The sequence below is a fragment of the Pelomonas sp. Root1444 genome (assembly GCF_001426885.1).
In the GTDB taxonomy this organism is placed as follows: Bacteria; Pseudomonadota; Gammaproteobacteria; order Burkholderiales; family Burkholderiaceae_C; genus Pelomonas.
Window position 1 is genome coordinate 1 of record NZ_LMFP01000024.1, and the last position, 47,051, is coordinate 47,051.

A 47,051-nucleotide genomic window follows, 5' to 3' on the forward strand; every position below is an offset into this window, starting at 1 on the left:
CGACTCACGAGCCGCACACGACCTCAGCGCCACGCAAGAACGGGGTTTTGCAGACTGTCCCTAAGCATCAATGATGCGCTGCTCAAATGTGAGTTCGCTCGAGACTGGCGCAATCGCCATATTGCACACGCCGACCTGGATCTGGCCCTGGGCGAAACCGCACAACCGCTTGCAACGGCATCCCGACTACAAGTGAAAGAGGCACTTAAGGCGATTGAGGATGTGCTCAACACCGTATCCATCGCCTTCCTAGACTCAGCGACACGCTTTGGCGACATGGTGTTAATCAATGCCGGCGAAGATCTTATATATCTATTGGATTTTGCGATTCGCAAGCAAGAGGAGAGAAGCAAACGCTTTGAATCAGGGGAATATACGGAGGATGACCTTGCAGAGCTTCACCCTCGGCAAATCTAAAGAGCGGTACGTTGGGGTGAACGCAGTGACCCCCAACATATTCATCCGCCGAGACGTTGGGGTTCGCCCCCTCACCCCCCAACTGCTCCGCGATATGCCCGCGCAGCTCGGTAGGTTGGGGTGGCAACCCCAACGCTGTCCTGCGCCTGACTGTTGAGGTTTGACGAGTGCGCTGTAGCCGATGGTCTTTCGCCGCGAAAACCGAGGCAACGCCAGCAGGAGGCCGGGTAGGCCTGATGCGCAAGTAAAGGAGGAGGCCGCGCAGCGGCCGGGGGACATGGAGCATCAGGCCTGCCCGGCCTCCTGCGCCCAACCCACTCGAACTACATCCCTTTGAACAAATGCGTGTAGCTGCGACTCACTTCCAACTTCTCCATCAGCCCCTTCACGCCCACCAGCTGGCGGCCGCGGAAGTCGCGCGTGATGCCGTCGATAGCCCTTGCGTTCACCAGCGTCGAGCGGTGGATCTGCCAGAAGACCTGCGGGTCCAGCTCGTCCACCAGCTCCTTGATGGGCTTGCGGATCAGCGCCTCGACCTTGGCGGTCTGCACGCGCGTGTACTTCTCGTCGCTGATGAAGAACAGCACGTCCTCGACCGGGATCATCTGGATGGCCTGGCCGACCGTCGCCTGGATCCACTGCAGGTACTGCGGCTTGGCCGCGGCCGGGTTGAGCTGGCCTGACAGCTTGTGCAGCAGCTGCTGCAGCGGCACCGGCGCGCTGTCGCTGAAGTCGGCTGACGGCGCGTCGCGCTGCGCCAGGCGCTTCTTGATGCGCGCCACCGTCAGCTGCAGGCGCTCGCGCTCGGCGGGCTTGAGCACGTAGTCGGCCACGCCCTGCTCGAAGGCCTCGACCGCGTACTGGTCGTAGGCGGTGATGAAGACGATCTCGGGCACCAGCCATTCGTCGTCGTCCGGCAGCTGGGCGATCTGGCGGGCGGCCTCGACGCCGGTGAGGCCCGGCATGCGGATGTCGAGGAAGACCAGGTCCGGCTTGTGCTCCTTGGTCAGTTCGACGGCTTCGAGGCCGTTCTTGGCCTCGGCGACGATCTCCAGCTCGGGCCAGACCTCGGTGAGGCGGCTGCGCAGTTGCTCGCGCATCAGTCGTTCGTCGTCGGCCAGAACGGCGCGGATGGGGGCTGCTGAGTTCATGGCCGGCGATGCTACTAGCTCAGACCGGCGTCGACTTCGCCGCCGCGTTGGCGCGGCTGCGGTTGCGCAGCACGACGAAGACCAGCAGGCCCAGCAGGATCAGCGGCGAGCCCAGCAAGGCGCCGACGCCCAGCAGGCTGGCGAGCACGACGGCCATCACGCCGCCGACGATCAGCAGCGGCAGCGCCACGCCGAGCAGCACCACCAGCGGCACGACCAGCACGCAGACGACACCCGCGATGAAGAGGCCAATGCTGGCGCCCAGCCAGTCGCCGAAGTCGCCGCTGCCAAGGAAGAACTCGTCATCGCCGAACACGACGTGCATGTCCGAGCCGTGGTGGTTGAGCAGCGCCCAACCTCCAAACATTGCGCCGAACATCGCCACCAGCACCATCAGCGCGGTGCCGATGAACAGGATCTTGAACAAGGTCTTCATGCTGCGACTCCTTCGTCGTTGCGGCTGCGATAGGGCACGGTGATGGTGACCACGGTGCCGCTGGGTTGGTTCTCGGTGACGGTGACGCTGGCGCGGTTGCCGTGCAGCAGCTGCAGGCGCTCGCGGATGTTGGCCAGGCCCACGCCGGTGCCGCTGGTGGCGGCGCGGCCGAAGCCCAGGCCGGTGTCGGCCACGGTGACGGCCAGCTTGCCGTGCAGGATCTCGGCCTTGACGGTCAGCTTGCCGCCCTCGGCCTTGGGCTCCAGGCCGTGCTTGATGGCGTTCTCCACCAGGCCCTGGATCATCATGGGCGGAAACTCGGCGGACAGCAGGCCCTCGGGCACGTCGATCTCGGTCTGCAGGCGCTCTTCCATGCGCACCTTCAGGATCTCGAGATAGGGCCGGATGACGGCCAGCTCGCGGCCCAGGTCGCGCACGGCGCCGTTGGCATTGGCCTCGCGCATGGTGGGCATGGATGCCCGCAGCAGCGCGATGAGGTTCTTCTGCATCTGGCTGGCGCGCGGCGGGTCGGTCTCGATGAGGTGGTCGATGCTCGCCAGCGTGTTGAACAGGAAGTGCGGCTCGACCTGGGCCTGCATCGCCGCCATGCGGGCTTCGACCACCTGGCGCTTCAACGCTTCACTCTCGGCGTTTTCTTCCGCCTGCGCGGCCTTGACCTCGGCCTGGATGCGGCCCTTGTACATGGCCTTGATGACGGCCGAGGCCAGCACCCAGAGGATGGCGAGGTCGACCAGGGAGTCGCCCGCATGCACGATGGTCACGCGCTTGCGGCTCTGGGTGCTGGCCATCTCGGCGGCGGACTCGTTGAGCGCAGCCTGGGCCTGGACCGCGGCCTCCTGGGCTTCCGTGACCTCCTCGGCCTCCTGCTTGAGCTGGCCCAGCTGCTCCTTGGCCTGTTCGATGGCGGCGCGGATGTCCTCGGGCCGGGCGCTCTTGGGAAAGTCGATCGCGATGGCGGGCGCGTCGCCGTTGGCGGCCTGCTCATCGCCATCTGCAGCGCTGGCCGCGGAGGCCGCCGACGCCGCTGAACGCACCGGCTGGATGCGCACACCGCGCTCGTCGACCTTGATCTCGTAGTGGACCGCGCCCTTCTCACCGGTCTTGCCGGCGTTGCTCTCGGCCGCCTTTCGGGCCTTGTCGGCCGCCTTGCGGGCCTCGGCTTCGAGCTTGGCGTGGCGGCGGGCGGCGCCCTGGTCGTGGTCCTCGACCTGCTCGCTGATGCGCCAGGTGAAGGGGGGCAGGTTCTTGAGCACGTTGACGCCGATCAGCAGCGCCAGCGACAGCAGCACGAAGCGCTTCCAGCTGATGCCGACCAGCCAGCCGGCGTAAGCGTGGAAGTAGCGCACCACCGTGGCCGAAAAGCGTTGCCAGCGCTCTATCCAGAGCTTTTGCTGGGGGCTGGGTGTGAAGGAGTTGCTCATGGCCGTTTTGTCGTCGTTGGTGTCACTGTACGCAGGGGCTCGGGACGGCGCGGGCGCCGAGCGACGCGCCGGCCGGCCCAGGGGACGAACTGCACGGGCGCGCGACAGGCCGCTGGCCCAAAAACGACAAAGCCCGCCGGGCGGCGGGCTTCACTGGCAGCAGCGGGATTTACTGCTTGATGGCCTCGACCTGGATCAGCAGGCGGATGGCGTCCGGCGTGACGGCCGGCAGCGCGTAGGTGATGCCCCACTGGCTGCGCTGGATCGTCGTCTCGAAGTCGCCGCCGCAGACCTCACGCTTCAGGCGCGGGTTGTCGTAGCAGTTGAAGCCGGTGGCCGTCAGCGTGACCGGCTTGGTGACGCCGCGCAGCGTCAGGTCGCCCGTGACGCTGGCGACCTTGTCGCCGTTGAAGGTGAACTTGTCGCCGACGAACTTGGCCGTCGGGAATTCCTCGACCGCGAAGAAGTCCTTGCTCTTCAGGTGGCCGTCGAACGGGACGGTGCCGGTGGAAATGGAGGCCATGTCGAGGGTGAACTCGACCTTGCCGGTCTTGGCGGCCTTGTCCAGCGTGACGGTGCCTTCCTTCTTGTCCCAACGGCCGCGCAGCGTGCTGGTGCCGAAGTGCTTGGCTTCGAAAGTGACCGCCGTGTGGGTCGGGTCGATGGCGTAGGTGGCGCTTTGGGCTTGTGCGGCGCCGACGGTGGCGAGCAGGGCGGCGAGGAGCAGGGCTTTCTTCATCGGTGGAATCTCCGGGGGTGAGGGAGGAACAGAGGGGGCGAGGTTACAGGCCGGCTAGATGCCGGCAAAGGCCAGCTTGAACTTGACGATCACATCGTTGGCGACCATGGAGGTGTCGGCCCATTCGCCGTCGCCGATCTTGAAATCGAGGCGCCTGATGGCCACGCTGCCGCTGGCGACGCCCGAGGCGACGGTGATGGGCACGACCACGTCACGGCTGGCGCCCTTGATGGTCAGCTTGCCGGCCACGTCGTACTTGCCGGGGGCCGTCGGCTTGATGCCGTTGGACACAAATGTGGCCTTGCCGTTGCGCTTGGTGTCGAACCACGTCGGCTTGGCCAACTCCTCGTCAAAGCTGGCGTCGCCGAGCGACACGCTGCCGAGGTCCACCGTGAAGGCGATCTTGCCGGCCTCGGGCTTCTTGGCATCGAAGTCGAGCTGGGCTTCGAACTTCTTGAACTTGCCGTCGACCGGCACGCCCATCTGCTTGAAGGTGAAGCTGACATCGCTCTTCTCGGGTTGCAGCGTGGCGGCCTGCGTGGCCAGGGCACTGGCGGCGATCAGCAGGGCGGTGAACAGGCGTTTCATGGGTTGGTTCCTTCAGGCGCGGCCGATGCCCATGCGGGCGAGCAGCCGGTCACGGTCGATGAAATGGTGTTTGAGCGCCCCGGCCACATGCGCGGCCACGAGCAGGCCCAGGCCGTAGGCGGCGAACTGGTGGATGAGCTTGAAGGTGTCGGCCAGCGCCTTGTCCTTCGGTACGAAGTCGGGCAGCGGCAGCACGCCGAACCAGACGATGGGGAAGCCCGCCGCCGAGCTGTAGGCCCAGCCGGCCAGCGGCACGGCGAAGAACAGCACGTACAGCAGGCTGTGCGTCACATGCGCGGCACTGGCCTGCCACGCGGGCATGGGCAGGTCGGCCGGCGGGCGGTGCGTGAGGCGCCACAGCAGGCGCAGCGCCGACAGCGTCAGGATGGTGACGCCGGCCCATTTGTGCCAGTTGTAGAGCTTGAGCCGCGTCGGCGAGATTGGCAGGCTGGTCATGTACAGGCCCATGCTGAAGGCGCCGACGATGGCCAGCGCGAGCAGCCAGTGCAGCGCGACGGCGATGGGGGTGTAGCGGGTGGCAGGGCTCGTCATGGGTTGGCAGTGTGTGCCCGGGTGGCGGCCAACCGGTTCATCGGCCTTGTTGCCATTGTTCAGCGGTTTTGAACGCCCCGACGGCGCGGCGGGGCATTGGCGGCTTGCCGCGCAAGCAGGGCGCCAGGGCCCGCGCTGCGGGCGCCCGTGGGTTTGACCCAGTTGCGCCGGGCAGCCGCCCAGCCAGACAGTCGGACGCAGCGGACCGCGCGCCCGGCCGCACAGGTTCTGTTCGAGGCGCAATCCAACCATTCCATGGAGACAGCCCAATGACCCAGAAACCCAGCGCTCGCCGCCGCTTCATCAAGGCGGCCGCGGCCACCACGGCCGGGGCCGGCGCCCTGGCGGCACCGATGGTCTCGACCGCGCAGACCACCAGCTTGCGCTTCCAGTCGACCTGGCCGGCCAAGGACATCTTCCACGAGTACGCACAGGACTTCGCCAAGAAGGTCAACGACATGGCGGGCGGCCGCCTCAAGATCGAGGTGCTGCCCGCAGGCTCGGTCGTGCCGGCCTTCCAGCTGCTGGAAGCCGTCAACAAGGGCACGCTGGACGGCGGCCACGGCGTCGTCGCGTACCACTACGGCAAGAACTCGGCGCTGGCGCTGTGGGGGTCGGGGCCGGGGTTCGGCATGGACCCGAACATGCTGCTGTCCTGGCACAACTACGGCGGCGGCGAGGCGCTGCTGGAGGAGATCTACAAGGCCACCGGCATGGATGTCGTGTCCTTCCTCTACGGCCCGATGCCGACGCAGCCCTACGGCTGGTTCAAGAAGCCGGTGGCCAACCTGGACCAGATGAAGGGCGTCAAGTTCCGCACCGTGGGGCTGGCGGTGGACCTCTACACCGAGCAGGGCGCCGCCGTGAACCCGCTGCCGGGCGGCGAGATCGTCGCGGCGCTGGACCGCGGCCTCATCGACGCGGCCGAGTTCAACAACGCCACCAGCGACCGCATCCTCGGCTTCCCCGACGTGGCCAAGAACTGCATGCTGCAGAGCTTCCACCAGAGCACGGAGCAGTTCGAGATCCTGTTCAACAAGGCCAAGTACAACGCCCTGCCCAACGAGCTGAAGAAGATCATCGACTACGCGGTGCAGGCGTCCAGCGCCGACATGAGCTGGAAGGCCATCGACCGCAATTCCAAGGACTACGCGGAGATGAAGAAGGCGGGCGTGGCGTTCTACAAGACGCCCGACGCCATCTTGCGCAACCAGCTGGATGCCTGGGACAAGGTGGTGGCCAGGAAGTCGGCGGAGAACCCGCTGTTCAAGAAGGTGCTGGACAGCCAGCGCGCCTTCGCCCAGCGCGCCGGCCAGTGGCAGAACGACTATCTCGTCGACTTCAAGATGGCCTGGAACCATTACTTCAGGAAGGGCTGATCTCGGCCTCCATCCCGCCTCGCCCGCCGCGGCGGGGCGCCCTCACCAGCCAGGACGGCTCATGGGCATACAGAAACTTCTGCACACGGCCGACGGCATCAGCACCTGGGTCGGCAAGGCGTTCGCGTGGCTGATCGTCGCGCTGATGCTGCTGGTGGTGGCCGAGGTGTTCAAGCGCTACGCGCTGAACATGCCGACAGCCTGGATCTTCGACGCCAGCAACATGCTCTACGGCACGCTGTTCATGATGGGCGGCGCCTACGCGCTGGCGCATGACGGCCACGTGCGCGGCGACTTCCTCTATGGCCGCATGCGGCCGCGCACGCAGGCCGGGCTGGACCTGGTGCTGTACGTGCTGTTCTTCCTGCCCGGCATCGGCGCGCTGACCTGGAGCGGCTGGACCTACTTCGGCGACTCGCTGCGCATCCACGAGACGACGTTCAACGCGACGCCGCTGCCGGTCTACCCCTTCAAGGCCATCATCCCGATCGCCGGCGCGATGGTCATGCTGCAGGGACTGGCGGAGATGCTGCGCTGCATCGTCTGCCTGCGCACCGGGGCATGGACGCCCCGGCTCAAGGACGCCGAGGAGATCGACGTCGTCGAACAGCAGCTCGCCGCCAGCACGCATGTGGACGCCGACGCGGCGCGCGAGGCCATCCAACGCGCCAAGGACATCGACGAGGTCGCGCGGCAGCGCGCCAGCGGAGGGGGCCAGCATGAGTAACCCGGCACTCGGCATGCTGATGCTGAGCCTGATCGTCGTCGTCATCCTGCTGGGCTTCCCGACGGCGTTCACGCTGATGGGCCTGGGCATGCTGTTCGGCTTCGTCGCCTTTTATGACCCCGGCCAGCCGCTGCTGGACAACCGCATCTTCGACCTGATGGTGCAGCGCGCCTACGGCGCGATGAACAACGACACGCTGCTGTCGATCCCGCTGTTCGTGCTGATGGGCTACGTGATGGAGCGCGGCGCGCTGGTGGACCGCATGTTCCACAGCGTGCAGCTGGCCTTCAGGCGCCTGCCGGGTTCGCTGGCCGTGACGACGCTGGTCATCTGCACCTTCTGGGGCATCGCCAGCGGGCTGGTGGGCGCCGTCGTCGTGCTGATGGGCGTCATCGCGATGCGGCCGATGCTCAAGGCCGGCTACGACACGCGGCTGGCGGCGGGTGTCATCACCGCCGGCGGCACGCTGGGCATCCTGATCCCGCCGTCCGTGATGATCATCGTCTACGCGGCCGTGGCCGGGCAGTCGGTCGTCAAGCTGTACGCGGCGGCGATGTTCCCGGGCTTTTTCCTGGCGTTCCTGTACCTCGTCTACGTGATCGGCTGGGCACTGCTCGACCCCAAGGTGGCGCCGCCACTGCCGCCCGAGCAGCAACGTGCACCGATCTCGCCGGCCGTCGAGGCGCTGGCGGCGCGCTATTCGCCCCGCATGCTGTGGGCGCTGTGCAAGGCCCTGGTCGCGCCGGCCGCCGCGTCGATGAGCTGGCCACGGCTCGCGGGCAACCTGCTGCGGGCACTCGTGCCGTTATGGCTCGCACTGGTCTGCCTGGGCACGACCTGGTGGTACGTCACCATCTACACGCAAAAGACCGATGCTGCCGCGCCGGCCCCGATGCAGCGCATGGACACGCCCGCGCCGTCGGGCGGCTTGGGCGAACCTCCCGGCGCGGCCAGCGGCGGGTTGCAGGAGCCCCCCGGCGCGACGAGCGGATTGCAGGAGCCCCCCGGTGCGCTGGCCGAGCCGCCCGGTGCAGCAAAGGCCGATGAGCCGCTGCAGCGCATGGACGGCGGGCCGGCGGCCACACCCGGCCCGGCGGCCGTGCCACAGCGCTTCTACACCGGCTTCGCCGTCGTCTGCGTGCTGACGGCGCTGCTGCTGGCCTGGTACTACTGGCGCTTCGACGCCGAGCAGTACGAGATCCTGACGATGCTGGTGTCGTCCGTGATGCCGCTGGGCATCCTCACGCTGGTGGTGCTGGGCGTCATCCTGTTCGGCATCACCACCGCCACCGAGTCGGCCGCCGTGGGCGCGGCGGGCGCCTTCCTGATGGCCTGGCAGGCCGGCACGCTGACGTTCAAGAAGACCCGCGAGGCGGTGTTCCTGACGGCCAAGACCACCGCGATGGTGTGCTGGCTGTTCGTCGGCTCGGCGCTGTTCTCGGCCGTGTTCGCCATCCTGGGCGGCCAGGCGCTGGTGGAGCGCTGGGTGCTGTCCATGGACCTGACGCCGCTGCAGTTCATGCTGCTGTCGCAGGCCATCATCTTCGTGCTGGGCTGGCCGCTGGAATGGACCGAGATCATCGTCATCTTCGTGCCCATCTTCCTGCCACTGCTGGCGCACTTCCACATCGACCCGATGCTGTGGGGCGTGCTGGTGTTCGTGAACCTGCAGGCCGCCTTCCTGAGCCCGCCGGTGGCGATGTCGGCCTTCTACCTGAAGGGTGTGAGCCCGCCGCACGTGACGTTGAACCAGATCTTCGCGGGCATGATGCCGTACATGCTCATCGTCATCCTGTGCATGGTGTTCATGTACATGTGGCCGGAGATGACGCTGTGGCTGCCCGGATACCTGTATGGCCGCTAACGCTTCCCTGCGCTGACAAGGAACACGCCGCCCAGCACCAGCACCGTGCCGACGACGATCCAGCCGTTCATCGGCTCGCCGAGGATGAGCACGCCCATGATCAGCGTGCTCATCGGCCCCACCATGCCGACCTGCGACGACAGCGGCGCGCCGATGCGGGCGATCGCCAGCATCACCATCAGCACCGGCGCCACCGTGCAGGCCGTGGCGTTCAGCAGCGACAGCCACAGCACCGGCTCAGGCACTGCGGCGACCGCCAGCGGCCTGAGCAGCGCGAACTGCGCGATGCACAACCCACAGGCCACCGTGCTGGCCAGGCCGGCCAGCCGCATCGAACCCAGGCGCTGCACCACCTTGCCGCTGAGCGCCAGGTAGACCGCATAGCTGACCGCGCTGCCGAACACCAGGGCCGCGCCGAGCGCCGTGCTCCTGCCCTCGAAGCTGAGCTCATGCGCGAATACGGCGACGACGCCGGCATAGCTGATCGCCATCGCCAGCACCTGCCGGGCCTGCAGCCGGTGCTTGAAGAACAGCACCGACAGCAGCAGCACCAGCGTCGGGTTGAGGTACAGGATCAGCCGCTCCAGGCTCGCCGTGATGTAGGCAAGACCGGCGAAGTCCAGGTAGCTGGCGAGGTAGTAGCCGGTGAAGCCCAGCACCGCGACGTCGCGCCAGTCCCGCCGCGTCAGCGCCGGCTTGCCGCGGCCGGCCCACCAGGCCATATACAGGAAGAACGGCAACGCCAGCAGCATGCGCCACATCAGCAAGGTCACCGCGTCCACGCCATGCCGGTACGCCAGCTTGACGATGATGGCCTTGCCCGAGAACCCGATGGCGCCGAGCACCGCGAGCAGCAGGCCGGGCCAGAGTGAACGGGGCGGGGTCGAAGCAGGCATCGGCCCAGTCTAGAAGCCGCATCCTGCGCGTGCGGCGAACCCAGCGCTCGCATGGGCGCCGCGCCTTCGGCAGCGGTGCGCCCCGCCTTCGCCGCACCTCAAACCCGTGTGCGCGCGCCAGCATCTCGTGCAGGTCGTGGCACGTCACGGCGAGGTAGGCGGCCGGCGCGGTGCCAGGAGCCGTGCTTCCATCACCGGTGCGCCGTCATCGCTTCAGGCGCCGGCAGACGGCTTGTCGCGCTTGAAGAACTTCGTGAATGCCGCGCCGAGGCCGAGGACGGCGATGAAGATGATCTTGGCGAACTTGGCGAACTTGGCGACGAAGGCGAGGATGACCGCGAGCAGCCCCAGCTTCTTGGCGCCCACGCCCAGCACCAGCGCCGCGAGGCCGTATTCGGCGACATGGTCGGTGGCCTCGTTGAAGTCCTCGTAACGCTTGCCGGGATCGAACTCCAGCGCGCCGAGCAAGGCCTTGGCATCCGGCTTCTGGGCCGGCAGGTCCTTCAGGTCGGTGATGAAGTTCAGGCTCAGGTAGCCCTCGCGGCCGAGCGCATAGGTGTTGTAGTTGACGCCCTGGCCGGCGTCGGCCGGCGCGCCCTTCTCCTTGGAGCTCATGGCCCAGACCAGGCGGTGCGTCGTCGCCTCGTAGGCCGGCGGCTCGGCCCAACCGGTGATCTCCAGCGGCGCCACGCCCATCTTCTGGCGCGCCTCGTTGCTGGCCTCGGTGCCTTCCTTGTAGCTGGCCAGCAGGTCGTCGGCCTTCCACTCCTTGGCGTCGCCGTCCTTCACGTAGCCGGAAGCGATGTAGCGCAGCGTGGCGAACCACTCGCCGCCGCCCTTGGGGAAGACGAGGCCCGCCAGCTCGGCATGCTCGCCCGGGTTGCCCATGGCGCGCAGCAGCTTGCCGGCCTGCGGCTGCGGGATGAAGACGCGGTCGGCCGGCAGGTGCAGCGTGGCCTGGTTGGCGATGGTGACGTCGGTCGGCCCGGTGGTGGCAGCGGCTTGGGCCTCGGCCCAGGCGGGGTCTTGCGGCGGTGCGTCCGCGGCATTCGCACCCTGGCCCAAAAACAGGCCCACACATAGGCCCACACATAGGCCCACAGCGGCCCTCAGGCCGCGCGCGATGGTTTTCATTTTTCCTCCCTGTAAGAAGCGCCGCAGTCTAAGCAGACACACCGGCCGGCCCGTTCAGGGATTGCCCCGCGACGGGCAGATTCACAATCTGCGCCACGTACCCACAGGAAGGGCTCGACATGCCGACGACCGACAAGATGCGCCGCCCTCTCGCCATGGCGGCCTGCGTGCTGCTGATGGTGGCGGGCAGCGGCTGCACCACCACGCCCCCGGTGCGCGTGTCTCAGCCGCTGCCATGCGACCGTCCCGGCAACAACTGCGTCAACGACCTGATGCAGGCCCTGGAGGACTGGAAGGACGCATACAACAGCCGCGATGCGCGGCGGCTCCAGCAGCTCTACGCCCCGGGCGCGTTGATCACCGACGACGAGTACACGGCCGTGCCGCTGTCCGGCAATGCACTGCCGGAGTTCTTCGAACAGATGGCGGAGCGGCCGACGGCGCGCATGCGCTGGATCGTCGGCAACCTGAAGCTGTTCGGCGACACGGCGGTGCGCTCGGGCCAGTACGAGTTCACCGAGCAGGCGGACGGCCGGACGATGGACCGACCGGCGCGCTACAGCTTTGCCTACCAGCGCATCGAGGGTCGCTGGCTGATCGTGCTGCAGCACTCGACAGTGCGGCCCTAGAACGAAGCCGCGCCCCGCAGCGGCGGCGCGGTCAGACCTTCTCGATCAGCGCATCCCACTTGGCCCTGGCCACCTGCTCATGGCGCGCCTTCACGTGGCCGTAGCCGCGGATGTCCTCGGGCACGCGGGCCAGCTCGACCGCATCGGCCAGCGTCTGCGCACTGAGCCGCGCCAGCGCCCGCTCGATGCCGGCGCGGTAGTCGGCAATCCAGCGGCGCTCCATCTTGCGCTCCTCGGTGTGGCCGAAGACGTCGAACGCCGTGCCGCGCAAGCCCTTCAGCTTGGCCAGCAGGCCGAAGGCCGGGCGGATCCAAGGGCCGAAGGGGCGCTTCACCATCTCGCCCTTGTTGTTCTTCCTGGCCAGCAGCGGCGGCGCGAGGTGGTGCACGATCTTGTAGTCGCCCTCGAACATGCCGGCGATCTTGTCGGCAAAGCCGGTCTGGGTGTGCAGGCGGGCGACCTCGTACTCGTCCTTGTAGGCCATCAGCTTGAACAAGTAGCGCGCGACGGCCTCGGTCAGCTTGGTGCCTGAACCCAGTTTGGCTTCCGCCGCCCGAACCTTGTCGACGAAGGCCTTGTATTCGGCTGCATAGGCCGCGTTCTGGTAGCCGGTCAGGAAGTCGACGCGCTTGGCGACGATCTCGTCGACGCTCTGGCGCTTGACGAGCTGGATGACGGCCTGCGCCGCGTACAGCGCCTGCACGCTCTTCAGGTCATGCGCGCAGCGGCGGCCCCATTCGAAGGCGGCCTTGTTGTTGTCGACCTGCACGCCGTTGAGCTCGATGGCCCGCATCAGCGCGTCGTAGCTCAGCGGCACGCGACCCTGCTGCCAGGCGTAGCCCAGCATCAGCGGGTTGGTGTAGAGCGAATCGCCCAGCAGCTTGACGGCCACCTCCTCGGCGTCGAAGGAGCCCAGATGCTGCGGGCCGACGGCGGCGCCCACGGCCTGCTCGCAGGCGGCGCCGGGGAAGCTCCAGTTGGCGTCGTTGACGAGCGTCGCCGTCGGCGAGCCGTGCGTGTTCAGCGCGACATAGGTGCGGCCCTCGCGCATGACGGCCAGCGTCGCCTTGTTGGCCGCCACGATGGCGTCGCAGGCGATGACGAGGTCGGCCTCGGCCGTGCCGACCTTGGTGCAGAAGATCGCGTCGGGCGAGTTGGCGATCTGGATGTGGCTCCAGGTCGCGCCGCCCTTTTGCGCCAGGCCCGCGGCGTCCTGCGTGATGACGCCCTTGCCTTCCAGGTGCGCGGCCATGCCCAGCAGCTGGCCGATGGTGATGACGCCCGTGCCGCCCACGCCGCCGACGACGATGCCCCAGGCCTCCTCGGGGTTGGGGATGATGGGCATCGGCAGCTGCGGCAGCCCGGCGTCGAAGGGGCTCTTGCGCCCTTCCTTCTTGGGCTTCTTCAGCTCGCCGCCCTCGACGGTGACGAAACTGGGGCAGAAGCCCTTCACGCAGGAGTAGTCCTTGTTGCAGGTGTTCTGGTTGATCTGGCGCTTGCGGCCGAAGTCGGTCTCGACCGGCTCGATGGACAGGCAGTTGGACTGCACCGAGCAGTCGCCGCAGCCCTCGCAGACCAGCTCGTTGATGACGACGCGCTTGGCCGGGTCCACCAGCTTGCCGCGCTTGCGGCGGCGGCGCTTCTCGGTGGCGCAGGTCTGGTCGTAGATGATGACCGTGGTGCCCTCGATCTCGCGGAACTGGCGCTGGATCTCGTCCAGCTCGTCGCGGTGGTGCACGGTGACGCCGGGGGCCAGCGCCACGCCCTCGTATTTTTCCGGCTCGTCGGTGACGATGACCAGCTTCTTCACGCCCTCGGAGATCACGCTGTTCATGATCTGGATGACGGTGTGGCCCTCGGGCCGCTCGCCGACCTGCTGGCCGCCGGTCATCGCGACCGCGTCGTTGTAGAGGATCTTGTAGGTGATGTTGACGCCCGCGGCGATGCTCTGGCGGATGGCCAGGCTGCCGCTGTGGAAGTAGGTGCCGTCGCCGAGGTTGCTGAAGATGTGCTTCTCGTCGGTGAACGGCGCCTGGCCCACCCAGGGCACGCCCTCGCCGCCCATCTGCGTGAAGGTGGCCGTGTTGCGGCCGGGCATCCACGTGACCATGTAGTGGCAGCCGATGCCGCCCACGGCGCGCGAGCCGTCGGGCACGCGGGTGCTGGTGTTGTGCGGGCAGCCCGAGCAGAACCACGGCGTGCGGTCCGCGCCGCCGGCGGTCTTCTCCTCGGCCTTGAGGGACGCCTCCTTGGCGTCGATGACGGCCAGGCGCGCGTCCAGGCGGGCGGCGATGTCGCTGTCCACGCCCAGCTTCTTCAGGCGCTTGGCGATGGCGCGGGCGATGAGGGCCGGCGTCAGGTCGGCCTGCGGGCGCAGCAGCCAGTGGTCGCTGGGGTTGGGCACGCTCCACTCGCCACCCTCGGCGTCGCCCGCGTCGAACTTGCCGAGCACGTTGGGGCGCACGTCGGCACGCCAGTTGTAGAGCTCTTCCTTGACCTGGTATTCGATGATCTGGCGCTTCTCCTCGACGACCAGGATCTCCTGCAATCCTGAAGCGAACTCGCGCGCGATCTGCGCCTCCAGCGGCCACACGACGTTGACCTTGTGCAGCCGGATGCCGATGCGCCGGCAGGTGTCGTCGTCCAGGCCCAGGTCGTGCAGCGCCTGGCGGGTGTCGTTGAAGGCCTTGCCGCTGGTGATGAGGCCGAAGCGGTCGTTGGGGCCCTCGATGACGTTGTAGTTCAGGCGGTTGGCGCGGATGTAGGCCAGCGCGGCGTACCACTTGAAGTTCATCATCCGCGCTTCCTGCTCCAGCGGCGGGTCGGGCCAGCGGATGTGCAGTCCGCCCTCGGGCATCTGGAAGTCCTCGGGCATCAGGATGTTGACGCGGTCGGGGTCGACGCTGACCGAGGCCGAGCTTTCGACGATCTCCTGGATGGTCTTCATGCCCGCCCACAGGCCGGAGAAACGGCTCATCGCGAAGGCATGCAGGCCCATGTCGAGGATGTCCTGCACGCTGCTCGGGAAGAAGGTCGGGAAGCCGACCGCCTTGAAGACGTGGTCGCTCTGGTGCGCGGCGGTGGAGCTCTTGGCGATGTGGTCGTCGCCGGCGATGGCGATGACGCCGCCGTGCTTGGACGTGCCGGCCATGTTGGCGTGCTTGAACACGTCGATGCAGCGGTCCACGCCCGGGCCCTTGCCGTACCAGAGGCCGAACACGCCGTCGAACTTGGCCTTCTCGGGGAACAGGTCGAGCTGCTGCGTGCCCCAGACCGCCGTCGCGCCGAGTTCTTCGTTCACGCCCGGCTGGAACACGATGTTCTGCTTGGCCAGGTGCTTCTTGGCCGCCATCAACGCCTGGTCGTAGGAGCCCAGCGGCGAGCCGCGGTAGCCGCTGATGAAGCCGGCGGTGTTCAGCCCGGCCAGCGCGTCGCGGGTGCGCTGCAGCATGGGCAGCCGCACCAGCGCCTGCACGCCGCTCATGAAGGCGCGGCCGCTATCGAGCGCGTATTTGTCGTCGAGTGAGACGGTCTGCAATGCGCGCAGGACGTGTTCGGGCAGCGGGGCGTTCATCGGGTGGAGCTCCAAGGTGATGACCCGGCGCGAAGCGCCCTTGTGAGGCGGGCGCGCAAGGAGACAGGCCAGTATGGCCGGACCGGGCAGTGTAGGAAAACAGCGCCGCGGGGTGCTTTCTAAATTGCGCTCCGATTGCTGGCATCAAGCAAGATCCTTGCTTTGAATGGTCAAAATCGTTTCAACTCGCGTTGAGTTTTCAAATTTCAGGGCAAACCATGAGTTCAGAAGAAGCCACGGCGGAAGCGCTGGACCGCTATCACATCGCCATCCTGGCCGAGCTGCAGGCCGACGCGCGCCTGTCCAACGCCGAGCTGGCCCAGCGCATCGGCCTGTCGGCCGCACCCACCTGGCGGCGCGTCAAGTGGCTGGAGGACCAGGGCTACATCACCGGCTACCGCGCCGAGATCGACCGCCGCAAGCTGGGCCTGGGCGTGCTGGCCTTCGTGCGGCTGGACGCCGAGCGCAGCGCCGGCGCGGCCACCAAGCCGCTGGAAGACGCCATCCGCCAGCTGCCAGAGGTCATCGCCTGCCACTACATCTCCGGCGCCGGCACCTTCGAGCTGCAGGTCATGGCGACCGACCTGGACGCCTTCTCGCGCTTCTCCATCGACACGCTGCTCAACCTGCCGAATGTGAAGGACATCCACACCAGTTTCTCCCTGGGTGAAGTGAAGGCAAGCGGCGTGTTGCCGCTGGGTCACCTCGCGGGATGACGCCGCTCGCCCCGCAACAACTGAAAGAGTCAACCATGCGCCTCGCCCTCGTCTCCGACATCCACGGCAACCTCCCGGCGCTGGAAGCCGTCGCCGCCGACATCCGCCGCCGCGGCGTGGACGCGGTGCTGTGCCTTGGCGACAACCTCTCCGGCCCGCTGCTGCCGCGCGAGACGGCGCATTGGCTGATGGCCTCGGGCTGGCCGGTGCTGGCCGGCAACCACGAGCGCCAGATCCTCGAATGGACGCCCGACCGAGGCGGCGCGTCCGACGGCCACGCGCTGTCGGCGCTGGGCGCCGCCGAGCTGGACTGGCTGCGCAGCCTGCAGCCGATGTGGCAGTGGGCGCCGGACATCTTCCTGTGCCACGGCACGCCGCGCAGCGACTGCGAGCATTTCCTGGAGACACCGCAGCAAGGCCGGTTGCGCCTGGCCACGGCCGGCGAGATCGCCGGGCGCCTGGCCGGCCAGCGCAGCGGGCTCATCGCCTGCGGCCACAGCCACGTGCCGCGCACGGTGCGCACGCCCGCGGGCCAGCTCATCGTCAACCCCGGCAGCGTCGGCCTGCAGGCCTATGTGGACGACGAGCCCGAGCGCTACGTCGTCGAACGCGGCACGCCGGACGCCCACTACGCCATCGTCGAGCGCATCGACGGCGCCTGGCATTGCAGCCAGCATGCCGTGCCCTACGACCACCGCGCGATGGCGGCGCTGGCCGAACGCAACGGCCGGCCCGAGTGGGCCCGCGCACTGCTGGGCGGCTACGTGGACTGAGCCGCGCACCGCCACGTTCAGCCCGGCGCGGCCACGTTAGGCTAGCGACCATGGCGATGTCGCACCTCCAACGGCTCGGCGGTCTCTGGCTGGGCAGCGAACCGGCCCAGCGGCTGCGCCTGCGGCAGACCTCGCTGGCCATGGTGCTGATGCTGGTCAGCGCCGCCATGCTGCATCACGGCATCGCCCTCACCCACGGCGACCGCGGCTGGATGTGGGCCTGGACGGCCTATGGCGTGGGCGGCATGGCGGCCGTCTACGCCGCCATCCGCAGCGGCTGGTCGCGGCGCTTCACCGACCCCTCGCTGACGGCCGTGCAGATCGCCTTCGCCCTCAGCGTCGCAGCGCTGGCCTATGCGCAGGTCGGGCCGCTGCGCGGGGCCGTCTTCCCGGTGCTGACGCTGATCCTGATGTTCGGCATGTTCCAGCTGCGCGCCCGCAGCGCCTATGGGCTGGCGTTCTATGCACTGCTGGTCTTCGGGGCCGTCATGGCCGCCATGGCCCGGCTGCGGCCCGAGGCCTACCCGCCCGAGTTCGAGCTCATCCATTTCCTGATGCTGGCCTTCATGCTGCCGGCCGTCGCGGTGCTGACGGCGCGGCTGAGCCGCATACGCTGGCGGCTGTCGCAGCAGCGCGAGGAACTGGCCCGCGCGCTGGCGCAGCTGCAGGCCATTGCGACGCGCGACGAGCTGACCGGCCTGCCCAACCGCCGCCAGATGCAGGCGCTGATGGACCAGGAGCTGCTGCGCTCACTGCGCCACCACCACGATTTCTGCATCGCCGTCCTCGACCTCGACCACTTCAAGCACGTCAACGACGCGCACGGCCACGCGGCCGGCGACCTCGTGCTGCGCGCCTTCGCGCAGGCCGGTCAGGCGGCCCTGCGCGCCACCGACGTGCTGGCGCGCTGGGGCGGCGAGGAGTTCCTCGTGCTGCTGCCCGACACCGCGATGCCGCTGGCATTGGCCGGCATGGAGCGGCTGCGCCAGCAGATCGCCGCGCTGCAGACCGATGTCGGCAGCGCCAAGGTGGCGATCACCGTCTCCATCGGGCTGACCGGCCACCGCCGCGCCGACACGTTGGCGCAGACGCTGGCGCGCGCCGACCAGCTGCTGTATCGCGCCAAGGCGGAAGGCCGCAATCGCACCTGCACCGACTGACACATCGCCGAAGGCGGCCCGGCGTTCGGCCCGAAATACCTCTGGACCATGACCTCCACCTCCCTGCCCCTGCGCCATTTCCTGCTCGCCCTCGCCGTCGTCGCCATCTGGGGCAGCAATTTCGTCGTCATCAAGTACGCGCTGGACGTGCTGCCGCCGATGTTGCTGGCCGTGCTGCGCTTCGCCATCGCCTTCGTGCCCGCCTGCTTCTTCCTGCCGCGGCCGGCGGTGAGCTGGCGCAACCTGGCGGCCTACGGCCTGTTCGTCGCCGTGGGCCAGTTCGGGCTGCTGTACCTGGCCATGCGCAGCGAGATCTCGCCGGGCCTCGCCTCCCTCGTCATCCAGACCCAGGTCTTCTTCACGCTGGGGCTGGCCGTCTGGCTGGCGAAGGAGCGCGTGCTGGCCGCGCAGTGGCTGGGGCTGCTGCTCGCCGTCGCGGGCATCGCCGTCATCGTCGCGCACACCGACGGCACGACGACGCCGCTGGGCCTGGCGATGGTGCTGGCAGCGGCCTTCTCCTGGGCCTGCGGCAACATCGTCGGCAAGCGCGCGGGCCAGGTGAACATGCTGGCCTATGTCGTCTGGAGCAGCGCCTTCGCGGTGCCGCCGCTGCTGGCGTTGACGCTGCTCGTCGACGGCCCCGGGCGCATCGCGGCGGCGCTGGCCGCGGCCGACGCCGGCACCTGGGGTGCCGTGCTGTGGCAGAGCTTTGCGAACACGCTGTTCGGCTACGGCTGCTGGGCCTGGCTGCTGACCCGCCACCCGGCCGCACGCATCGTGCCCATGGCCTTGCTGGTGCCCATCTTCGGCATGGGCGCCAGCAGCCTGCTGCTGGCCGAGCCGCTGCCCGGCTGGAAGATGATCGCCGCGACGCTGGTGATGGCCGGCCTGGCGGTCAACCTGTTCGGGCCTCGCCTGTTGCCGTCTCGGCACTAAGCTTGTCAGCATGAAACGCCGCTGCCTGTTCCCGCTGCTCCTGCTGCCCGCGCTGGCCCACGCCGCACCGCCAGCCATCCAACTGCTGGTCGAACTGCGCTGGGTGGACAGCAACCTGCCCCCCTCCGCCCAGGCCGGCGTGCGCGACGGCGCGGTGGTCGTCGGCACGGCCGGCGCCGTGTCGCCGCGCGGCCCGGGTGTCGTCACGTCCAGCGGGCCCGCGGTGACGGTGCCGACCCAGCGCCTGCTGGTCCAGAACGGCCAGCGCGCCGACGTGCGGCTGACGACACGCGAGCCGCTGCAGTGGGCAAGCCCCGCCGTCGAGCTGGATGCCAGCGGCGCCACCCGGCGCGTCTACGCCAACCCGCAGCCGCAGGAGCGCACCGTCACGCACAGCTTCATGGTCACGCCGACTTGGCCCGGTGGCTCGGCACCGGTGCGGGTGGTCTTCGACGTGCAGGAGGGCGACAACGCCTTCCGTTCCACGTTGGACCTGCCCATGGAGCGCTGGCAGACGGCGGCCCGCACCGGCGGGGGCCGCACGCCGCCGGCGCCCCGCGGCACCGTCAGAAGCCGCGACGCCGAAGCCCAGCCTGAGCGCGAACTGCAGCTGCGCGTGTCGATTCAGCTCTGATCCGCATTGGCGGCGTTCAGCGCGCCGTTGATCTGCGGATAGGGCGCGGCGCCATCGAACAGCTCGTCGCAGGCGCCGTGCTGCAGGAAGCCCGCCGCCGCGCGCTGCGCCCGGCCCCACGCCGCCTCGGCGATGGCGCTGCCGGCGCTGATGCGGCGCACGCCCAGGCGCTGCAGTTCGGCCAGGCCGGGCAGCGCCGGGCGCGCCATCACGTTCAGCGGCAGCGGCTGGCCGCCAACCAGCGCCTGGATGTCGGCCACCGCCGTTACGCCCGCCGCGAACAGGCCGTCGGCACCGGCCGCCGCATAGTCGCGCGCCCGCAGCAGCACCTCCTCCACCGCGCGGCCGGGTGCGAGGTTCTTCAGCCAGACGTCGCAGCGCGCATTGACGAAGACGTCCACGCCCGCCTGGGCCGCGGCCGCCTTGATCGCCTCGATCTTGCGGCACAGCAATGCCGGCAGGCCGGCGCCGTCCTCGATGTTGATGCCGACCGCGCCGGCCTCGACCAGCCGCATGACGTTGGCGGCCACGGTGGCGGGGTCGTCGCTGTAGCCGGCCTCGCTGTCGGCGCTGAGCGGCACGCGCGCGACGCGGGCGATGCGCCGCAGCGCGGCGGCATGCTCCTCGATGGGCAGGTGGTTGCCGTCGGCATAGCCCAGCGCCCAGGCCAGGCCGGCGCTGGTGGTCGCCAGGGCCGGCACGCCCAGCGACTGCACGAGCACCGCGCTGCCGGCGTCCCAGACGTTGGCGATCTTCAGGAGTTCGGGGCCTTGGTGGAGCTGGCGGAAGTTCATGGCCGTGGAATGTTGACGTGGTGGGGCCGACATCCTGCCTGCGTCTGCTGCCAGCGTGTGGCAGCGTTACGCCGGCTCGGTGAAATTGGGGATGACCGGCCGCGGCGGCCTGCCTAGAGTGCGCCGCACTGGAGGACGGCATGAACTGGCTCGACACCCTGCTCGGCACCCCGCCGACGCGCAAGCAAGGCCATGTGGAGGTGCTGAGCTGGCTGGTGGCCGGCACCGTACTGGTCGCGCTGATCCTGTTCGCGCTGCAGCAGGCGCTGCGCCTGCCGGCCCACTTCGGCGTGGAGGACTGGCTGGGCTGGCGCAGCGCCGAGACGCTGCAGGCCACGCTCACGGTGTGGGGCCGCGGGCAATCGCGCCTGCCGGCGGCGACCGCCTACCTACTGATCGACACGGCCCTCTTCATGCCGCTGTACGGCTTCGCGCTGCTGTGGGCCACGCGCCAGGTGCGCGGCACGCTGCAGGCGGACGGGCCCGCGGACTGGCTGGTGCGCTTCCTGCACGGGCTGGCGGTGCCGGCCGTGCTGGCGCTGTGGTGTGTGGACGCGGTCGAGAACCTCGGCGGCCTGGCCCGCCTGGGCATCGCCTGGGGCTGGGGCCTGGGCGCGCTGCTGCTGGCCGTGCCGGCGCTGGTGCTGCTGCGGCGCTGGGCCCGCCAGGGGGTCAAGCGCGACGGCCGGCTGGCCATCGCCTGGATGGCGGTGTCGCTGCTGGCCGCGAGCCTGGCCGCCTGGCTGCTGCCGACGGGCACGCCTGAAGCCACGGGCCTCTTCAACGGCCAGGCACACCTGCTGAAGCCGGCTGTCATGGCCGCCGCCATCCTGCCGCCGCTGGGCCTGTGGCTGTGCTGGTGGTTCGGCCTGGACCTGGACTCGCGCCCCGGCACCGGCCGCCAGGCGGACGCCGAGATCCGCTCCGCCTGCCGCCAGGTCGCCACCGGCGTCATCGGCCGCAGCCGCTACGTGCTGGCCATGCTGGCGTTGTTCGGCGCCTTCACCCTGCTGCTGGACCAGTGCCGCGACCTGCTGCTGGCGCTGGCCACGCCGGCCTGGAGCCTGTGGTGGTGGCTGGTCATGGCGGCCGGCGCCGGCGGGCTGGCGATGCTGTCGCATGCCTGCTGGTTGTGGACGCGCCTGGTCGGCCGCGTCAAGCGCAGTGGCTACGAGGTCTCCGCCCTGGACGGCGTGGCCGATTGGGCCGGCGAATGGGCCCGCACCTGGGCGCGGCTGCTGATGCTGGCGCCGCTGTTGATGACGGTCACGCTGATCGCCAACGTGGCCGGCGACGCCGTCATCGCGGCCAGCGCCAGCCCGGGCGGCCTGCTGCGCACGCTGCTGACGCTGGCAGCGTTCGCGCTCGTCATCGTCGGCATGGCGCTGGCGCTGATGCATGAACGCCGCCAGCGCGCGCTGCCGCGACCGGCGGACTACTACAACAGCGTGCCCGCCGTTCGGCCGCTGCTGCACGACCCCTACGTGCTGGCGACGCCGCCGCAGGCGGCTGGCGGGCAGGGCCCCGTCGGCCAGGCGGTCGGCCTGCTGGCCCGGCCGGTCTGGCAGCCGCTGGTCGCGCTGGCGCTGCTGCTGGTGGTGCGGGCCGTCATGCTGCTGGCGCCCGACGTGGCCGGCGTGGCGCCCGCCGCGCTGGCCGTGCTGGCGCTGTCGCTGGTCTGGTGGCTGGGGCCGCTGGGCTTGATCGCGATGTCGGAGCAGCGCGCGGTGTTCCCCTGGGCGCTGCTGCTGCTGGTTGCCGCGGGCGTCGTCGGCCTGGCGTCGGACAACCATACGCTGCCGGCGCTGGTCATCGGCGCTGCGGCGCAGGTGCCCGCCACGCTGGCCGGGCTGGGCCGGGTGGCACTCGCTGCGCTGGCGCTGCTGGCTGCCGTGAGCGCCGCGGTCTGGCTGGTCCTCGTGCTGCGCTCGCGCGAGCTGCTGGGCCGGCTGCATGTGCGCGTGGCTGACGACCGGCTGCACGGCGTGGCCGACCGCTGGCGCCTGGGCCTGTCGCTGGCGGCCATCGGCCTGCTGTGCGGCGGCCTGGCCGGGCTGGACCGCTGGGCCGCCGCCTGGCATCCGGCCCCCACCGCCGCCGCGCCCGCGCCGCTGGACGACGCGCTCAAGACTCTGCCCGGCGGCGAGCCGCTGCTGCTGGTCGCCAGCGAGGGCGGCGGGGTGCGCGCGGCCTACTGGACGGCGCGCATGCTGGCGGGGCTGCAGGACCAGCACGACGGCGACTGGTCGCGGCGCATCGTCGCGATGAGCGGCGTCTCCGGCGGCGCCATGGGCCTGGCCGTCTGGCGCGCCTGCGCCCGCAGTGACCGCGGTGGCGGCACGATGACGGACTGCGTGCGCCAGGGTTTCGAGACCCTGGACCCGCTGTCGCCGCTGGTCGCCGGGCTGATGTTCGAGGACGTCTGGATGCGCCTGCTGCCCACCAACTGGCTGTGCCAGGCGCACAGCGGCTGCGGCATGCGCAGCCGCGCGATGGCCTTCGAGCGCGAATGGATGCGCGCCTTCCCGCGCCTGGCCGAGCCGCTGGGCAGCGCCGGCCCGGGCGAGCCGCAACTGCTGCTGAACAGCACTGTCGTCGAAAGCGGCAACCGCGCGTTGCTCGGCACGCTGCGCTTCGGCCCCGGCCAGTTGCCCGGCGCCGAGGACTTGATCGCCTCGGGCCGCGTGGGCGGCTCGCCGGCCCTGGTGACGGCCGCCCACACGTCGGCGCGCTTCCCCTTCACCAACCCGCTGGCCTCGCTGCCGCATGCCGCGTCGGGCCCGGCCGCCGCCCACCTGGTGGACGGCGGCTATCACGACAACAGCGGCACCGCCAGCCTGGCCGATGTGCTGACGCAGCTGCGCAGCACCCACCCCGGGCGCCGCGTGCAGCTGGTGCTGATCCGCAACGGGCAGGTGCCGTCGCGCTGCATGCCGCAGGCCCTGCAGGAAGACGCGGGCGAGCCGCCGCCGGCCTGCCTGGACATCAGCTCCGACGCCCGCGAACTGCTGCCGCCGCGCGACGCCCAGCGGCTCAAGCTCTACGCCGACCTGTTCGGGCCGGCGGTGACGGTGCTGAACAACCTCGGCACCGGCGCCCACGGCCGCGAGCCGGTGGCGGCGCTGGCCGCCCGCATCGCCGCCGGGGCGCCGCTGCCACCCAACCGCGGCTGCAGCGACGACGCGCCGGTCTGCCTGCTGGACCAGATGCAGGACGGCTCGCTGGTGCCGCTGGGCTGGACACTGTCGCCCGCCGCCCGCGCCGCAATGGACGCCCGCGCCGCCAGCCTCGCGAAGTGAGCGGTACCAGGGAGCCGGCTGAACTGCCAAGTACTTCGCACCCAGCCGCCTGGACTGCGTGTAACGTGGCCGCTTTGCATTGCTGGCCCGCTGAATGAGACTCGCCTTGATCGCCCATGACGGCAAGAAGGACGCCATGATCGCCCTTGCCGCCGATTTCCTGCCGCTGCTCGGCCGCTGCCGGCTGATCGCCACCGGCACCACCGGCACCCGCCTGGCCGAGGCCCATGGCCTCACCATCGAGCGCATGCTCAGCGGCCCGCTGGGCGGCGACCTGCAGATCGGCGCGCGGCTGGCGGTGGGCGAGCTGGACGGCGTCATCTTCCTGCGCGACCCGATGACGCCCCAGCCGCACGAACCCGACATCAACGCGCTGGTGCGGGCCTGCGACGTGCACGACGTGCCCTGCGCGACCAATGTGAATACGGCGCGGTTGTTGTTGGCGCGCTGGAGCGAGGCGTGACCCCAACCGGCCGCCTCGCCGTGAGGAGCGCCCCACTCACATGACCGGCAAGCCCTTGGACCGCCTGTCCCGACGGCTGCGCATCCGCACCCGGCTGGGCCTGGCGTTCGGGCTGCTGCTGTTGCTGCTGCTGGGTCTGGCGGCGCTGTCGGTGGTCCGCCTCACGGGCCTGTCCGAGGCGCTGAACCGCATCGTCGACGAGCAGGCCGCCATCCGCGATTCGGTCAACGAGATCAACCGCAACGCCGAGTCCGTCGCGCGCAAGCTGCTGGTGCTGATGAGCCCGGACAGCGAGCTGCGCGTGACGGCCTATCCCGAGATCGCGTCGGCCAACAGCCGGCTCGACGACGCGATGCAACGCCTGGCCCTGGTACTGCCGCCCGGGCCGCGCAGCGAGCGCCTGGCCGACGTGCACCAGCGCCTGGCCGAGTACCGCGCCAGCTACGTGGACGTGCGCGACCTCATCGAGCGCGACGACTTCCAGGCCGCGCGCGCGGTGCTGGGCAGCGACACCGAATCGGCGCTGTCGCTGTTCGTCGGCGCCATCCACCAGCTGGCCGCCAGCGAAGAGCGCGCCGGCACCGCCAAGGCGCGCGAGCTGCGCGACCAGATCGACGCCGACCGCACCGGCGTGCTGGCACTGTGCATCGGTGCCCTCGTGGCCGGCGCGCTGCTGGCCGTGGGCGTGACGCGCTCCATCGTCGTGCCGCTCAAGCGCGCCGAGGACGGCGCCGAGCTGATCGCCCAGGGCCAGTACGGCCACCGCATTGAGGCCGACTCGGCCGATGAGCTGGGCCACATGGCCCGCGCGATGAACACCATGGCCGAGGCGGTGGGCGAGCGCGAGGCGGAGCTGCGCCGGCTCGCCGACGTCGACCTGTTGACGGGCCTGCCGCAGCGCGCCCGCTTCATCGCCGACGGCGACCGCCTGCTGGCCAACCTGCCCGAAGGCGAGCGGCTGGCGGTGCTGATCTGCATCGACGTGGACCGGCTCAAGGCCGTCAACGGCGTGCTCGGCTTCGACGCCGGCGACGCCCTGCTCAAGGGCGCCGCGGCCAAGCTGGCCACGCTGTTCGAGGGCGTGGCCGCCTATGGCCGCCTGGCCGGCGGCACCTTCGCCGCGCTGGCGCCAGTCATCCGGCTGGACCATGGCGCGGCGCTCGCCGCCCAGCTGCGCGAGGAGGTCGAGCACAAGCTGTCCTGGCAGGGCCAGTCGCTGGACCTGTCGGTGTCGCTCGGCGTGGCCCACTGGCCCGAGCATGCCCCCGACACCGAGGCGCTGCTGCGCCGCGCCGAGCAGGCGATGTTCGAGGCCAAGCGCCTGCGCCAGCCGGTCGCCATCTACAACCCCAGTGCCGAGGCCGCGCGCGCACTGCACCTGAGCCTGCTGTCCGACCTGGCCGCCGCCATCCAGCAGGACCAGCTGCGCCAGTTCCTGCAGCCCAAGCGCGACCTGCGCACCGGCCGCATCACCGGCGCCGAGGCGCTGGTGCGCTGGCAGCACCCGCAGCGCGGCTGGCTGCCGCCGGGCGACTTCATTCCCTTCGCCGAGCGCAGCGGCCGCATCCGCCAGATCACCGACTGGATGCTGGCCCGCGCGGTGCGCACGCTGGCCGACTGGGAGGCCGGCGGCCACCCGCCGCTGTGCATCGCCGTCAACATCTCGACGCTGGACATCCAGGACCAGTCCCTGCCCGCGCGCCTGGCCGCGCTGCTGTCCGAGTACCGCGTCGACCCGGGTCAGCTGCAGCTGGAGGTCACCGAGACCGGGCTGATGTCCAGCGGCACCGACCCGATCGCCGTGCTGCATGCGCTGAAAAGCTGGGGCGTGCGGCTGGCCATCGACGACTTCGGCACGGGCCAGTCGTCGCTGGCCTACCTGCAGCACCTGCCGGTGGACGAGCTGAAGATCGACCGCAGCTTCGTGCAGGACGTCGACGGCGACCCGCGCCGCCAGGCGCTGCTGAGGTCCATCGTGGGCGTCGGCCAGGGCCTGGGGCTGACGGTGACGGCCGAGGGCGTCGAGAACGAGCGCGAACTGGCCGTCGTCCAGGGCTGCGGCTGCGACCTCGTGCAGGGCTATCTGCTCGCCCGGCCGATGGACCTGCCCGACTTCGAGGGCTGGCTGAGCCGGACAGGCTAAAATCACTGCCTTTCGTCGCTGTTTTGCGTTTCGCCCCTTCTGTGGGCTAAGTTTCACCGGAGCCACTCATGGGCAACAAGATCATCACCGAAGCGGACCGCCGCGCCTCCCCCCGTCCCGCCGCCCCCAAGGGCGTGACCTTCACGGCCCCCAAGGGCCAGCTGCGCAGCCTGGAGCGCGGTGCCCACACCCGCTCCAAGAAGAACCCGGGCAAGCGCCCGCATTCGGGCTGATCCCCAGGCTCACCGCCTGACGGTTCACCTCACACAGGCCCCGCGGGGCCTGTTTGTTTTTGTTGTCGGCTAACTCCTGACCACGGCCCATGATCCGCATCACCGAACTCCGCCTGCCGCTGAACCACGCCGAGGACGCGCTGCGCCCGGCCGTCCTTGCCCGGCTCCAACTGGCCGACGCCGAGCTGGCGAACATCCACGTCTTCCGCCGCGGCCATGACGCGCGCAAGCGCAGCGACATCCAGCTCGTCTACACGCTGGACTGCACGCTAGGCCAAGGTGTCGACGAAGCCGCCGTGCTGGCGCGCTTTGCCGGCGACCACCAGGTGCGCGCCACGCCGGACACCGGCTACCACTTCCTGGCCCGGGTGGGTGACTACACCGGCCCGCGCCCTGTCGTCGTGGGCTTCGGCCCCTGCGGGCTGTTCGCCGCGCTGATCCTGGCGCAGATGGGCCTGCGCCCCATCGTGCTGGAGCGCGGCAAGGCGGTGCGCGAGCGCACGCAGGACACCTGGGGCCTGTGGCGCGAGCAGAAGCTGCACCCGGAGAGCAACGTGCAGTTCGGCGAGGGCGGCGCCGGCACCTTCTCCGACGGCAAGCTCTACAGCCAGATCTCCGACCCGCGCCACCTCACGCGCAAGGTGCTGACCGAGTTCGTCAAGGCCGGCGCACCGGAAGAGATCCTGTTCGTCAGCAAGCCCCACATCGGCACGTTCCGGCTGGTCAGCATGATCATCAAGATGCGCGCCGACATCGAGGCGCTGGGCGGTGAGATCCGTTTCCAGCAGAAGATGACGGACCTGCTGATCGAAAACGGCGCGGTGCATGGCGTGCAACTGGAATCCGGCGAGCAGATCAGCACGACGCATGTCGTCATCGCGCTGGGCCACAGCGCCCGCGACACCTTCCAGATGCTGCATGCGCGCGGCGTGCAGATGGAAGCGAAACCGTTCTCCATCGGCTATCGCATCGAGCATCCGCAAAGCCTCATCGACGCCGCCCGCTTCGGCCCGAACGCGGGCAATGCACTCCTTGGCGCGGCCGACTACAAGCTGGTGCACCACGCCAAGAACGGCCGCTCGGTCTACAGCTTCTGCATGTGCCCCGGCGGCACCGTGGTGGCCGCGACGAGCGAGGAAAACCGCGTCGTCACCAACGGCATGAGCCAGTACTCGCGCAACGAGCGCAACGCCAATGCCGGCATCGTCGTGGGCCTGATGCCCGAGGACTACCGCCAGGACGGCAAGCGTGACGGCAGCCCCGTGAATCCTCTCGACGGCATGGCCTTCCAGCGCCTCTGGGAAAGCCGCGCCTACGAGCTGGGCGGCGGCGGCTACCTCGCGCCCGGCTCGCTGGTGGGCGACTTCGTCAAGCGCCAGGTCAGCAAGGCCTTCGGCGACGTGATGCCCAGCTACCAGCCCGGCGTCACGCTGACCAACTTGCAGGAAAAGGGCCGCGGCTCGCTGCCGAACTACTGCCTGGAGGCGATCCGCGAGGCCCTGCCCGCCTTCGCCCGCCAGATCCGCGGCTTCGACCGGCCGGACGCCGTGCTGACCGGTGTGGAGACGCGCACGTCGTCACCGCTGCGCATCAACCGCGGGCGCGACTACCAGAGCGTCAACGTGCGCGGGCTGTTCCCAGCGGGCGAAGGCGCCGGCTATGCGGGCGGGATCATGTCAGCCGGGGTCGATGGCATCGAAGTGGCCGAGGCGCTGGCGGCGGACCTGCTGGGGATGCCGGATGCGCCGGTGTTGCAGGGCAAGGGCGCGAAGGCGGGCGGGCAGGTCTGACGCGCAGCCGGCGTCAGGCGCCGGCCGACTTCAGGCAGCCTTGCACCAGGTGGACGGCCTCGTCGCGCAGGGCCTCGTACTCCGCGTACGTCGAGAACGCCCGCTTGGGCGCCGCCTGGTTCAGGACATACATCGTCGCGATGATCGACCTGGCCGGCTGCAAGAGGCTGTAGAAGCTGATCGGGCCGCCCCGATTCAGGTCGGGCTGGTGCAGGGCCAGCACATCCACGCCGCCCTCGGAGGTCCGTTGCAGTTCCTTCTGGTCGGGCGTGCGGCGGGCCGAAAGAACCTTCATCTGTTCCTCGACGGCCTCGCGATCCGAGGCAGCCGAGGACGCCGCCGAAAGTTCCACCTTGAGGTTCACGAAGGGCAGGCCTTGTGCCGTTGCCAGAATGACGCGATAGCCGTCTGCCGTGCTGACCGGCTTGTCGCCCGACGCGGTTTCGACGGCACGGGACGTCGCCGTCGCCGGCAGGCGGCCTTGGTCCAGGACGCTGAACTTGCCGGCCGCGACGCAGCGCACGATGGGGCCTAACGCGTCCGTTGCCCGCTGGGCCAGCGACGGCATCGAGGACGCCAGGAGCACGGCCATGGCCATGCATTGGGAATGCCTGGTGAATCGCAATGGGTCTCTCCCTGGTTCAGCGCGCGACATGCGTATCGACGCCCGGCGCTTATACCAACGCCCCAAGCCAGCAACGCGCAGGAGATTGATCGCTTTCAACGCCGCCTCAACCACTGCACTCGGCAGGCAGCGGGCAGATCCGGCGCGCGGTGGCCGTTGCGCAGCGCTGCCACGGCTCAATCTGCCGCGTCATTCGCCTTCGATGTTGTCCAGCCCTTGCAGGTTCTGCGTCCAGCCCAGCGCTGAGCGACACCACTTCTGCTTGCGCGGGATCAGCCGCTGGCGCTCCTCGATGCAACCGGCCCTGAGCCCGATGGCGCCCGGGCGGTCGGCGTCATAGGTGTACAGCGGAGACCCGCAGTGCCCGCAGAAGGCCTGCGCGCGCCTGGCCCCGCTGTCGCCGTGCTTGACGTAGATCGTCGGGTGGCCGTGCAGCAGCTTGAACGACCCCTCTTCCGCCGGCACCGAGACCCGGTAGGCAGACCCGGTCAGCTTCTGGCAATCGGTGCAATGACAGATCCCCGTTCTCTCGGGGTCGACGCTGGCCTCGTAGTGAATGGCGCCGCAGTGGCAGCTTCCGTGGACGAGCATCGCGGCTCCATGTGTCGAAGGTGTCGGGCAGGCGCCCACCGGTCTAGCGCTGCACCCTGAAGATGCCGCCCTTCTTGTACCCCGCCTGCTCATGGAACAGGTCGAACAGGAACTGCTCGAGCTCGTCATCCGCCACGAACTCAGGGACGACGAAGTGGGCCGGGGCCCGCTTGCCGTCGTTGCCGACCGACAGCACCGACCAGCCGCCCCCGGTGCGCTCGATGTCGAACAGGCCGCCGAGAATGTTGAAGCGTTCGGAAATCATCGCGTCATTCCTCCGGAAAGCGTTCGCGCCACAACGCCGCCAGGCGCGGGTCGCCGTCGACCCGGCGCACCACCGGCGTCATGCGCGGCGCCACCTCGTAGAAGCGCTCGCGCCACGGCCCGAAGCGCGAGACGACGGCGACGTACAGGTCCAGCACCGTCAGCTCGTCGCCCAGCAGGTAGCCGCCCGGCAGCAGCTGGCTGTCCATGTTGGCCCAGCAGAAGGCGATGCGCTCGTGCACGGCCCGCACGACGGCGTCGCGGCAGTCCTCGGGCGCGCCGATGCGCTTCACATCGGGCTTGATCCAGTGCAGCGCATAGATGGCCGACGAGACGTAGAACATCCAGCGCAGGAACTGCCGCCGCAGCGGCGCATTCGGTGCGGGCGCCAGCGTCGCGGCGGGGTCGAGGTCGGCGAGATAGATCAGGATGGCCGCGCTCTCGGTCATGACCTCGCCGTCGGGCATGACCAGCGTCGGGATCTGGCGCATCGGGTTGCTCGTCGCGACGCGGTCGCGCGCGGCCTCCTCGGCCCAGGTGGCGCCTTCGATCAGGTTGTAGTGCAGGCCCAGCAGCGTCAGCGCGGCTTCGACGGCCACGGAGCCGGAGGCTTGGGCGCCGTAGAGGGTGAGCAAGGCATGGTCAGCGTGCATGGTCCACCTGTCCAGGTCATGGGGCCGGCCGCACCGGTTTGCGCGCGGTGTGGATGGCAACGATACCGAGAGAAAGCCGCTTGAACGAGACATCAGCAAAACCGGCTTGTTCCAACTCGTTGCACAGCGCCGGCGCCGCGGGGAAGTCCTTGATGCCTCGCAGCAGATAGCGGTAGGCCGACGCATCACCACCCGTGGCCAGCCAGCCCAGCAGCGGCATGCAGAGGGACATGTACAGCAGATAGGCTTGTTGAGCAGCGTGCCAGCGGATGTTCGATGCTTCCAGCACGACGAGCCGCCCGCCTGGCCGCAGCACCCGCAAGGCTTCCCGCAACGCCAGGCCACGGTCGCAGATCTTCAGGCCGAGAGAGATCGAATACGCGTCCACGCTGGCGTCGGGCACGGAGGGCATGGCCTCCATGTCCAGCGTCCGGAACTGCACCTGGGAGCGGTGGCCGGCGAGGCGCCGCTCCGCGATGGCGAGCATGGCCGTGCTGACATCCGAAGCGATGACGGTTCTGCCCTGCGTGCGTTCCCGTCTCAGCACGCGAAGGATGATGTCGCCGGTACCGCTTGCGCCGTCGAGCAGCGTCTGCCACGGCTCCGCGGCGATAACCCGTGCGACTTCACGCTTCCACAGCCGATGGATGCCGAGGCTGAACACGTCGCACAGCAGGTCGTAGCGCGAGGCGATGCGTGCGAAGACATCGTCCTCTTGCCATTGAAATTCGGCCGCGTTGTGCGCAGGCGTAGATTGCTTGCGTTCCATTGGGGCTTTGAAAGTCAGGACCCATGCTCGGGCACCTCGTCCAGCGCATGCAGAACGGGCGGCCGGTCCTTGCCCAGCATCACCGCGACAAACCGCCCTTGCGACAGCGCGTCGGTCACCTGATTCACGGCGCCGCCTCAAGCCATCATGTCGATCAACTCTTTCGCAAACGCCAGCGCGTCCTCCGGCGTCTCGAAATGCATCTCGTTGTTCAGCTCGACCACCTCGCCGCCGGGGCCCTTGTGCACGACCGACCAGCCGCCGGCGCCGCCGTCGATGGCCAGCACGCCGAACTGGCCGGGGTCCAGGTCACGGGCGCTGCCGCCGGTGAGGACGATGTCGCGGCCGAGGTGGGAGTGGTAGCGTCGCATCCAACCCATTCTCACGGAGACCGCGCATGAAGGCAGTTTGGAACGGCGTGACCATCGCCGAGAGCGACGACACGGTGGTGGTGGAAGGCAACCATTACTTCCCGGCGGAATCGCTGAGGAAGGAGTACACGACCTTCTCCAACCATCGCAGCGGCTGCCCCTGGAAGGGCCAGGCGCAGTACCTCAGCCTGCTCGTCAACGGCGAGATGAACCCCGACGCGGTCTGGTACTACGCCGACCCGCTGCCCGCCGCGGCCGAGATCAAGGGCCGCTACGCCTTCTGGAAGGGCGTCAAGGTTTCGGAGTGACCCCGTCGGGCCACAGCGCCCACAGCCGCAGCGGCTGCTTGGTGCGGCCGGCCTGCAGCGCCGCATCGGCGCCCCAGCCCCAGAACAGGTCGGCGCGCACGGCCCCCTGGATGGCACTGCCGGTGTCCTGCGCCAGTACGAGGCGGCGCAGCGGCGTCGTGGACAGTGGCTCGGTGCTGTCCAGCCACAACGGCGTCCCTAACGCGATGAAGGCACGGTCGATGGCGACCGAGCGGCCCGGCGTCAGCGGCACGCCTTGCGCGCCGCGCGGGCCGACGTTGACGTCGGGCAGCGGCTCTTCGCGGAAGTAGACGACGCGCGGGTTGACGGCCAGCGCGTCGCGCAGCCTGGCCGGGTTGCGGCGCGCCCAGTCGCCCAGCGTGCGTGGGGTCGCGTCACTGACCTCGCCGCGGTCCAGCAGCGCGCGCGCGACGGATTGGAAGGGCTGGTCGTTGTGGCCGGCGAAGGCGACGCGGGTGATGCGCTCCGTGCCAGCGGCGTCGCGCAGCACGAGGCGGCCCGAGCCCTGGATCTGCAATTGCAGCAAGCCGAAAGGGTCGTCCACATAGGCCAGCTCCAGCGCGGAGAAGCGTGGGTTGGCTTCGATGTCGCTGCGCGGCGTGCGGCGCAGAACGGGGTCGGCGGGCAGCGCGTGCAGCGGCCACTGGAAGGCGCCCTGGCGCTGCCGGCTGGCTGCAAGCTGCGGCTCGAAATAGCCGGTCAGCAGGCCCGTGGCCTCGCCGTTGTCGGCGGCCAGGCGCCAGGGGCGCAGGTACTTCATCAGCAGCAGCGTCGCTTCCAGCGGATCGGTCGGCGACTGCAGCGCGGCGCGGGCGCAGAACTCGGCCCAGCCGGCGGCCGGGCGCTGGCAGCCGGCCAGCAGCGCGGGCCAGGCGGCAAGCAGGTCGTCGCTGCCCCAGCCAGGTAAGTCCTTCCAGTCCACTGCGACCCAACGCGCTGCGGCGGCCTTGGGCGCGCTGGGCGCAACCGGCTTGACCGGCGCGGGGCTGGGCGGCAGCAACGGTGGCGACGAGCAGGCGGCGAGGCTTCCTAGAATCGCGGCCAGTACGCCACGCGCCCACCCACCCATGCTGCTCCTCCTGCTCGAAGCCCTCGGCGCGCTGCTGATCATCGTGTTCATCGTCTGGTGGACCATGTTCTCAGGCCGCAAGAAAGGCGAGCGCAGGGACGACTAACGGGGCGGGAGCAGGAAGCTCAGCGGCTCGCGCCGCAGCCGCTGGCGGATGGCCGCGTACACGCGCTTGCGGTCGGCCAGGCGCACGCCGCGCGAGCGCATCGCCACCTTGAAGGCGCAGAAGAAGCTGACGCCCACGTTCAGCAGGCCGATGCCTGCGATGCACAGCACGCAGGACCAGAAGGCCCAGGTGGCCATGACGCCGAAACCGAGCGCACCCACGGCCGCCGCGAGCTGGCCGGTGGACAGCGTCACATGGCGCACCTCCAGGTCCAGCCCGATGAAGCCGAACAAGGCCGGCGCCAGGCCCAGCATCAGGCCCAGGCTGGTGTTGGCCGTCAGGCCCGAGATGTTGGCCCGCCACCAGTGCGACCAGCGCTGCGCGCGCGCCTGGCCGAAGGTGGCGACGATGCGCGGGTTCCAGGCGATGGCGCTGTCCAGCCGGTGGAAGACGAACCAGTTCTCCACCCAGCCGGCGATGAGGCTGGACGCGAACAGCAGCGTGCCGGTGAAGGCCGCGAACAGCAGCGACGGCCCGAACAGGCTGAGCGAATGCAGCACGTGGTCCGCGTCCTTCGCGCCCACCAGCGGCAGGCCGAAGACCAGCCAGCACAGACCTTGCACGCCCAGCACCAGCGGCGCGACCAGCGCGAGGTTGCCGATGATGCCGGCGGCCTGCGAGCGCGTCAGGTGCGTCACCTCGTCGACGAAGCCCTGCAAGCCGTCGTCGCGGTCGATGTAGAGCAGCTTGTCGGCCATGGCTGGTGCCGTCATGGCGGGCTGCTTGGTCGCGACGGTCCAGTGCAGCAGGTGGATGAGGACGAAGCTGAGCGCGTAGCTCACGCCGGCCCAGAAGCCGCCCCAGAAGGCCGTGAAGCCCAGCAGCGCGATGAAGAATTTCAGGAAGGTGGTGCCGGCGAGGACGGCGCCGCCGCCGGCCGCGCGCCGCAGCATGTCGCGGTACTCGGCGCGGTTGCGGGTGATGTAGTGCTCACCGGTCTCGGCGCTGCGCTCGGCCACCTTGCGCGCCAGCAGCGAGTAGTGGCGCGCGAACAGCGTGCGCAGGCTGCGCCGCTCGTGCACCACGCGCACCAGGCCAGCCACCAGCCGCAGCAGCTCGCGCTGCGGCTCCTGCGACAGCAGGCAGGCCAGCAGCGCGTCGATGCGGTCCAGCCGCGCGGTCAGCTGCTCGACGGAGAACATCAGGTCCACCGACACGCCATGCGCTTCCAGGTGCTCGGGCACCGTGAGCGCGGCAGCGCGGCAGCGGTCCAGCAGCGCATGCAGGTATTGCAGCGCTGGCGCGAGGTCGTCGCCCTGGCGCTGCTGCAGCACGCGCTCGACGGCCTCCCAGGCGGCGGGCAGCTGATGGAAGGGCCGGTCCTGCAGCGCCGCCTCCTCCATGCGCGCGCGCAGCGGGCCGGACAGGCCGGCGGCGTGCACGCTGCTGACGAGCACCATGACGGCGGCGCGCATCTCGACGCGCCAGCCCTCGTCCGGCGCGGCGGAGAACAGCAGGCTCAGCCGGCCGAGCAGCTCGTCGTCGATGGCGGCGATCCAGTCCTCGTCGGCTTCGTCGCCGAACAGCAGCTCGAACAGCTCGGCGAGGTCGCGCGTGTCGGTCGTCTGCGGCAGCAGCCGGCGGCGCAGCCGCGCGAGGAACTCATGCCACAGCGCCATGCGCGGCGCGAAGCCCACCTCGGCGAACAGGCTGACCGCGTCGACGTCGTTCCACACCCCCGCGATGACGCTGGAGAAGTTGTAGGCGTGCTCGGGGTGGCGCTCCAGCACGTTGAGCAGGTGCTTGAGCCGCACGATGGGCCGCGGCGTGCCGGCCGCCGCTTCGTCGCGCGGCGCATGCCGCAGCCATTCGAGCAGGCGCACCAGCCACAGGTTGCGCTCGGCCAACGCGGCCTGCGGGTCGGCCGCGTTGAGCAGCGCGGTGAGGTCCCAGTTTCGGTTCGTCAATTCATTGGTCCATGGCTGCCGTGCCACATGGCGTTCTCGCGCCGAGCGCCCGGCCGCCCCACGGGGGACCGGCCAGGCACGCCCGCGTTCAGCGCGGCGCGCCTGGACGAGCGGCGCACATCCATCAATGGAGGCTGGCGCTGTCCGCGAGCAGGAACTCGGCCACCTCGGCATGGAAGATGTCGCAGGCCTCGGTAACGCACAGGAAGCGACCGCGCATCGTCCCCTGCGGCGTGCCGATCTGCGCCCAGGAGCTGTACTGGAAGCTCTGGCCCGGCGCCAGCACCGGCTGGTGGCCGACGACGGCCAGGCCGTCGACGATCTGCACCTGGCCGCGCGCGTCGGTGATCTCCCAGTGCCGGCCGATGAGCTGGGCCATCACGTCGCCGGTGTTCTCGATGGTGAGGGTGTAGCTGAAGGCGTAGAGGCCTTGCTCGAGATGTGTCTGCTCGGGCAGGGACTGCACGGCGACGCTACAGCTGAAACAGGGGTTGGCCATCGGGTGATTGTCGGTGCCGAACGGTATGCTCGGCTCATGTCCGTCGGGAAGCGTGATCCTAAGTGCAGCGTCGGCTCTGGCTGCTGAGCGCATGGCTGGGCCTCGCGGCGCCGGCGCTGGCCCAGGAGCTGACGCTGCGAACGGTCCAACAGAGTGGCTCCCTGGTCAAGTACGCGCCCGACGCCGGGCAACACAGGCCGGGCCTGTGCCTGGAGATGCTGCGCGCCGTCCAGCGCGTCGACCCGGGCCTGCGCTTCTCGGGGCTGGACCGGCAGATGCCGCTCAGGCGCGTCGAGCGCCTGTTGAGCGAGGGCCAGGTGGACGTCGTCTTCTGCCTGCTGAAGTCGCCTGAGCGCGAAAAGCAGTGGCGCTACGCCGCCGTGCCGCTGTACAGCATCCGCCATGTGGTCGTGCAGCGCGCCGGGGACGAACGCGATTTCGAGACGCTGGCCGAGCTGGCTGCGTCCAGCCACCACAAGCCGGTGCTGGTCATGCGCGGCACCGCGCTGGCACGCCGGCTGATGGAGGCCGACGTGGCCATCGCCCAGGTCGCCTCCGAGCGGGAAGCCCTGCAGATGCTGATGCTGGGCCGCGCCGACGCCGTCTACGGCCAGGACATCAACCTGCAGCGCCATGTCGGCGATGCCGGGCTCGCCAGCAAGGTGAGGTTCGGCCGCACCATCTTCCACGAGGAATCCCAGTTCGTCGCGCTGCGCGCCGACCTCCCCCCAGCGCATGAAGAGCGGCTGACGCACGCGCTGCGCCGGCTGGAGCGCGACGGCACGCTGCGGCTGCTTGCCGAGAAATACCGATGAAGCCCCTGTACCTGCCGCCCGACGGCCGACCGCGCTGCGCCTGGTGCGCCGCCGCGCCCGGCGACGAGCTCTACCTGCGCTACCACGATGAGGAATGGGGCCGGCCGGTGGCGAACGACTTCCGCCTGTTCGAGAAGCTGTGCCTGGAAGGCTTCCAGAGCGGCCTGTCGTGGCGCACCATCCTGAACAAGCGCGAGGCCTTCCGCGCCGGGTTCGCCGGCTTCGACTATCACCAGGTGGCCCGCTTCGGCCCGGCCGACGTCGCCCGCCTGCTGGCCGACCCCGGCATCGTGCGCCACCGCGGCAAGATCGAGGCCGCCATTCACAACGCCGGGCGCTGCGTGGAGCTGGTGGCCGCAGAAGGCTCGTTGGCCGCCTACCTGTGGCGCTTCGAGCCGGCGAAGAACTCGGTGGCCCACGGCCTGTCGCAGTCGCCGGCGTCCGAGGCGCTGTCCAAGGACCTGAAGAAGCGCGGCTGGAAGTTCGTCGGCCCGACAACGATGCACGCGCTGATGCAGGCCATGGGCCTGATCAACGACCACCAGCCCGGCTGCCACCACTGGGCCGAGGCCCAGCAGGCGCGCGACCGGTTCAAAAGGCCTGGAACCTAGAATCCGCGGCCATGGCCGCCCCTCAATACCGCATCGCCCCCAGCCTGCTGTCCGCCGATTTCGCCCGCCTCGGCGAAGAGGTGAAGAACGTGCTGGACGCTGGCGCCGACTGGATCCACTTCGACGTGATGGACAACCATTACGTCCCCAACCTGACCTTCGGTCCTGTCATCTGCGAAGCGGTGCGCAAGCATGCGTTCAAGCCCGACGGCACGCCCGCGCCGCTGGACGTGCACCTGATGGTGCAGCCGGTCGATGCCCTGGCCCTGGCCTTCTGCCGCGCCGGCGCCGACCTGGTGACCTTCCATCCCGACGCCAGCACCCACGTGGACCGCACGCTGCAGCTCATCAAGGGCGAAGGCAAGCAGGCCGGCCTGGTGTTCAACCCGGCCACGCCGCTGGACGTGCTGGAGTGGGTCATCGACAAGGTCGACCTCGTCATGCTGATGAGCGTGAACCCCGGTTTCGGCGGGCAGAGCTTCATCCCCAGCGCGCTGCAGAAGTTGAAGAAAGCGCGCGAAATCATCGACAAGTCCGGCCGCGACATCCGCCTGGAGATCGATGGCGGCGTCAAGGTCGACAACATCCGCGAGATCGCCGCTGCGGGCGCCGACACCTTCGTCGCCGGTTCGGCCATCTTCGGCAAGCCCGATTACCGTGCCGTCATCGATGCGATGCGCACGGAACTTGCAAAGGCCTGAACACCATGGCCGCCCTTCTCCTCATCTGCACCGCCAACATCTGCCGCTCGCCCATGGCAGAGGCCATCTTCCGCGCCAAGCTGGGCGACGTGTTCAAGACCATCGCCTCGGCCGGCGTGCATGCCGACCCGCGCGGCGGCCCGGTGGACGCGCGCGCCGCCGCGGCCCTGGCGCGTCACAACTACGGCCTGGATCGCAAATGGCGCTCGCGCCGCGTCGAGCCCGAGGACCTGGGCCAGTACGACCTCGTGCTGGTGATGGAGTCCGAGCATGCCGACGCGCTGCGCGCGAAGGCCTCACCCGAGCACCATGCCCGCATCGCACTGCTGACCGACTTCGTGCCCGAGCTGGCCGGCCAGGACGTGCCCGACCCCTACTTCGGCCCGGTGCAGGGCTTCGACGCCGTCATCGGCATGATCGAGCGCGCCGCGCAACGCCTGCTGATGGAAAGCCGCGAAGGCCGCCTCAAGCTGACCTGAATCAGGCGGCCTTGCTCGCGAAGTCCGCCACTTCGCGCACGTCCGGCCCCTTGCCGCTGAAGCGGTCCAGCGCCAGGTAGATGACCGGCGTGATGTAGAGCGTCACCGCCTGCGACAGGATCAACCCGCCCACCACCGCCAGGCCCAGCGGCTGGCGCAGCTCAGCCCCGGCCCCCAGCCCCAGCGCGATCGGCAGCGCGCCCATCAGCGCGGCCAGCGTCGTCATCATGATGGGCCTGAAGCGCAGGATGCAGGCCTGGCGTATGGCCTCGGCGGGCGCCAGGCCCTGGCTGCGCTGCACGTCCAGCGCGAAGTCGATCATCATGATCGCGTTCTTCTTGACGATGCCGATCAGCATGACGATGCCGATGGTGGCGATGATGGTCAGCTCCATGCCGAACAGCTGCAGCGTGATCAGCGCGCCCACCGCCGCGGAGGGCAGGCCGGCCAGGATGGTCAGCGGGTGGATGTAGCTCTCGTAGAGCACGCCCAGCAGCACGTAGATGACGGCCACGGCCAGGCCGATCAGCAGCAGCTGGCCACCCTGTGAATCCTGGAACACCGCCGCATCGCCGCCGTAGCTGGTGATGACGCTGGGCGGCAGCTTGATCTCGTCCGTGAAGGCCTCGATCTGCTTGGTCGCGTCGCCCAGCGGCACGTTGGGCGCCAGGTTGAAGCTGATCGTGATGGCCTGCAGCTGGCCCTGGTGGTTGACCGCCGTCGGCCCCAGCGTGCGCTGCACGGTCGTGAAAGCCGTCAGCGGCACCTGGGTACCGTCCTTGCCCCGCAGGTAGATCTTGTCGAAGGCCGCCTCGCTGGCGCGGTCCGCGTCGCCAGCTTCCATGATGACCTGGTAGGTGTTGCTCTCGGCATAGATGCTGGACACCTGGCGCTCGCCGAAGGCGCCGTACAGCGCATTGCGCAGGTCCTGCATCTGCACGCCCAGGATGGCCGCGCGCTCGCGGTCGATGACCAGGCTGGCCTGCAGGCCACGCATCTGCGAGTCGCTGGTGATGTCGCGAAAGCGCGGGTCGCCGCGCAGCTTGTCCTGCAGCTTGACGGCCCAGCTGTTCAGCTCGCCGGCCGACACCGACTGCAGCGTGTACTGGTAGCGGCTCTTGCTCTGGCGGCCGCCGAGCTGCAGGTTCTGCACCGGGCGCAGGTAGACGGCGATGCCGGGCACGTCGCGCAGCTTCTTGCGCAGGCCTTCCAGCACCTTGGGCATGGGCTGGCGCTCGCCACGGGCCTTCAGGTTGATGAACATGCGGCCGGTGTTGGTGGCGCTGCCCGAAGGACCGCCGCCCACGGCCGAGCTGAGCGCGGCGACGTTGGGGTCGTTGCGCACGATGGCGGCCACGCGGTCCTGCAGCTGCGTCATCGCGGCGAAGGACGTGTCCTCGGCGGACTCGGTGCTGGCCTGGATCTGGCCGATGTCCTCCTCCGGGAAGAAGCCCTTGGGGATGGTGATGTAGAACCACACGGTCGCGACGAAGCTCAGCACGGCCACGCCCAGCACCCAGTTGCGGTGGCGCAGCGCCAGGTCCAGCGTGCGCGTGTAGGTGTTGAGCGTCCACGTGAAGCCGCGCTCGAACAGCCGCCCCAGCGGGCCGTCCTCATGGTGCTCGTCGGCCTTCAGCAGCCGGCTGCACAGCATGGGCACCAGCGTCAGCGACACGACGGCCGACACCAGGATGGCCAGGCCCACGACGACGGCGAACTCGTGGAACAGCAGGCCGATGACGCCCGGCATGAAGAAGATGGGGATCAGCACCGCCACCAGCGACACCGAGATCGACAGGATGGTGAACGCCATCTCGCGCGCGCCGCGCACGGCGGCGTCGAAGGGCTTCATGCCGTCCTCGACGTGGCGCACGATGTTCTCCAGCATGACGATGGCGTCGTCCACCACCAGGCCCACGGCCAGCGTGATGCCCAGCAGCGAGATGTTGTCCAGGCTGTAGCCCAGCGCGAACAAGAGTGTGAGCGCGCCGATCAGCGAGATCGGCAGCGAGGCGGTCGGGATCAGCGTCGCCACCGCGCGGCGCAGGAAGATGAAGATGACCAGCACCACCAGGCCCACCGTCAGCGCCAGCGTCACATAGACGTCGTGCAGCGACTCGCGGATGGACACCGAGCGGTCGTTCAGCGTCGACATCTTGATGGACGCCGGCATCTGCTCGGCATAGCGCGGCAGCAGCGCCTTGACCTTGTCGACCACCTGCACGGTGTTGGCATCCGGCTGGCGCTGGATGGCCAGCACGATGGAGCGCTCGCCCTGGTAGGTGGAGTAGGTCTTGCTGGTCTCGACGCTGTCTTGCACCTCGGCCACGTCGCGCAGGTAGACCGGCGCGCCCTCGCGCGAGGCGACGACGATGCGGCCGAACTCGGCGGCGTTGCGCAGCTGTCGGTTGGCCTGGATGGTCAGCGTCTGGCGCGAGCCGTCCAGCACGCCGACGGGCGTGTTGGCATTGGCGGCGCGCACCGCCGTCTGCAGCTCTTCCAGCGTGATGTTGCGCTGGTTCAGCAGGTCGGTGCGCACCTTGATGCGCACCGCATAGCGCTTCTGGCCGTAGATGGACACCTGGGCCACGCCGTCGATGGTGGACAGGCCGGGCGACAGCAGGTTCTCCGCGTAGTCGTTCAGCTCGGTCAGGTCGATGGACGGCGAGGTCAGTGCCACCAGCAGCACCGGCGCATCGGCCGGGTTGACCTTGCGGTAGCTGGGCGGCGAGGTCATCTCGGCCGGCAGCGCGCGCAGCGAGCGGAACAGCGCCGCCTGCACGTCCACGGCGGCGGCGTCGATGTTGCGCGAGGGGTCGAACTCCAGCGTGAGGGACGTATTGCCCAGCGTGCTGGTCGACGAGATCGTCAGCAGGCCGGCTATCGTGGAGAACTGCTTCTCCAGCGGCAGCGCGACGGACGACGCCATGGTCTCCGGCGACGCGCCCGGCAGCGACGCGCCGACGTTGATGATGGGCGTGTTGTAGGACGGCAGCGCCGCGACCGGGATGCGGCTCCACGCCGCCAGGCCGGCGATGACCAGCGACAGGTTCAGCAGCACGGTCATGACCGGCCGCCGGATGAACAGCTCGGTGAGTCTCATTTGCTGGCGCCCGACGCTGCCGGCGCCGCGGCCGATCCGCCGCTGGGCTGGATGCGCAGCGGCGTGCCGGGCCGCAGGTTCTGCTTGCCTTCCATGACGACCTGGGCCGCCGCGTCCAGGCCTTCCACCACCGCCTGCTCACCCATCGCCTGGCGCACCTGCACCGGCACGAGCTTGGCGGTGTTGTCGGGCTCCACGACGTACACCGAGCGCTCGTTGCCGCGCATGATGATGGCCGCCTGCGGCACCACCGTCACGCCCTTCAGCGTGCGCAGCGTGACGCGCACGCGCAGGTACTGGCCGGGCCACAACGCCTGGGCCTTGTTGTCGAACTCGGCCTTGACCTTGATGGTGCCGGTGGCCGAGTCGACGAGGTTGTCCACCGCCGTCACGCGGCCCTTGAGGGCGGCCGTGCCGCGCGCCGAACCGGGCGTGATGGCCTCCACCTCCAGGTCGCCGGCGCGCGTCGCGGCCAGCAGCGACGCGAGCTGCGTCTCGGGCACCACGAACGTGATGCCGATGGGGTCGAGCTGGGCGATGTTGACCAGCGGTGCCGCCGTGGCATTGGCCTGCACCAGGCTGCCGGGATAGACGCTGACGATGCCGACGCGGCCGTTGATGGGCGCGCGCAGCTCGTTGTAGCCCAGCGTGACCTGCGCGGCCCGGATGGCGGCCTCGTCGCTCTTCACCAGCGCCTGGCCGGACTCGAGGTTGGCCTGCGCCGTGTCCAGCGCGCTGCGCGACACGAAGTTCTGCGCCACCAGCTCCTGGGCACGCTTGAACTGCCGCTCCAGGTCGCCCAGCGCGGCACGGTCGCGTGCCAGCTGGGCGCGGGCCTTCTCCAGGTCCGCGCGCTGGGCGCGGTCGTCGAAACGGAACAGCAGCTCGCCCTTCTTCACGCTCTGGCCGTCCTTGACGAGCACCTGGGCGACTGTGCTGGTCGTCTGTGCGCGCAGGTCCACGCTCTGCAGCGCCGTGACGGTGCCGCTGGCCTCGACCGTGACCGGCACGTCCGCCTGCCGGACCGCGACCACGCCGACGTTCTGTGCCGGCGGCGCGCTTGCCGCCCCGGCCGGGGCGGCGGCGCCAGGCGTCGCCGGGCTGCCGGCGTCATCCTTTCGCCCACAGCCGGCCAGGAGGGTCAGCGCGAGGCCGTACAGGATCAGGGATGGGGTCGAGCGCATGAGGCTGGCCTGCCAAAAGTAATGGGGATTGACTGCAAAAACGGGTCAGCTTAATGGCGCCGTTTTGCTCGCAGATTGCTGGCGGCGGTCAGCTGCGCGTTTTTCAGCCCCGATCCTGCAGCGCGCGCGCCAGCCGTGCGCCCACCACGGCGTTGTGCTTCACGAGCGCGATGTTGGTGGCCAGGCTGCGGCCACCCGTCAGCGCCTTGATGCGCGCCAGCAGGAAGGGCGTGATGGCCTTGCCGGCGATGCCCTGCGCATCGGCCTCGGCCAGCGCCTGGGCGGTGATCGCGTCGATCTCCTCGCGCGGCATCGCCTGCGCCGCGGGCACGGGGTTGCTGACGACGACGCCGCCGGACAGGCCCAGTGCCCACTTCGCGCGGATGAAGCGGGCCTGCTCGTCGGCCGCGTCCATGCGGAAGTCGGCCTTGAGCCCGCTGTCGGGCGTGAAGAAGGCGGCGAAGTTGTCCTGGCCGACCGACAGCACGGGCACGCCGTGCGTCTCCAGGTACTCCAGCGTCAGGCCCAGGTCCAGGATGGACTTGGCGCCCGCGCAGACGACGGCCACCGGCGTGCGCGCCAGCTCCTGCAGGTCGGCCGAGATGTCGAAGCTCTCGGCGCCGCCGCGGTGCACGCCGCCGATGCCGCCGGTGACGAAGACCTCGATGCCGGCCAGGTGCGCGCAGATCATCGTCGCGGCCACCGTCGTCGCGCCCAGGCGGCCGGTCGCGATGGCGAACGGCAGGTCGCGGCGGCTGAGCTTCATCGCGTCGGGCGACTGGGCCAGTTGCTGCAACTCTTCATTCGTCAGGCCCACGCGGATGCGCCCGCCGATGACGGCGATGGTGGCCGGCACGGCCCCCTCGGCGCGGATGACGTCCTCGACCTCGCGGGCCGTCTCCAGGTTCTGCGGCCAGGGCATGCCGTGGGCAATGATGGTGGATTCGAGCGCCACGACGGCACGGCCCTGTTCACGGGCGGCGGCGACTTCGGGCGAGAGCTGGATCAGTTCGTTCATCGTTCTTCTAGGAATCGAGGGTTCAGTTCGGGGTGGACGCTGTCCTCGGTCTGCAGCGTCAGCGCGGCCAGGTCCAGCCCCAGTCGGGCCGCGGCATCGAAGTCGTCGGGCGCCTTCAGCAACGACGCGCAGACGCCGGCGGACAGCGCATCCCCCGCGCCCGTCACGTCCACGACGTGCACCTGCGGCGCCGGCCAGTGGCGCGGCGCCCGGCCCGGCGTGCTGAGCAGCAGGCCGTCCGCGCCCTTGGACACCAGCACGCACCCCACGCCGCGGGCATGCAGCGCGTCGAAGGCGTCGTTCGCTTCCGCGGCGATGGTGGCCAGCTCGCCGGCGTTCATGACCAGCAGGTGCAGGCCGTCCAGGCGCTCCGGCAGCCGCTCCATCTTGGCCTCGGACACCGCCACGCCCACCAGCGGGACGCCGCTGGCACGTGCCTCGCCCAGCAGCAGCGGCCAGGTGTCGGTGGGCAGGTTGCCGTCGGCCACGACCAGCGCGGCGCTGGCGCGCAACGGCTGGCTGGCCGCCAGCGCCCAGGGGTTCAGGCTCTCGACCAGGGGCATGGACGCCAGGCCCAGCTCCAGGCTGCCATCGGGCGCGAGCACGGCGGTGTAGCTGTCGCTGGCATGGCGGCGCAGCCGGATGACGGCGCGCGTGTCGATGCCGACGGTGGCCGCCTGCTCCAGCAGCATGCGGCCGCCGGCGTCATCGCCGACGGCGGCCACCAGCGACACGGGCAAGCCCAGCCGCGCGAGGTTCTCGGCGACGTTGCGCACCACGCCGCCGGGCGTCTCATGCGATTCACAAGGGTTGGACGAGCCGAGCAGCGCGCTGGCCAGCAGGCGCAGCTTGCGGTCGATGTTGAGGCCGCCAACGCAGACGATGGGGGCGGCTGAGAGGTTCATCGCGCGATTCTAGGAAGTCACCCTGTCACGCGTCCGAGGGCTTGCGCTAGGAACCAGCCCGCCATCGCCGCCGCCAGCGCCTGCACCACCTGCCCGTCGTTGCGCCCGCTGCGTGCGCGCACGTGGAAGGCGTGGTCCGCATCCTCCTCCAGGTGCAGCGCGGCGCGGTCGCCCAGGCCGTCGATGACACCGCGCAGCAAAGCCAGGTCGGCCAGCTCGTCGCGGGTGCCCTGCAGGAACAGCATCGGCACCCGCACCTCGACCAGGTGCGCGGCCCGCGTGATGCCCGGCTTGCCGGCCGGGTGCAGCGGAAAGCCCACGAACGCCAGGCCGCGCACGCCGTCCATCGCCGCGGCCGCCTGGGCCTGCGACGTCATGCGTCCGCCGAAGGACTTGCCGCCCGCGAACAGCGGCGTGCCGGGCAGGCGCTCCCGCGCCACCGCCACCGCCGCACGCACGGCGGCGTGGGCGATGGCCGGTGTGTCGGGCCGCTTCGAACCGCGTTCCATGTACGGGAACTGGTAGCGCAGCGTGGCGACAGACTGGTCGCACAAGGCCTGCGCCAGCGCTTCCATGAAGCCGTGGTGCATGCCCGCGCCTGCGCCGTGTGCGAACACGTAGGTGCAGCGCGGCCTCGGCGGCTGCAGCCACAGTGCCGACACGGTGGTGTCGCCGTCGACCGACAAGGTGAGAGGCGTGAGGCTCATGCCGGCAGCTTAGTGCGCTAGAGTCGCCCGCGGTGCGGCGCCACGCCGCCCACGTCGCTCGGACGGTTCCGGGCGCTCACGTGACACTGCAATGACCTCCTCTTCTTCCGCTTCCGGCGGCAAGCGCCGTTTCGCGCGCATCGACCGCCTCCCGCCCTACGTCTTCAACATCACCGCCGAGCTCAAGCTGGCGGCGCGCCGACGAGGCGAAGACATCATCGACATGAGCATGGGCAACCCCGACGGGGCCACGCCGCCGCACATCGTCGCCAAGCTCGCCGAGGTGGCCCAGCGCCCCGACACCCACGGCTACTCGGCCAGCAAGGGCATCCCGCGCCTGCGCCGCGCGATCTCGCACTGGTACCAGCGCCGCTACGGCGTGGCCATCGACCCCGACCACGAAGCCATCGTCACCATCGGCTCCAAGGAAGGCCTGGCCCACCTGATGCTGGCCACGCTGGACCGCGGCGATACCGTGCTGGTGCCGGACCCCAGCTACCCCATCCACATCTACGGCGCGGTCATCGCCGGTGCCGACATCCGCGCCATCCCCGTCAGCAGCGAGGTCGACTTCTTCGCCGAGCTGGAGAAGACCATACGCGGCAGCTACCCCAAGCCCAAGATGATGGTGTTCGGCTTCCCGTCCAACCCGACGGCGCAGTGCGTGGACCTCGGCTTCTTCGAGCGTGTCGTGGCGCTGGCGAAGAAGCACGACATCCTGGTGGTGCACGACCTGGCCTACGCCGACATCGTCTTCGACGGCTACGTGGCGCCGTCCATCATGCAGGTGCCCGGCGCCAAGGACGTGGCGGTCGAGTTCTTCACGCTCAGCAAGAGCTACAACATGGCCGGCTGGCGCGTCGGCTTCATGGTCGGCAACCCCGACCTCGTCGCCGCATTGGCGCGCATCAAGAGCTATCACGATTACGGCACCTTCACGCCACTGCAGGTCGCCGCCATCGCGGCGCTCGAAGGCGACCAGCAATGCGTGCAGGACATTGCGGCAAGCTACCAGCGCCGCCGCGACGTGCTCTACAAGGGGCTGATCGAAGCCGGCTGGCAGGTGGACTGCCCCAAGGCCAGCATGTACATCTGGGCGCGCATCCCCGAGCCGTATCGCGAACTGGGCTCGCTGGAGTTCGCGCGCCAGCTGCTGGAGAAGGCCAAGGTCTGCGTGTCCCCAGGCATCGGCTTCGGCGACCACGGCGATGGCCACGTGCGCTTCGCGCTGATCGAGAACGAGTCGCGCATCCGCCAGGCGGTGCGGGGGATCAAGGCGATGTTCAAGGCGGATGGGGTGATCAAGCCATGAGCCTGGTTCGACTCAATAGAGTTCAAAAACTCGAACCGACCGCGCTCATAGGAGAGCGCGGTTTGTGGACGCTGCACGCCTGGGGCGAATAGTTCAAAAACCGCCGGCCTTGACAGGTGCAGGGCCCTACTCGCAAAACAATAGAGTCCAAAAGCGTGGGTATTCAGATCCCAATTCTTCCGAAAGGATCGCTGCTCTATTCAGCGTTGGCGTTCAGCTACCGAGCATCAGCGGCCAGCAACGGCCGACGATTTGTGGACAAGTTCTACGGCTACCGCGGAGCAAGCCACGTGAATTGGTTTGGTGCGGGTGCAGCGTTCGTCAGCAGTCAGTCATTCAACGGCGCCGAATCGCCGATCGAGATCCTGCGGAGCAACACGCTCTTTGGCTACTACTCGCTCGGCCTGACGGCTGAGGCTTCACATCAGTGGTCCGCAGACCTAGGGACAGTCTGCAAAACCCCGTTCTTGCGTGGCGCTGAGGTCGTGTGCGGCTCGTGAGTCG

46 protein-coding genes are annotated in these 47,051 nt (G+C 69.5%); 22 read left to right on the forward strand and 24 right to left on the reverse strand.

The window, feature by feature from the left end; all coding sequences use genetic code 11:
- The coding region (locus ASD35_RS27645) for a hypothetical protein (RefSeq protein WP_162254475.1) at positions 1–417 on the forward strand (417 nt) is incomplete at its 5' end.
- Positions 418–740: 323 nt separating this feature from the next.
- On the opposite strand, the gene ASD35_RS16000 is transcribed toward ASD35_RS27645, so the two are convergent.
- From ASD35_RS16000 to ASD35_RS16025, 6 genes are all read right to left on the reverse strand, one after another.
- A complete protein-coding gene (locus ASD35_RS16000) occupies positions 741–1,568 on the reverse strand; it encodes a LytTR family DNA-binding domain-containing protein (RefSeq protein ID WP_056875961.1) in 828 nt (275 codons plus the stop codon).
- Positions 1,569–1,587: 19 nt separating this feature from the next.
- Entirely contained in the window at positions 1,588–2,004 is a 417-nt protein-coding gene (locus ASD35_RS16005) for a hypothetical protein (RefSeq protein WP_056875962.1), read from the reverse strand.
- A complete protein-coding gene (locus ASD35_RS16010; RefSeq protein ID WP_056875963.1) occupies positions 2,001–3,446 on the reverse strand; it encodes a sensor histidine kinase in 1,446 nt (481 codons plus the stop codon). Before ASD35_RS16010 ends, ASD35_RS16005 begins: the two co-directional genes overlap by 4 nt.
- A 169-nt stretch (positions 3,447–3,615) precedes the next feature.
- Positions 3,616–4,185 (reverse strand): YceI family protein, encoded by a 570-nt coding sequence (locus ASD35_RS16015; RefSeq protein WP_056875964.1) that lies wholly within the window; start codon positions 4,183–4,185, stop codon positions 3,616–3,618.
- A 54-nt stretch (positions 4,186–4,239) separates the two neighbouring features.
- Positions 4,240–4,773 carry a YceI family protein gene (locus ASD35_RS16020; protein WP_056875965.1) on the reverse strand — a complete coding sequence of 178 codons (534 nt, stop codon included), beginning with the start codon at positions 4,771–4,773 and terminating at the stop codon, positions 4,240–4,242.
- A gap of 12 nt (positions 4,774–4,785) precedes the next feature.
- Positions 4,786–5,325, reverse strand: coding sequence for a cytochrome b (locus tag ASD35_RS16025; RefSeq protein ID WP_056875966.1), 540 nt, complete (start codon positions 5,323–5,325; stop codon positions 4,786–4,788).
- Positions 5,326–5,594: 269 nt separating this feature from the next.
- On the opposite strand from ASD35_RS16025, the gene ASD35_RS16030 reads away from it, so the two are divergent.
- The 3 genes from ASD35_RS16030 (at position 5,595) to ASD35_RS16040 (ending at position 9,295) form a co-directional block, all read left to right on the forward strand.
- Positions 5,595–6,704, forward strand: coding sequence for a TRAP transporter substrate-binding protein (locus tag ASD35_RS16030; RefSeq protein ID WP_056875967.1), 1,110 nt, complete (start codon positions 5,595–5,597; stop codon positions 6,702–6,704).
- A 61-nt stretch (positions 6,705–6,765) separates the two neighbouring features.
- Entirely contained in the window at positions 6,766–7,431 is a 666-nt protein-coding gene (locus tag ASD35_RS16035; protein WP_056875968.1) for a TRAP transporter small permease subunit, read from the forward strand.
- On the forward strand, positions 7,424–9,295 hold the full coding sequence (locus ASD35_RS16040) for a TRAP transporter large permease subunit (protein WP_056875969.1): 1,872 nt from the start codon (positions 7,424–7,426) through the stop codon (positions 9,293–9,295). Before ASD35_RS16035 ends, ASD35_RS16040 begins: the two co-directional genes overlap by 8 nt.
- On the opposite strand, the gene ASD35_RS16045 is transcribed toward ASD35_RS16040, so the two are convergent.
- Positions 9,292–10,191 carry a DMT family transporter gene (locus ASD35_RS16045; protein WP_056875970.1) on the reverse strand — a complete coding sequence of 300 codons (900 nt, stop codon included), beginning with the start codon at positions 10,189–10,191 and terminating at the stop codon, positions 9,292–9,294. The genes ASD35_RS16040 and ASD35_RS16045 overlap by 4 nt on opposite strands.
- Before the next feature lie 213 nt (positions 10,192–10,404).
- The gene (locus ASD35_RS16050; protein WP_056875971.1) at positions 10,405–11,325 is read right to left on the reverse strand and encodes a DUF2167 domain-containing protein; all 921 of its coding nucleotides are present in this window, start codon (positions 11,323–11,325) and stop codon (positions 10,405–10,407) included.
- Positions 11,326–11,444: 119 nt separating this feature from the next.
- On the opposite strand from ASD35_RS16050, the gene ASD35_RS16055 reads away from it, so the two are divergent.
- On the forward strand, positions 11,445–11,954 hold the full coding sequence (locus ASD35_RS16055; protein ID WP_056875972.1) for a nuclear transport factor 2 family protein: 510 nt from the start codon (positions 11,445–11,447) through the stop codon (positions 11,952–11,954).
- A 31-nt stretch (positions 11,955–11,985) separates the two neighbouring features.
- Here the strand turns inward: ASD35_RS16055 and ASD35_RS16060 are convergent, their stop codons facing one another.
- Positions 11,986–15,528 (reverse strand): indolepyruvate ferredoxin oxidoreductase family protein, encoded by a 3,543-nt coding sequence (locus ASD35_RS16060; RefSeq protein WP_056875973.1) that lies wholly within the window; start codon positions 15,526–15,528, stop codon positions 11,986–11,988.
- Positions 15,529–15,746: 218 nt separating this feature from the next.
- On the opposite strand from ASD35_RS16060, the gene ASD35_RS16065 reads away from it, so the two are divergent.
- From ASD35_RS16065 to ASD35_RS16085, 5 genes are all read left to right on the forward strand, one after another.
- A complete protein-coding gene (locus ASD35_RS16065; RefSeq protein ID WP_056875974.1) occupies positions 15,747–16,244 on the forward strand; it encodes an Lrp/AsnC family transcriptional regulator in 498 nt (165 codons plus the stop codon).
- 35 nt (positions 16,245–16,279) lie between these two features.
- Entirely contained in the window at positions 16,280–17,017 is a 738-nt protein-coding gene (locus ASD35_RS16070) for a metallophosphoesterase (RefSeq protein WP_056876003.1), read from the forward strand.
- Between the two features lie 56 nt (positions 17,018–17,073).
- Positions 17,074–18,177: a diguanylate cyclase gene (locus ASD35_RS16075; RefSeq protein ID WP_056875975.1), complete on the forward strand. Its 1,104-nt coding sequence runs from the start codon at positions 17,074–17,076 to the stop codon at positions 18,175–18,177.
- A 63-nt stretch (positions 18,178–18,240) separates the two neighbouring features.
- Positions 18,241–19,113: an EamA family transporter gene (locus ASD35_RS16080; protein ID WP_200956060.1), complete on the forward strand. Its 873-nt coding sequence runs from the start codon at positions 18,241–18,243 to the stop codon at positions 19,111–19,113.
- A 10-nt stretch (positions 19,114–19,123) separates the two neighbouring features.
- Entirely contained in the window at positions 19,124–19,747 is a 624-nt protein-coding gene (locus ASD35_RS16085; protein ID WP_056875977.1) for a hypothetical protein, read from the forward strand.
- Here ASD35_RS16085 and ASD35_RS16090 read toward each other — a convergent pair.
- Positions 19,738–20,541: an isocitrate lyase/phosphoenolpyruvate mutase family protein gene (locus tag ASD35_RS16090; protein WP_200956059.1), complete on the reverse strand. Its 804-nt coding sequence runs from the start codon at positions 20,539–20,541 to the stop codon at positions 19,738–19,740. The genes ASD35_RS16085 and ASD35_RS16090 overlap by 10 nt on opposite strands.
- Positions 20,542–20,681: 140 nt before the next feature.
- Between ASD35_RS16090 and ASD35_RS16095 the strand changes: the two genes are divergently transcribed.
- The 5 genes from ASD35_RS16095 to ASD35_RS16110 all read left to right on the forward strand — a co-directional run bounded on the left by ASD35_RS16095 (position 20,682) and on the right by ASD35_RS16110 (position 28,469).
- On the forward strand, positions 20,682–23,840 hold the full coding sequence (locus tag ASD35_RS16095) for a hypothetical protein (protein ID WP_056875979.1): 3,159 nt from the start codon (positions 20,682–20,684) through the stop codon (positions 23,838–23,840).
- Between the two features lie 94 nt (positions 23,841–23,934).
- Positions 23,935–24,303 carry a methylglyoxal synthase gene (locus ASD35_RS16100; protein ID WP_056875980.1) on the forward strand — a complete coding sequence of 123 codons (369 nt, stop codon included), beginning with the start codon at positions 23,935–23,937 and terminating at the stop codon, positions 24,301–24,303.
- A gap of 40 nt (positions 24,304–24,343) precedes the next feature.
- Complete coding sequence (locus tag ASD35_RS16105; RefSeq protein ID WP_056875981.1) at positions 24,344–26,446, forward strand: bifunctional diguanylate cyclase/phosphodiesterase; 2,103 nt, start codon at positions 24,344–24,346, stop codon at positions 26,444–26,446.
- Positions 26,447–26,514: 68 nt separating this feature from the next.
- Positions 26,515–26,679 carry a hypothetical protein gene (locus tag ASD35_RS27735; RefSeq protein ID WP_164488644.1) on the forward strand — a complete coding sequence of 55 codons (165 nt, stop codon included), beginning with the start codon at positions 26,515–26,517 and terminating at the stop codon, positions 26,677–26,679.
- 89 nt (positions 26,680–26,768) lie between these two features.
- Complete coding sequence (locus ASD35_RS16110) at positions 26,769–28,469, forward strand: NAD(P)/FAD-dependent oxidoreductase (protein WP_056875982.1); 1,701 nt, start codon at positions 26,769–26,771, stop codon at positions 28,467–28,469.
- 13 nt (positions 28,470–28,482) lie between these two features.
- Here ASD35_RS16110 and ASD35_RS16115 read toward each other — a convergent pair whose 3' ends face one another.
- The 6 genes from ASD35_RS16115 to ASD35_RS16140 form a co-directional block, all read right to left on the reverse strand.
- The gene (locus ASD35_RS16115) at positions 28,483–29,067 is read right to left on the reverse strand and encodes a hypothetical protein (RefSeq protein ID WP_056875983.1); all 585 of its coding nucleotides are present in this window, start codon (positions 29,065–29,067) and stop codon (positions 28,483–28,485) included.
- 216 nt (positions 29,068–29,283) lie between these two features.
- Entirely contained in the window at positions 29,284–29,685 is a 402-nt protein-coding gene (locus ASD35_RS16120) for a GFA family protein (protein ID WP_056875984.1), read from the reverse strand.
- Between the two features lie 43 nt (positions 29,686–29,728).
- Positions 29,729–29,950: a hypothetical protein gene (locus ASD35_RS16125; RefSeq protein ID WP_056875985.1), complete on the reverse strand. Its 222-nt coding sequence runs from the start codon at positions 29,948–29,950 to the stop codon at positions 29,729–29,731.
- 4 nt (positions 29,951–29,954) lie between these two features.
- Complete coding sequence (locus ASD35_RS16130; RefSeq protein WP_056875986.1) at positions 29,955–30,602, reverse strand: glutathione S-transferase family protein; 648 nt, start codon at positions 30,600–30,602, stop codon at positions 29,955–29,957.
- 16 nt (positions 30,603–30,618) lie between these two features.
- Positions 30,619–31,371, reverse strand: a complete 753-nt coding sequence (locus tag ASD35_RS16135) for a ubiquinone/menaquinone biosynthesis methyltransferase (protein WP_056875987.1) — start codon at positions 31,369–31,371, stop codon at positions 30,619–30,621.
- Positions 31,372–31,508: 137 nt separating this feature from the next.
- A complete protein-coding gene (locus tag ASD35_RS16140; RefSeq protein ID WP_056875988.1) occupies positions 31,509–31,742 on the reverse strand; it encodes a hypothetical protein in 234 nt (77 codons plus the stop codon).
- Positions 31,743–31,768: 26 nt separating this feature from the next.
- On the opposite strand from ASD35_RS16140, the gene ASD35_RS16145 reads away from it, so the two are divergent.
- Complete coding sequence (locus tag ASD35_RS16145; RefSeq protein WP_056875989.1) at positions 31,769–32,050, forward strand: DUF427 domain-containing protein; 282 nt, start codon at positions 31,769–31,771, stop codon at positions 32,048–32,050.
- Here the strand turns inward: ASD35_RS16145 and ASD35_RS16150 are convergent.
- The 3 genes from ASD35_RS16150 to apaG all read right to left on the reverse strand — a co-directional run bounded on the left by ASD35_RS16150 (position 32,034) and on the right by apaG (position 35,712).
- A complete protein-coding gene (locus tag ASD35_RS16150; RefSeq protein WP_235538368.1) occupies positions 32,034–33,071 on the reverse strand; it encodes a murein transglycosylase A in 1,038 nt (345 codons plus the stop codon). The genes ASD35_RS16145 and ASD35_RS16150 overlap by 17 nt on opposite strands.
- 171 nt (positions 33,072–33,242) lie before the next feature.
- Positions 33,243–35,213, reverse strand: coding sequence for a site-specific recombinase (locus ASD35_RS16155; RefSeq protein WP_056875991.1), 1,971 nt, complete (start codon positions 35,211–35,213; stop codon positions 33,243–33,245).
- A gap of 124 nt (positions 35,214–35,337) precedes the next feature.
- Positions 35,338–35,712 (reverse strand): Co2+/Mg2+ efflux protein ApaG, encoded by a 375-nt coding sequence (apaG, locus tag ASD35_RS16160; RefSeq protein WP_056875992.1) that lies wholly within the window; start codon positions 35,710–35,712, stop codon positions 35,338–35,340.
- A gap of 62 nt (positions 35,713–35,774) precedes the next feature.
- Here apaG and ASD35_RS16165 point away from each other — a divergent pair, with 62 nt between their 5' ends.
- Genes ASD35_RS16165 through ASD35_RS16180 form a run of 4 tightly spaced genes read left to right on the forward strand, consistent with a single transcriptional unit; the run spans position 35,775 to position 38,318 of the window.
- On the forward strand, positions 35,775–36,527 hold the full coding sequence (locus tag ASD35_RS16165) for an ABC transporter substrate-binding protein (RefSeq protein WP_056875993.1): 753 nt from the start codon (positions 35,775–35,777) through the stop codon (positions 36,525–36,527).
- Positions 36,524–37,138, forward strand: coding sequence for a DNA-3-methyladenine glycosylase I (locus tag ASD35_RS16170; protein WP_056875994.1), 615 nt, complete (start codon positions 36,524–36,526; stop codon positions 37,136–37,138). The genes ASD35_RS16165 and ASD35_RS16170 overlap by 4 nt, the downstream gene beginning before the upstream one ends.
- 11 nt (positions 37,139–37,149) lie before the next feature.
- Positions 37,150–37,839: a ribulose-phosphate 3-epimerase gene (gene rpe, locus ASD35_RS16175; RefSeq protein ID WP_056875995.1), complete on the forward strand. Its 690-nt coding sequence runs from the start codon at positions 37,150–37,152 to the stop codon at positions 37,837–37,839.
- A 5-nt stretch (positions 37,840–37,844) separates the two neighbouring features.
- Positions 37,845–38,318, forward strand: coding sequence for a low molecular weight protein-tyrosine-phosphatase (locus ASD35_RS16180; RefSeq protein ID WP_056875996.1), 474 nt, complete (start codon positions 37,845–37,847; stop codon positions 38,316–38,318).
- Between the two features lies 1 nt (position 38,319).
- Here ASD35_RS16180 and ASD35_RS16185 read toward each other — a convergent pair whose 3' ends face one another.
- The 5 genes from ASD35_RS16185 to ASD35_RS16205 all read right to left on the reverse strand — a co-directional run bounded on the left by ASD35_RS16185 (position 38,320) and on the right by ASD35_RS16205 (position 45,235).
- A complete protein-coding gene (locus ASD35_RS16185; protein WP_056875997.1) occupies positions 38,320–41,421 on the reverse strand; it encodes an efflux RND transporter permease subunit in 3,102 nt (1,033 codons plus the stop codon).
- On the reverse strand, positions 41,418–42,605 hold the full coding sequence (locus ASD35_RS16190) for an efflux RND transporter periplasmic adaptor subunit (RefSeq protein WP_056875998.1): 1,188 nt from the start codon (positions 42,603–42,605) through the stop codon (positions 41,418–41,420). Before ASD35_RS16190 ends, ASD35_RS16185 begins: the two co-directional genes overlap by 4 nt.
- 103 nt (positions 42,606–42,708) lie before the next feature.
- Positions 42,709–43,623 (reverse strand): pseudouridine-5'-phosphate glycosidase, encoded by a 915-nt coding sequence (locus tag ASD35_RS16195; RefSeq protein ID WP_056875999.1) that lies wholly within the window; start codon positions 43,621–43,623, stop codon positions 42,709–42,711.
- Positions 43,620–44,528, reverse strand: a complete 909-nt coding sequence (locus ASD35_RS16200; protein ID WP_056876000.1) for a carbohydrate kinase family protein — start codon at positions 44,526–44,528, stop codon at positions 43,620–43,622. The genes ASD35_RS16195 and ASD35_RS16200 overlap by 4 nt, the downstream gene beginning before the upstream one ends.
- Before the next feature lie 17 nt (positions 44,529–44,545).
- Positions 44,546–45,235 (reverse strand): alpha/beta family hydrolase, encoded by a 690-nt coding sequence (locus ASD35_RS16205; RefSeq protein ID WP_056876001.1) that lies wholly within the window; start codon positions 45,233–45,235, stop codon positions 44,546–44,548.
- 91 nt (positions 45,236–45,326) lie between these two features.
- Here ASD35_RS16205 and alaC point away from each other — a divergent pair, with 91 nt between their 5' ends.
- Both alaC and ASD35_RS27295 read left to right on the forward strand, forming a co-directional pair.
- A complete protein-coding gene (gene alaC, locus ASD35_RS16210) occupies positions 45,327–46,547 on the forward strand; it encodes an alanine transaminase (protein ID WP_056876002.1) in 1,221 nt (406 codons plus the stop codon).
- Positions 46,548–46,702: 155 nt separating this feature from the next.
- Positions 46,703–47,047 carry a hypothetical protein gene (locus ASD35_RS27295; RefSeq protein ID WP_157275607.1) on the forward strand — a complete coding sequence of 115 codons (345 nt, stop codon included), beginning with the start codon at positions 46,703–46,705 and terminating at the stop codon, positions 47,045–47,047.
- Positions 47,048–47,051: the final 4 nt, after the last annotated feature.

Excerpts from the sequence above, each read along its gene's own strand:
- ASD35_RS27735 (WP_164488644.1), top strand. The coding sequence starts at position 26,515 with ATGGGCAACAAGATCATCACCGAAGCGGACCGCCGCGCCTCCCCCCGT.
- ASD35_RS16060 (WP_056875973.1), bottom strand. The coding sequence starts at position 15,528 with ATGAACGCCCCGCTGCCCGAACACGTCCTGCGCGCATTGCAGACCGTC.
- ASD35_RS16030 (WP_056875967.1), top strand. The coding sequence starts at position 5,595 with ATGACCCAGAAACCCAGCGCTCGCCGCCGCTTCATCAAGGCGGCCGCG.
- ASD35_RS16145 (WP_056875989.1), top strand. The coding sequence starts at position 31,769 with ATGAAGGCAGTTTGGAACGGCGTGACCATCGCCGAGAGCGACGACACG.
- ASD35_RS16005 (WP_056875962.1), bottom strand. The coding sequence starts at position 2,004 with ATGAAGACCTTGTTCAAGATCCTGTTCATCGGCACCGCGCTGATGGTG.
- ASD35_RS16085 (WP_056875977.1), top strand. The coding sequence starts at position 19,124 with ATGAAACGCCGCTGCCTGTTCCCGCTGCTCCTGCTGCCCGCGCTGGCC.
- ASD35_RS16000 (WP_056875961.1), bottom strand. The coding sequence starts at position 1,568 with ATGAACTCAGCAGCCCCCATCCGCGCCGTTCTGGCCGACGACGAACGA.
- ASD35_RS16090 (WP_200956059.1), bottom strand. The coding sequence starts at position 20,541 with ATGAACTTCCGCCAGCTCCACCAAGGCCCCGAACTCCTGAAGATCGCC.
- ASD35_RS16055 (WP_056875972.1), top strand. The coding sequence starts at position 11,445 with ATGCCGACGACCGACAAGATGCGCCGCCCTCTCGCCATGGCGGCCTGC.
- ASD35_RS16015 (WP_056875964.1), bottom strand. The coding sequence starts at position 4,185 with ATGAAGAAAGCCCTGCTCCTCGCCGCCCTGCTCGCCACCGTCGGCGCC.
- ASD35_RS16050 (WP_056875971.1), bottom strand. The coding sequence starts at position 11,325 with ATGAAAACCATCGCGCGCGGCCTGAGGGCCGCTGTGGGCCTATGTGTG.
- ASD35_RS16010 (WP_056875963.1), bottom strand. The coding sequence starts at position 3,446 with ATGAGCAACTCCTTCACACCCAGCCCCCAGCAAAAGCTCTGGATAGAG.
- ASD35_RS16180 (WP_056875996.1), top strand. The coding sequence starts at position 37,845 with ATGGCCGCCCTTCTCCTCATCTGCACCGCCAACATCTGCCGCTCGCCC.
- ASD35_RS16120 (WP_056875984.1), bottom strand. The coding sequence starts at position 29,685 with ATGCTCGTCCACGGAAGCTGCCACTGCGGCGCCATTCACTACGAGGCC.
- ASD35_RS16125 (WP_056875985.1), bottom strand. The coding sequence starts at position 29,950 with ATGATTTCCGAACGCTTCAACATTCTCGGCGGCCTGTTCGACATCGAG.
- ASD35_RS16095 (WP_056875979.1), top strand. The coding sequence starts at position 20,682 with ATGAACTGGCTCGACACCCTGCTCGGCACCCCGCCGACGCGCAAGCAA.
- ASD35_RS16130 (WP_056875986.1), bottom strand. The coding sequence starts at position 30,602 with ATGCACGCTGACCATGCCTTGCTCACCCTCTACGGCGCCCAAGCCTCC.
- ASD35_RS16140 (WP_056875988.1), bottom strand. The coding sequence starts at position 31,742 with ATGCGACGCTACCACTCCCACCTCGGCCGCGACATCGTCCTCACCGGC.
- ASD35_RS16105 (WP_056875981.1), top strand. The coding sequence starts at position 24,344 with ATGACCGGCAAGCCCTTGGACCGCCTGTCCCGACGGCTGCGCATCCGC.
- apaG (WP_056875992.1), bottom strand. The coding sequence starts at position 35,712 with ATGGCCAACCCCTGTTTCAGCTGTAGCGTCGCCGTGCAGTCCCTGCCC.
- ASD35_RS16135 (WP_056875987.1), bottom strand. The coding sequence starts at position 31,371 with ATGGAACGCAAGCAATCTACGCCTGCGCACAACGCGGCCGAATTTCAA.
- ASD35_RS16075 (WP_056875975.1), top strand. The coding sequence starts at position 17,074 with ATGTCGCACCTCCAACGGCTCGGCGGTCTCTGGCTGGGCAGCGAACCG.
- ASD35_RS16020 (WP_056875965.1), bottom strand. The coding sequence starts at position 4,773 with ATGAAACGCCTGTTCACCGCCCTGCTGATCGCCGCCAGTGCCCTGGCC.
- ASD35_RS16185 (WP_056875997.1), bottom strand. The coding sequence starts at position 41,421 with ATGAGACTCACCGAGCTGTTCATCCGGCGGCCGGTCATGACCGTGCTG.
- ASD35_RS16065 (WP_056875974.1), top strand. The coding sequence starts at position 15,747 with ATGAGTTCAGAAGAAGCCACGGCGGAAGCGCTGGACCGCTATCACATC.
- ASD35_RS16195 (WP_056875999.1), bottom strand. The coding sequence starts at position 43,623 with ATGAACGAACTGATCCAGCTCTCGCCCGAAGTCGCCGCCGCCCGTGAA.
- ASD35_RS16205 (WP_056876001.1), bottom strand. The coding sequence starts at position 45,235 with ATGAGCCTCACGCCTCTCACCTTGTCGGTCGACGGCGACACCACCGTG.
- rpe (WP_056875995.1), top strand. The coding sequence starts at position 37,150 with ATGGCCGCCCCTCAATACCGCATCGCCCCCAGCCTGCTGTCCGCCGAT.
- ASD35_RS16040 (WP_056875969.1), top strand. The coding sequence starts at position 7,424 with ATGAGTAACCCGGCACTCGGCATGCTGATGCTGAGCCTGATCGTCGTC.
- ASD35_RS16045 (WP_056875970.1), bottom strand. The coding sequence starts at position 10,191 with ATGCCTGCTTCGACCCCGCCCCGTTCACTCTGGCCCGGCCTGCTGCTC.
- ASD35_RS16115 (WP_056875983.1), bottom strand. The coding sequence starts at position 29,067 with ATGGCCATGGCCGTGCTCCTGGCGTCCTCGATGCCGTCGCTGGCCCAG.
- ASD35_RS16070 (WP_056876003.1), top strand. The coding sequence starts at position 16,280 with ATGCGCCTCGCCCTCGTCTCCGACATCCACGGCAACCTCCCGGCGCTG.
- ASD35_RS16170 (WP_056875994.1), top strand. The coding sequence starts at position 36,524 with ATGAAGCCCCTGTACCTGCCGCCCGACGGCCGACCGCGCTGCGCCTGG.
- ASD35_RS16025 (WP_056875966.1), bottom strand. The coding sequence starts at position 5,325 with ATGACGAGCCCTGCCACCCGCTACACCCCCATCGCCGTCGCGCTGCAC.
- ASD35_RS16110 (WP_056875982.1), top strand. The coding sequence starts at position 26,769 with ATGATCCGCATCACCGAACTCCGCCTGCCGCTGAACCACGCCGAGGAC.
- ASD35_RS16200 (WP_056876000.1), bottom strand. The coding sequence starts at position 44,528 with ATGAACCTCTCAGCCGCCCCCATCGTCTGCGTTGGCGGCCTCAACATC.
- ASD35_RS16100 (WP_056875980.1), top strand. The coding sequence starts at position 23,935 with ATGAGACTCGCCTTGATCGCCCATGACGGCAAGAAGGACGCCATGATC.
- ASD35_RS16190 (WP_056875998.1), bottom strand. The coding sequence starts at position 42,605 with ATGCGCTCGACCCCATCCCTGATCCTGTACGGCCTCGCGCTGACCCTC.
- alaC (WP_056876002.1), top strand. The coding sequence starts at position 45,327 with ATGACCTCCTCTTCTTCCGCTTCCGGCGGCAAGCGCCGTTTCGCGCGC.
- ASD35_RS16035 (WP_056875968.1), top strand. The coding sequence starts at position 6,766 with ATGGGCATACAGAAACTTCTGCACACGGCCGACGGCATCAGCACCTGG.